The following is a 55,987-nucleotide window of genomic DNA, read 5'->3' on the forward strand; positions in this document are numbered from 1 at the left end:
CGCTGCTGCGCGAGGGGCAGCGGATCCTGCGTGAAGCGCTGGCCCTGGCTCACGAGCGTCAGCCCGACGTCGAGGTCACGACGCGGGACATCGAGGGCGCGCCCGCCGAGGTGCTGCGCGAGCAGGCGGAGGGTGCGACCGAGATCGTGCTCGGCAGCCGCGGGCTCGGCGAGTTCGCCGGCGCGCTGCTGGGTTCGGTCAGCACGCACGTGGCGGGCCGCGTGGACTGCCCCGTTGTGGTCGTACGTGGCGATCATCAGCCGGTGCACGGGGAGATCGTGGTCGGCGTGGACGACTCGCCCGCGTGCGAGCCCGCGCTGGCCTACGCCTTCCGGCAGGCCCAGCTGCGGGGAGCCGCGCTGAGAGTGGTGCACGCCTGGCAGCCGGTGCACGTGTTCGCGGCCGGGGTGCCGTACGACATGGACGAGGTTCGCAGCGCGCAGCACCAGGTCGTCAGCGACCGGCTGGGAACGTTCAAGAAGGACTATCCGCAGGTGACGGTCGTCGAGGACGTCCAGCCGGCGCAGCCGGTGGAAGTCCTGACCGACGCCTCCGCCCGAGCCGACCTGCTGGTGGTGGGCTCGCACGGCCACGGCGCGACGGGCGCGCTGCTCCTCGGCTCGGTCAGCCGCGGCGTCCTGCACCACGCCCGCTGCCCGGTGGCGGTGGTGCGCGCATAGAGGCCCTTTGCCGACGGGGGAAGACGACCCACGGCCCGTGGTCCACGCCTAGCAGGGACCAAAGGCTCTGCGACGAGGGACGTTCGCCCATGCCGCCCTTGCCGCCCAAAGCGCATCGTTGCGGGAGAGAGATGAGGAGGCCACCATGTCCATCAAGGTCAGGGACGTCATGAGGAACGTCGCCATCGCGGTTCGGGAGGACGCGTCGTTCGCCGAGATCGTGCGCACGATGCGCCGATTCACCCTCGGGGCGGTCAGTGTGATCGATGCTGACGGCCGGCCTGTGGGGGTCGTCTCCGAAGACGATCTGTTGCTCAAAGAGATGGACCCGGTACGACACAGCGCCCCGATCTTCGAGAGCCGCAAACGGCGCGAGGAGCATGAGAAGGCGGGCGCGGTCACCGCGTCGGCGCTCATGACCACGCCCGCGATCACCGTGACACCGGGAACCCCGGTCCGCGAGGCGGCGCGGCTGATGCACGACAAGCGGATCAAGCAACTGCCGGTGATCGACGTGGTCACCGGTCGCATCCTCGGCACTCTGCACCGGTCAGACGTGCTGCGTGTCTTCAGCCGGTCCGCGGGCGAGCTGGAGCGCGACGTCAGGGCCATGATCGGAGACCTGACGTCGGTGTCGGTCAGCGTCGCCGGTGGTGTGGTGCGGCTCAGCGGCCGGGTGGCTCGCGGCTCCGAAGCCATCCAGTTGGTGGAAGAGATCCGCCGGGTGGAGGGCGTGATCGACGTCGTCTCCGAACTGACCTACGACAAGGTCGACCGGATCGCCGTCCCGCCGCTGCTGTAGGGGTGACATCAGGTAGGTGGGACAACGCGCCCCCATCCTGCGCCGCTACCTGGCATGCGCGCCCGGCGCCCGCCCGCACATCCCGGTGGACCGGCAGGGAGCCTGACAGGCTCCTGGTGAAGGTATGCAAAGAGAAGGGACAGGGCCGATGCGCTGGAACGAGCTCTCCGAGCGGCAGCAGGGCCTGCTGTTAGTGGCTGTGTCAGCAGAGTTCGCGTTGACCGCGACGGCGGCGGTGGACCTGTGGTTCCGGCCGCGGGAGGAGGTGCGGGGACGTAAGGAGCTGTGGTGGCTGGGCATCTTCGTCCAGCCGATCGGACCCATCGCTTACCTGATGTGCGGGCGGCGGTCCCGGTGCGGGCGCGCCACGAGGCCTTCGGGCCGGCTCGGCGTGCTCAGTCGCTCGGAGCCAGTCCGGCTGACGCACGATGCAGGTTCTCCACGGTCCGGACGAGCGTGAGGTTCGCGCCCGCGCCCTACCGCCGAGAGGAGATCGACGATGAAAATGAAGAGGTCGATCGCGGCCGGCGTTGGGTCGGGCGTCACGGGCAGTGCCGGACGGCCCGTGGGTTGGTGCCCAAAGTCCCTGCCCAGCGCAGGGGGCCGCGAGGAGAGTGGTGGTCATGACCACCCTGTCGCAATCCCGTTGCGGGCTCAGCGCCGTCGAAGCGGCTGAGCGGCTGGCCGCCGATGGCTCGAACGCGCTGCCTGTGGCTCGCCGCGTCTCTCCTGTGGTGTTGCTACTGCGCGAGATGGTGCATTTCTTCGCTCTGCTCTTGTGGGGGGCGGCCGCGCTGGCCGTGTTGGCCGGGATGCCGCAGCTGGCCGTGGCGATCGCGGTGGTCGTGGTGCTCAATGGAGGCTTCGCCTTCGTCCAGGAGTATCGCGCCGATCGGGCCACGCAGCGGTTGCGGGAGCTGATCCCGGCCAACGTGGTGGTCAGGCGAGATGGCAGGCGCGTGCTGATCAGAGCGGCTGAGCTGGTGATCGGGGACGTCGTGCTGCTGGAGGCCGGTGATCGGATCTCGGCCGACCTGGAGCTGGCCGAGGTGCACGGATTGGCCGTCAACGAGTCCATGCTGACCGGGGAGAGCCGTCCCGCCCGGCCACGGGAGGGTGACCAGGCCTACGCGGGCACGTTCGTGGTCGAGGGGCAGGCCGAGGCCGTCGTGGTGGCCACAGGGGCGCGCACCAGGCTGGCCGCGATCGCCAAGCTCACCCGGGAGGCGATCAGGCCGCTCAGCCCGCTGGCCGTCCAGCTCGGCAAGGTCGTCAAGGTCGTCGCCGCCATCGCGGTGGGCGTCGGCACGGTGTTCTTCGGGCTGGCCGTGCTGCTCGGGATGGAGCCGGGGCAGGGCTTCCTGTTCGCCATCGGCGTCACGGTCGCGCTGGTGCCCGAAGGGCTGCTGCCCACCGTCACGCTGTCGCTGGCCCGCGCCGCCCAGCGGATGGCCGTCCGCAACGCCCTGGTGCGCCACCTGGAAGCGGTCGAGACGCTCGGCTCGGCCACGTTCATCTGCACTGACAAGACCGGCACGCTGACCCGTAACGAGATGACCGTGGCCGAGGTGTGGGCGCCGTCGAGCTCGGCCGCCGAGGTCATGCGCACGGCGGTGCTGAGTTCCACCGGCCGCCTCAGCGGCGGCAAGCCCGTGGGCGACCCGATGGAGGTGGCCCTGCACGTCGAAGCCCTGCGTCTCGGTGCTGACGTGGAAGGGCAGGTCAGCCGGCGCTTCCCGTTCGATCCGGCACGGCGCCGCGCCTCCGTCCTGGTGGACGGCCGGCTGCACCTGAAAGGCGCACCGGATGCCGTGCTGCCGCTGTGCCGGGCCGCACCCGGGGCCGATGACGAGCTGGCCCGGATGAGCGACCACGGCCTGCGGGTGCTCGCCGTCGCGCGCGGTGACACGGCTGAGGAGTCGGAGCTGGAATTTCTCGGCCTGGTCGGGTTGCACGATCCGCCGCGTGAGGATGTGGCCGAGGCGATCTGGAAATGCCGCCTCGCCGGGATCAAGCTGGCCATGCTCACCGGTGACCATCCGCGCACCGCCCGCGCCATCGCCGCCGAGGTCGGGCTGCTCGGCCCGGATGAGCTGGTGGTCACCGGCGCCGAGCTGCCCGCCGACGACGCCGCCCTGGGCGAGCTGCTCGACCAGGACGGCGTGGTGATCGCCCGCGTGACGCCGGAGGACAAGCTGCGCATCGCCCGAGCCTTGCGCGGGCGCGGCCACGTGGTGGCGATGACCGGTGACGGCGTCAACGACGCGCCGGCGCTGCGCGAGGCCGACATCGGCGTCGCGATGGGAAAGTCGGGCACCGACGTCGCCCGCGAGGCCGCCGACCTGGTGCTGCTGGATGACCACTTCGCCACCATCGTCGCCGCGGTCGAGCTGGGCCGGGCCACCTACGCCAACGTGCGCCGCTTCCTCACCTACCACCTGACCGACAACGTCGCCGAACTCACCCCGTTCGCCGTCTGGGCGCTGTCCGGCGGCACCATCCCCCTCGCCCTGACCGTGCTGCAGGTTCTCGCTCTCGACATCGGCACCGATCTGCTGCCCGCCCTCGCCCTGGGCGCCGAACCGGCCAACCCACGCACCATGCGCGGCCCCGCCCGCGCCGGAAACCTCATCGACCGCCGCCTGCTCCTCCGCGTCTTCGGCGTGCTCGGGCCTGCCCAGGCCATGGCTGAGATGGGCGCGTTCATCTGCGTCCTGCTGCTCGGCGGCTGGCACCTCGGCACTGCTCCGAGTCCCGGTCTGCTCGCCGCCGCCTCGGGCACGGCCTTCGCCGCCGTCGTACTCGGCCAGCTCGCCAACGCCTTCGCCTGCCGCAGCGAATCCCGCTGGGTCGGGCGCATTCGCTGGCGTACCAACCCCCTGCTGCTCGGCGCGGTCGCCGTCGAAGCCGTACTGCTGCTGGCCTTCCTCGGCCTGCCGCCCATCTCGAACCTGCTCGGCGGCGCCTTCCCACCTGCCGCGGGATGGGCACTGGCCGCGTTGGCGATTCCCGCCATGATCCTGGCCGACACCGCGCACAAGGCGTGGAAGGCAAAGCACGCGCGTGAAGACGCGGACTCTCCGTCGGCTTCGACCAGATCAGCATCTGTTGTGGCGCCGTCGCCTGCTAGGAGGCAACTGTCATGAACCACATCGTGCTCGGCTACGACGGCTCGGATTTCTCCGTGCAGGCCCTCGACTGGGCGCTGGACGAGGCCGAACTCAGAAAGCTCCCGCTGACCGTCGCCCACGCCTGGCAGTGGCCATACGGCGAAGCCGACGAGGAGGCCAAGGACCACCTGCGCAAGGCCGCCGACCACGTGCTGTGGCACGGCGCCGACTGCGCCCGCTCGACGAGCTCGGTCGTCGGCATCGAGACCGACCTGTACGAGGGCCCGGCGGCACAGCGGCTCGTCGAACTGTCCAGCGACGCCGCCCTCGTCGTGGTCGGCTCGCGAGGGCTGCACGGGTTGCCCGGGGCCCTGGTGGGCTCGGTGGCCCGGTACGTCGCCGCGCACGCCGAATGCCCGGTGATCGTCGTACGGGGACCCGGCCCGCTGCCCGCCCTCGCGCATCCGGGGCCGATCGTGGTCGCCGACAAGGAACCGACCGCCTCAGTTCTGGAGTTCGCCGCCGGCGAGGCGGACCTGCGCCGACTCGCCTTGGCCACCACCGCCGAACCCCGGACCTGGCAGGAGAGCCATCCGAACGTCACCTCCAGAGTTCAGGAAGCGCACGAGGCGCCGACACTGATCGTGGCCGGTCGCAAGAGGGCCGACCATCTCGGAATGATCAGCTCGCTCCTCCAGCACGCTCCGTGCCCGGTCGCCGTGGTGGGTACCTCTATGGGCACAGGCCATAAAGCTGTGGGACGCTCGTCGGAAGACGGATAGTGGTGACTCCCCGGAATGGCCGCTGACAAGAATTACGCGGGGGCCGTCTCGCTCACCGGAACAGGCCCGTTGAACGAACCAGACATTGGCCTGATTATCACCCAATGTCCCTTACCTACTCGTCGTCGTCTCGCCTCCCCGCCCCCGATGCCGACGGTGAACCCCAGCCGGTGGCGATCGCCTACACGGCCGAGCCCGACGGCTCGGCGAACAGCGTGCTGGGCAAGGTACAGCTGATCCTGGAGGCGTTCGGGCCGGATGACGAGAGCCTCGGGCTGTCCGAGATCGTCCGCCGCACCGGCGTCGCCAAGGCGTCGGTCCACCGGCTGGCCCAGGAACTGCTGCAATGGGGCCTGCTGGAGCGGCGCGGCTCCGAGTACTGGCTGGGCATGCGCCTGTTCGAGATCGGGCAGCGCGTGCCGCGCCAGCGGATTCTGCGCGACGCGGCGCGGCCCTTCATGGAGGACCTCTACCAGGCGACGGGCGAGACCATCCATCTGGCGGTGCTGGACGGGCTGGAAGTGATCTACCTGGAGAAGGTGTCCGCGTGGCCGGCTCGGGATAGTACGGCTGCCGCAGCCGCCACAGCGTGAGCAGGTGGTCGCCGCCGGGGGAGCGCACGGCCTCGTCCACCTCCGGACCGTCGGCGTGGGACCGGCGGAATCGGGAGTCGGTCCACGGAGTCGACGACAGGACGAGCAGCCCGACCCGCTCCGGTGCGGACGCCGCCAGCTCGACGGCCACCACGCCGCCGCGGTCGACTTCCAGCGCGGCTGCGCGGTACGCCCGCCGATCATGCCCGGATGGGACGGCTACCCCGTCGGGGACTACCTGCGCGGGCAGTTCGGCGCCGCGGTCACGGTCGACAACGACGTGAACCTGATGGCCCTGGGTGAGGCGACCCAGGAAATGGCCGACACGCCCTTGCTGTTCATCAAGGTCGCCTCGGGTATCGGCGCCGGCATCGTGACGGCCGACGGCACGGTGCATCGCGGCGCCGACGGCGCGGCCGGCGACATCGGGCACATCCGGGCGCCCACACGCCGCGACGTCGTCTGCTGATGCGGCAAGACCGGCTGCCTGGAGGCCGTGGCGAGCCATCGCGCGGTCCTCGCCGACCTCGGCATCGCGCCGTCCGCGTTCGACGACCGGCTGCACGCCTCACGCGAACTGGCCCGCCTGGTGGCCGACAGCGACACCAGCGCGCTGCACCGGATCCGCCAGGCGGCCACCGACATCGGCGAGGTGGTGGCGATGCTGATCCACACGCTGAATCCGCGCACGCTGGTGATCGGCGGCCCCTTAAGCGAGCTGCAGGACGAGATCCTGTCCGGCGTCCGCGCCGCGGTGTACGAACAGGCGTTGCCGCTGGCGACGCGCAAGCTCATCATCATGCCGAGCCAGCTCGGCGCCGACGCGGGATCTTCGGCGCGATCGCGCTGGCCGGCCGGGAGGCCTTCAGCCAGGCGGGAGTGGGACGCCTGCTAGCCGAGGCATGAGGTTTGCGGGGCACCTGTAGCTACGGATGCCTGGTCATGGCTTTCGCGGTCATCGCGGACCACCCTCGTGACGGCGTATCCCGTCGAGGACGATGTGGAGCAGGTGCCGGGCTCGGGCGTCCCACTCGGTCTCCTCGAGGCGGGTCAGATAGCCGGTGAGGAGAATGACGTCGCGGACGTCGATGTCGGAACGGATGGTTCCGTCGGCCTTGCCGGCGTCGAGGAAGGTGGTCAGCGCGCCACCGATCGGGCCCAAGCTGTGCGCCGCGAGGTCCTGCCACACCGACGCTTCGACGGCGGCGAACACCCCGCGTTTGACCTGCGCGTAGTCGACGACCCGGTCGAACCAGCGAGCCAGCGCCGTGAGCGGCTCGTGCTCGTTGAGCAGTGCCGGAGCTACGGCCACCAACTCGTCGACCTCCTCCCGGTAGACCTCGACGAGCAGCGCCTCCCGGGTCGGAAAGTGGCGATAGAGGGTGCCCTGCCCGACCCCTGCTTGCTTGGCGATCGCATTGAGCTTGATCTCGTCCGCGTTCGCGATGACCGCTCGTGCGACCTGAATGATCCGGTCGCGGTTGTCGGCGGCGTCGGCTCGGCGCCCGGGTGGGCTCATCGTTCCCCTACTTTGCTGAGCACTTTGCTAAGCGGACACGTGTCCGGTACCTTGAGGCCAAGCGGACACGTGTCCACTTTACCTGGAGGGGATTCCTGTGACAGCCATCGATGGCCAGGTCGTCGCCATCACCGGAGCGAGCAGTGGCATCGGTGAGGCCACGGCACGCCTGCTCGCCGAGCGCGGCGCGGCGGTCGTCCTCGGCGCGCGCCGGACACAACGCCTCGACCACCTCGCACGCGACATCCGCGATCGTGGCGGACGTGCCATCACCTGTGCCACGGACGTCACCCGGCGCGGAGACCTCGAACGACTCGTCGGCCAGGCCGTGACGGAGTTCGGCCGGCTTGACGTGCTGGTGGGCAATGCCGGTATCGCCAGGATCGGACCGGTGAGCGACCTCGACGTCGACGGCTGGGACGCGATGATCGACGTCAACCTGCGGGGGGTGCTGTACGGCATCGCCGCCGCCCTGCCCGTATTCCGGCGGCAGGGCCACGGCCATCTGGTGACCACGGTGTCGACGTCGGGCCTGAAGATCGTGCCTACGCAGGCGGTCTACGCGGCGACGAAGAACGCCGTACGCACCCTGCTGGAAGGACTCCGGCAGGAGTCGACCGATGGCGTGCTGCGGACGACGGCGATCTCGCCGGGCTTCGTCCGTACCGAACTCACCGACTCGATCGACGACCCGCAAGTCAGCGAGCAGATCCGCCGCAATATGGACGGGTTCGGCATCGCGCCGGAGGCCGTCGCCCGCGTTGTCGCCTTCGCCATCGAACAGCCCCGGGACGTCGAGATCGGCGAGGTCACCATCCGCCCGACCGTACAAGGCTAGGAAGGTTCGACCGGAACTTTCAGAATCCCGGCGCGACGGGAGGAATGTCCTGCACAGTGTGATCATGAGAGATCGCCTGTAACCCCGGGGCCTCCCGGACCACTACCTGATGCCGAAGCACCGCCTCTGCCGCCGGATGGCACGAGTCGGTAACCGACTGTATCGGAGCACGAGATCAAGACATCACATGGCCATGGCATGGACGACCGGCGCCGCTCCCCGTTAGCCCGCGCGCTCGCGCGGAGTTGGCTCTCCGCCGCTCTCGCCCTCGCCTTCCTCGCGGCCTCCCTTTCCACGAGCGTCGTCCCCGGCGACCTGCGTACGCGCGGGGCGGAAGAGGTCGTCGGCGCCATCGACGCCCGGCCCAACGACGGCTCCGGCTACTGGCCGGACTTCTCCAACACCGGCTATGCCAACACGCCGGCCAACGCCGGCGGGCTGGGCCTGGGCGCGTACCCGGGCAAGCTCACCGACTACGCGCCGGGCATGAGCGCCGACAAGGCGCTGAGGCTCGAGTTCCCGGACAACAGCGTCATCTCCTACAAGCGCTTCCTGGGCTTGAAGGTGCTGATCTACGGCGACAACCTCACGTTCGTCGGCTGTCTGTTCGAGGGGACCAACCCCAACGACAATCTCGTCCAGATCTACTCGGACAACAACATCAAGTTCCTCTACTCGACGTTCAAGCCGAACTCCTACGCGATGCCTCCCGGCAACGACGGCACCGTCTCGTCGTCCCACTCCAAGCCCGGTACGCCCTTCGACAAGTCCTGGCAGCTGGCCACGACGATGAAGGAGGCCGTGGCCGTCATGGACCACAACGACATCTGGGGCAACGCGGGCATGATCATGGTGACGGGATTCCCGGGCCGCCCGTCGACCTGGACGAACAACTACATCCACGACATGGCCGACACATCGCATGACGTCTACCACCACGACGGCATAGGCCCGCAGAGCGAGGGCGACGGCGGTCCCATGATCGTCGACCACAACACCCTGGCCTCCGTGGGCAACACCAACGCCCTGGCCCTGCAGGGCAGCGGCGTGTACGACCACATCTCGGTCACGAACAACTACGTCTCCGGCTGGGGTTACGCGCTCTCCATAGGCGTGACCAACAACGCCACGAACATCACCGTCACCGACAACGTCTTCTCGGCGGAGCTCGAGCAGCTGTACGGCTTCCTGTACGGCAACATCTGGGGCGGCTCGGCGCGCGGCTCCACCTGGCGCCGCAACCTCATCCAGGCCCGCACGGGAGACGACAACAGCACCTATACGACGGCCGACCACGGCAAGTATCTGTGGCCGACCGGCCAGACACAGGCCACCGACTACACGGGCTGAGCCTCTTCCCGTGTGACGCCCGCCGGACCACTCGCTGCTCTTCGTGATCCACACCGGCTCCGAAGAGCAGCGAGGCCGCGATCGGCCACCGGTCTCTGGAGAGCCCTTCCGGGCGGGAGCGCCACAGCCGCCGCACTTTGGATGAGCAGTGCGTAAAGCGGTACTTGCTCCATCGCCTTGGTTCCTCCTGTTGGCGAGTCGTTGCGGGGCCTCTCAGTGAGCTTGAACGCCGTGCGCTTGAAGCCGAGAGATGATCAGATATCGGAGCTCGCGTTCTTGAGCGGCTGTGTTGTGATGTCCCACCTGGTCACCTGATGCGGCCCAGCGCTCGAGGACGTCGACCGTGAGCAGCCATTGGGCGATGGTGAGTTTGGGGTTCACGATCTTGTCCGGCGGCGGCCACGAGCCGGAGCCGGGAACGCCGGGTGTCCAGTGGGCGATCTGATCCCATCCAGCCCTTCGGATGCTGCGCGCGAGGTCGGCCCGGCGGCGATCGCCGTTCACTGTTTCGACGCTGGCGTCGTTGTCCATGCACGCGTCGATGAGTCCCCACTGACGGAGGGGCATCGCGATGATGAGGCCGACACTCATGCGGGGCATGGTGCCAAGATCGTGAGGAGCGGTCAAGGCGAGAACGGGACCGTCCTGCACGCGGACGAGGTGCTCGGGATGGTCATCGGGAAAGGCTGTCCTGTGACAGCAGATCATCCTCAAGCCTGGGCTCTGACCTGGTGCGGAGAATCTTGAGTGACGAACTGACAGGCCCGGCGGCGTCGTGCTCGTCCAAGAAAGCCAAGGGTTTCGCAAGTGCTCTTGCTCGATCGTGTGGTCGCCGGCTTTCGGCGCGTTTCCGGACACCACAGCTAGCGGGCGGGTTTTTCCCAGGTCAGTGAGTACCGGCGCAGCACATGCCGGCGATAGCGCGCGCCGGGCAGCAGCCGCCGCGCCGCAGCCCGGACCTGCCCGTAGCTCATCTGTGGGTCGGCGACCGGCATCCCCGCCGGAGCTTGCGCCCGGCGCAGCACCTTGGTGATCCGCACGATGGGGGCAGCCGCGATCATCGTTGCCCAGTCTGCCGGGGTCGTCTCGCGGGCCAGGCCGACCACCACCAGTGTGCCGCCGGGGCGCAGCATCTGGCGCATGCGGGTGAGGGCGGCCTCGAAGTTCATGTGGTGGATCGTGGACACCGAGCAGATGAAGTCGTAGCCCGCGGCGGGGAGGTCAGCGGTAAGGAAGTCACCCTCGACGAAGGTGAGATCCTGGTAGCCGGTGGCGAGTTCGCGGGCGCGGGCGATCATCTGTCGCGAGTTGTCGATGCCGGTGACGCGCTTCGCCCGTACGGTCAGCTTGCGCGCGAGCAGGCCGTCCCCGCAACCGACGTCCAGCGCGTCGCCGCACCCCTCGGGTACGGCGCGGAGAATGCCCGGGTGCCGGGCGACATTGGTGTTCCAGTAGGGCTTTGGGTCGGCCTGGCGCATTCGGGTCATTGTAGGGGCAGGGCAACGTCTCGGCCGGTCGTGTCGTCCGGCGCCCCAATGGGGGCCTTCGCCCGGACCGGCACCCCGATCAGGAGCAAGCCGTAGTGGTTGCCCGGGCCCGGGCTACGTCTGGTTCCCGTTCTCGATGACGTGGCCCAGGCCGGGGTGGGGTCGTCGTCGTGGTGGTACGCCGCCGCGGTCCGGGCGGTACTCGAAGTGCCACCACTCGTTGTCGTAGATGCGGTAGAGGTCGTAGCGGGCGCCGTGTTCCTCGAGCCAGCGGGCGCCTTCGTGGGGGCGTACGTCCAGGGCGATGCCCTTGACGTGGCAGGATTCCGCGGGTGGTAGCACGAGCATGCGTGCTACCACCGGGGAGCCGGAGCGGCGCACCTCCTCGTCGAACATCCGTTGTTGGACAAGGGGATCGCGGTAACCCGAGGTGAGGCCGATGAGCTGGCCGTGACGCCAGAGCGCCTTGGTGCGCGCCGCGGTGAACGCCGCCATGGCGCCGTCGGTGAGCCCGGTGAGGTCCTCGGCGGGGAATCGCATCCGTAACGCCCAGCGGCAGGCCCATTCGCGGGCGCGGCCGGGATGACGGACGAACGCCACCGGCAGCAGGAGCACGGCCAGCACCAGCGTGACCGCGGCGAACAGCCGATCTCGGGGCCGAGGTGGGATGGTGCGTGGTTCGTTCATGGCGACTACGATTGGCGCCGAATGTGCGTACGCTGTCCGCCGCATGTCACCGTTTGTCGACGGCGCAACCGTCGGCGCAACCGTGACACAACCATGACACGGCGCTGACGAGGCGGGGACACGGCTGGCCGACAGTGGATGGTGTTGACCGGCGGGCGAGTTACGGAGCGTGCGGTGAAACTCGGCGGCGTGTCGCGAGTGTTGTTGATCGAGGATGACCCGGCCGTGCGGGAGGGCCTTGAGCTGGCCCTGTCCCGGCATGGGCACCGGGTGCGCGGGGTGGAGTCCGGCGAACAGGGGCTGGACTGGCTGCGTATGGACCTTCCCGATGTCGTCGTACTCGATCTGATGTTGCCTGGCATGGACGGGTTCGAGGTCTGCCGCCGCATCCGGGCCGTAGGTGAGGTACCGATCATCATGCTGACCGCGCGCGGCGACGACATTGACGTGGTGGCCGGGTTGGAGGCGGGCGCCGACGACTACGTGGTCAAGCCGGTGCAGCCCAGGGTGCTCGAGGCACGCATTCGCGCGGTGCTCCGGCGAATCGGCCGGGACCAGGCGGAGCTGGAACGGCACGGGGACCTGACCATCGATCGGGCCGGGCTGGTGGTCGTCAACCGCGGCGTGCCGGTCAGCCTGGCCCCGACCGAGCTGCGCCTGCTGCTCGAGCTCTCCGGGACGCCGGGCCGGGTGCACAGCCGCCAGCAGCTGCTGGAGTCGGTGTGGGAGCAGGGGTATTTCGGCGACTCGCGTCTCGTGGACGCGTGCGTGCAGCGGTTGCGCGCGAAGATCGAGGACGACTCGGCGGCACCCGTCTACGTGCAGACGGTGCGTGGGTTCGGGTACCGGTTCGGGCCGGTGTGAGCCGCCGGTGACACCTCGGCCGAGCCCGGGGCTGCGTACCCGGCTGTTGTTCGCGTTCGCCCTGCTGTGTGTGGTCACCGCGGCGGCGGTGGCCGGCGGGATCTACGTCCAGGCCCGCAACGAAATCCTGCAGCGCGCCCAGGATGCCACAGTGCAGACGATGAGAAGCCGCCTGGAGGCGCTCTACCCGTTGCGGAGTCCTGCGCCGGGCCCGGACGAGCTCGACGACATCGCCGCCGCCGTGCCCGACCAGAACAGCGTGGAGTTCGCGGTCGCCATCTACCGCGAGAAGCACTCGCCGGTCGCCCCGCCGGGAGGCTGGAGGCCGGGCGGGACGGTGCTGGCCTTGGATCTCGGGGTGATTTCCCCAGAGTTGCGGCGGGTGGTGGCCGGCGGCGAGATCGCCTGGCAACGCGTGGTGCGGCAGGACGTGCCCTGGCTGATCATCGGCGCGCCGTTGCTGATCACCGAGCCGGACCGGACGACGCGGGTGTCCGGCATCGAGGTCTACGCCGCGCGCAGCCTGCTTGCCGAACAGCGCAGCATCGACGGGCTCGCCGTACGCGCCTGGCTCACCGGCGGGGCGGCCCTGGCGTTCGCGGTCGTCCTGGCGTTACTGGCCACCCGTGGCGTGCTGCGCCCGGTGCGCGAGCTCGGTCGGGCGGCACGCCTGCTGGGCGAGGGCGAGCTGCGGACCAGGATCGCGGTCAGCGGCTCCGATGAACTGGCCGACGTGGCACGCACGTTCAACAACACCGCTGCGGAGCTGGAACGGCACGTCAAGCAGCTGCGCGAGATGGAGGCCGACGCCCGCCGGTTCGTGGCCGATGTGTCCCACGAGCTGCGCACCCCGCTGGCCGCGCTCACCGCGGTCGCCGACGTCCTCGACGAGGAGGCGGCGGGGCTGCCCGAGCCGGCCGGCCGGGCCGCCAGGCTGGTCAGCCAGGAGACGCTCAACCTCACCGGGCTGGTGAACGACCTCATCGAGATCAGCAGGTTCGACTCCGGCGTCGCGGCCCTCGCGCTGAACGAGATCGACGTGGCCGAGCTGGTGTGCGCGACCCTGCGTACGAGGGGCTGGTCGGAAAAGGTGCACACTGAGCTTCCACCAGCGGTGACGGCACGGCTGGACCCGCGCCGAGTGGACGTCATCCTCGCGAACCTGGTCGGCAACGCCCTGCGGCACGGCGAGCCACCGGTGTCGGTACGGCTTTCCGCCGACCCGCACTGGATCGCTCTCGAGGTCCGCGACCGCGGACCGGGGCTGGACGAAGCGGTGCTGCCGCACGTGTTCGACCGGTTCTACAAGGCCAACGCGGCCCGGGCCAGGTCTGAGGGCAGCGGCCTCGGCCTCGCCATCGCGCGGGAGAACGCGCGCCTGCACCGAGGCGACCTCACCGTCACCAACGCTCCGGACGGCGGCGCCATCTTCACGCTGCGCCTGCCACGCCGGGCGCACGATCAGGACGGGCAGATCAACACGGGAGGCCCCGAATGAGGACCGGACTCGCCTGCCGCGTGCTCGCCGCGGGCCTCGTATCGCTCGTCGCCGTGGCCGGCTGCGGCGTGCGACCCAGCGACGCCATCTCCGTCGGTGCCCCGCCCAGCGGGCGCGTTGAACGAACCCCGACGATCACCCTCTACCTGGTCAAGAACGGCCGACTCAGCGCGGTAACGCGGCCCGGTGGCCGACTGTTGATAACGGACAGGCTCGCGCTGCTGGCAGATGGACCCACCGCGAGGGAACAGGCGGACGGATTCACCACCGACGTCCCGTTCGAAGCCGGCCCGTTCTCGGTAACCGCCGAGCCGGGCCGCCCCTTGGTGGTGACCCTGTCCACTCCGATCGGCGAACTGTCCACATTGGCCGTCGCGCAGATCGTGTGCACGGCCGCCACCGTCACGGGGCCGGAAAGCCCTGGCCAGGTCACAGTCGCCGGTGCTGGGCAGGGCGTCGGACCCCGGAGCTGCCCGGGATCACAGCAGCCAGGTCCACCACAGGTGGACGTCGGCGGCGGTGGGTAGCATTTCCGGGTGCCCAGATAGGCCGACGTTGATCCGGCTGTGGCAGCCGTCCTGTTCGGGGTGAACTCCTCCCCGACCCGGGGGTCCACCGCGCTCAAGTCCCTGCGACCAACCTCAAAACTGTCATGACTGCGTCTTTGTCGGGCTTGGCCGATCTCTTGGGATCGGCCGCCGGGCCTCCATATGCGAGGGATGGCTGGGCGGTAATCCCCGGATGCCGCTACTGGATGGGGACCTGGAGGTCGCGGAACGGGCCGATCTTGACGTTGAGGGTGTCGGTGGTGTCGGGCAGGGCGAAGAGGTTCCAGAACTCGCGGGTCTGGCCGGGGGCGAATTTCTCGGTGCCGATGCGGACGCCGGAGACGTCGGTGCAGGCGCAGTAGTAGTCCATGCCGTTGTCGGTGGGGACTTGCAGGCGGGCGGGCCGGTATTGGCGGCGGGCGGTGACGTCGGTCAGGTGGAGGTTGCTTGCGGCCTGGTATTTGTAGGCCTCCCAGTCCTGGGCGTGGTGGAGGTCGTTGAACCAGGTCTCGGCCGAGCCTTTGTTGGTGATGGTGTAGGTGAGCAGGCCGAGGCCGCCGGGTAGTCGGCGCAGGCCGGCGATCTGCATGGTGATGGGCTGGCCGTCGGCCTTGGTGGTGGCGGTCAGGCCGGTGGCGCCGGGGGAGGTGGTGGTCGTCGGTTGCTGGGCGGGGGGTTGGGGTTTGGGGAAGGTGATGGTGACGCGGCGGTTGCGGCGTTTGCCTTCGTCGCTGTCGTTGTCGTAGAGGGGGCGGCGGGAGCCGTATCCGTTGGCTTGGAAGCGGATCCCGTCTCTGGTCAGGAGTGCCGTCAGGGCGCGTTGTACGGCTTGGGCGCGGCGTAGTGACAGGGGGTCGTTGATGGCGTTGTTGCCGGTGGAGTCGGCGTGGCCGGCCACGGTCACGACGGTGGCGGGGGAGGCGTCGATGAGTTCGGCGGTGCGGGTCATGATCGATTTGGCTTGGGTGGTGAGGGTGGCTTTGTCGATGGCGAAGAGCACGTCGGAGGAGAGGTTGACCTGGAGGTCTTTGCCGTCGTCGGCGGTTTCCTCGGATTTGTCGAGGGATTCGGAGGGGAGGATGAGGCGGCGGGTGATCGGGGTGACGGGTTCGGTGTCGGGGTCGGGGAAGTCGCCGGTGGGGGGTTGGTCGCTGATGGGGACGTTGAGCATCGGCGGGGCCACGGGGGTGAGGACGGTGGTCGTGGCGGGGTTGCCGGAGGGTGCGGGCAGTACCGCGTAGAGGGTGATCGATTGGCCGGGGTCGATGAAGTGGTCGAGGCCGTCGCGTTTCTGGTCGGTGCACAGGCAGGGGGAGTCGGCGGGTTTGTAGGGCAGGATCCAGGTGCGGGCTTGCGCGTCGAGGATGCCGATGCCGGAGGCCCACTCCATCGCGCCGAGGGGGCGGGTGCGGTCGCCCATGTCGGCGGACCAGGGCAGCTTCTCGTCGGTGCCGGTGTTGGACAGGCGGATCTGGGCGATGAGGTGTTTGGCCTTGACGCGGTTGAGGCCGACGACCTCGACCTTGAGGTTCGGGGTCTCGGTGCCGCGGGTTTCGGCCAGGGCTGGTCGGGTGTCTTGACCCGTGGCCGTGGCCGTGGCCGTGGCGGGGGGCGCGTTGGTGGTCGGGGCGTTCGATGGAGGCGTGGTGGTGGCGGCCGGGGGCGCGGCTTCCTTCGTCGGCAGCACTCCGCACCCGGCCGCTGCCAACGTGAGTACGGCGCTCAAGGCCAGGATCCGATTGGCTTCGGCGCGCATCAGCGTTGCCGCCGGCATCAGCGTTGCGGCTGACTGCGCCACTCTGCGCCGCGCACTCTTCCTCTCCCGAACGCGCACAGTCGATCGTGTCACGCAGACCTCTTTCTCCTCATAGGCGTCAGAACGGGCGCCTTGCCCATCCGTTGCCTGGTCAGCCACGAGAAGGCCGCTGAGAACAAGATCACCTACGCCGGTGCCGACGCGGCTGGCCCATCCCCACTGGCCATACCATACGGTATAGTACGCTGCTAATGAGCAGTTCGTTGCCAAAGGAGAGACATGTCAGCATTGCCCGATCCGGTTTGGCCGGTTATCGTCCTAGCGATCATCCAGGCCGGTGACGCCGTCATGTGCATCAAGCCCGTTCCGTTCATCGCCCAGTGCTTCGAAAACGTGAACTGGCCGCGACGTTACTGGTGGATCATGCCGCCACTGAAGTTCGCCGCCGCGGCCGGTCTGATCCTGGGCATCTGGCTGCCGTATCTCGGCGCCGTGACCTGTGCTGCGCTCGTCCTCTACTTCATGGTCGCCATCGTGATGCACATCGCGGCCCGAGACTTCGGCCGCAACCTCTTCCTCAACGCCACCGCCATGCTGCTGATCTGCATCGCGGTCGGCTTCTACAGCTTCATCGCATGAAACTCGCATGCGCATCGGCGAGCGCGGACCGCTCCATACCCGATGGTATGTTTGGCGGATGAGCACGGCACGAGAGCGGTGGCTGAACGAAGGCCTGAAGGTCCTCGCAGAAGAAGGTGCGGCAAGGATTCGAATCGACCTGCTTGCCGCTCGACTTAACCTGTCGAAAGGGTCGTTCCACCATCACTTCGATGGCGCCGAGGGATTCAAGAAAGCGCTTCTCGCCCATTTCGAGAAGCTATCGATAGAAACGCTCGAGAATGCAATTGCCGAGGTCGGGGAATCGGCTGGTGCCCGTGCAATCCTCGCACGGATGACAGAACTCGTTCGCCCCGGAGGCACCGGACTCTATCGTCCAGAACTCGACGTCGCATTGCGGGCGTGGGCGACATGGGACGTGGATGTGCGTGCCGTGCAGACTCGCCTTGACGAGGCCAGACTGTCCGCGCTCCAGCGGGTGTGGCGATCAGCCGTCGCCAGTGACGAGGAGGCCCGGACGGCGGCCCTGTTGCCCTACCTGCTTGCGGTTGGAGCAACTGTCGTCTTTCCCCCGGTCGACGCTGACCGGCTTCGCGACCTCTATGAGATCCTCCTACCACTCGTACCGGATAGCCCCGCTCAGACACGGGATGGCACGACGCCGCCACCGTAATGGCAGTACCCAGCCGAAGATCAACTGTCTGAACGTGTGCGCGCGTCTCCAGCCCCCGCCTTCGTCGCGACGACCTCGGCCACCTGCTTCGGAAGAACAGCGGAGGTGTCGACTACGTGGGCTTCGCGCCGCAGCCAGGGAAGGGCTTTCTGATATTGCGGAAGGTGCTCCAGCCGCCACTGCCGTGCGCCGGTCTCGATGGGGTCGGTCTCGATGCGGTGGGCAAGGGTGTCACGGTCGGTGTGCAGCAGGAAGTGCTGAAGGGGAATGCCAGCCCTATCCAGGCCAGTACGAATCTCCGTCCAGTACTTCTCGATCAGGACCGTCTGGGGGATGACGAGCACTCCACCGAGATAGTCCAACAGGTGGGTGGCCGTCTGGACGACCAGTCCTCGCCAAGGGGGCCAGTGCTGGAAGTCGCCGAGCCGCGGCAGGCCCTGCACGTGACGCAACATGAGACCGACTTGCTCGGCATCAAAAATCGTCGCCTTCGGCACGATATGGACGAGTTCCGCGGCGGTGGTTGTTTTGCCTGCGCCGAAGGTTCCATTCAGCCAGATGATCATGCGGACGTCTCCGATGCCGTGATTCCCAACTCCTCCTGAAGCTCGCGGACAAGGGTCTGATTCGGATCCTCCCCCTCCTCAACATGACCGCCCGGCAGGTCCCACACGTCGGGATACCAACGGCGTCCGGCGCTTCGATGACACAGCAACACCCGATCGCCGTCGCGAAGGACGGCCGTCACAATCCGGACCGGACCGGAGTCGTCAGCGGAGATCGTCATCGGCACATTCTGACCCATGCGGATCTGCCGCGGACAAGGCGCGTCCCGTCTCCGACACTCGTCACCGTGCGTGAGCGATTGCTGACCAGGTGGGTGGCGGCGGCGCCAGATAGTGCCATGGGCCGGGAAGGCGGCGCGGCGTCAGGTCTATCCGAGGCTCGCCAGCAGCAGGACGCAGATCGTGGCGTGGACGCCCGAGGACCGCCCCTCGGGAGTGACTGACCCGCCACTGGGCGTGGATGACGTCCCCATCAGCATGACCGTGAACGTCACCGGGATGGTTCCCGGGACTACCTCCGGACGTGACGGACCGCGACGGATCATGGGCTCTCTGCTCTTGACACCCCGATCAACACCAGTCTTTACTGACTCCCGTGCACATAAGTGAATTTCATCTACATATGTAGACAATTCGATTGATGTGCCCATCGGCCCGGGGGGTTTCGAAATGAGGAGCATCGTCCATGAATCATCCTCCGAACCGTAGGTCCTTCTTCCGGTTGGGTGGCGCGGCCGTCGCCGGCGCCGGAGCGGGGGCCCTGCTGGGCGGCCCCGCTCAGGCTGCGCACGCCGACGACGCGGCGAGGGTGCTCAAGAAGCCCCTCAAGCTGCGGGTCGGCACGCAACGCCGGGCCACGAGCGTCGCGGCGCTGCAGGAGTTCAAGCGGCATGGCGTTAACTACTGGGTGGGATACCCTCCGGCCCCGCCACTGGCGGAGGGCCGCGGCTACTGGCTGCCCGAGGAGGTCGAGCAGACCCGGGAATTCGCCGAGGAGAACGGCATCACCATGGACATGGTGGCGCTGCCGCTCCTCACCTCCTCGCTGGTCGACGACGATCCGCGGCCGGCGATCATGCTGGCCAAGAGCCCGGAGCGGGACCGCGACATCGAGGACATCCAGAAGATGATCGAGGCCTGCGCCACCGCTGGGGTGGGGGCCTTCAAGTACAACATGAGCATCCTCGGCATCCCGCGGACCGGGACCACACCGGGCCGTGGCGGCTCGGTGTACGACACCTTCCGCGCCGCCGACCTCGATCCGAATGAGCCGCCCACCAAGGCCGGGATCGTCACGGCGGACGACTTCTGGGAGCGCATCGACTACTTCGTGCAGCGCGTGATGCCCGTCGCACATCAGTACAAGGTCAAGGCGGCCTGTCACCCGCAGGACCCGGGTACGCCACCAGGCGGGTACCGCGGCGTCAAGGAGAACGTGCTGAGCGTCCCCGGCGGCAAGGGGCTGTTCAAGCTCCTCTCGCTGTACGACAGCCCTTACCACGGGCTCAACTTGTGTGCCGGGACGCTCGCGGAGATGCTGTGGGACCCCGAGCGCGAGATCTACGGTATCTTCCGCCGGCTGCTGCAGACCAAGCGGGTCTTCAACGTTCACCTGCGCAACATCATCGGCCGGCGGGACCACTTCATGGAGGTCTGGCCGGACGAGGGCATCATCGACCACGCTCGGATGATCCGGATCATGGCCGAGGAGGGGTACCCGTACAGCGTCGATCCCGACCACATACCGGACCACCCGGACGACCCCGGCAACAAGCAGGGATTCGCGCACGGCTACGGCTACCTCCGCGCCCTCATCCAGGCGGTCGAGGGCGGCCGTTAGGTCCACACCCAAGCGTACGCAGCGGGCGAAGGGTGACGGGCTGGTCCCTCGCCTGCTGCGGATCGACTCTGTCCGTTCTCATCCATCGTGTCAGGGAGCCATGTCGGCGAGCTGCGCACCGATCAACTGCCGTGAGACAAGACGGGCGAGCAATCCAGCTGGGGATCAATGGGCTTGGACGTCACAGGGTCGATGTCCCAATGGTCTTGTCAGTTCCGGTGAGCGCCGACCAGGCAAGTGACAGAACCGCTGAGACCCCGCGCGGTGGAATCTCATCGATCTTGTCAGTCTTCCGAGTCAACACCGCCTCATCGGAACGTGGCGTGGCCGCCGAACGGGCGCTCCAACGCGCACTACGCGGCATGAGCGGAGGTCGTCCGGCGGTGCCCCACCGAAGCGTGGCCCCTCTCGACACGTTATGTGACACCTACGGCTTGGCCGACGAGGTGATCGGCGCTCCGGCCTGGGCTGCGGAGTCCGGCACCCCCGCGTAGTCGGGCAGCTCGACGCCGTTGATCGCGCGCCCGACCAGCTCGGTGAACCATTCGCCGGCGAAATCGGGGAGCGGCTCGGCGTCTGGCCCGGGGACGTCGCGGCTGCGGGCGTTCAACCGGCCGATCTCCTGGTTGGCCTCGACGAACGAGCGCATCCGCGCCTCGTAGCGGGCGAACCCGGCGTCGGGGTCCCATCCGGCGGCGGCCAGCTCTCCGGCCAGCAGGTAGGCGCCGACCAGCGCCAGCCCGGTGCCCTGCCCCGACATCGGCGAGGAGCTGAACGCCGCGTCCCCCAGCAGCACCACCCGTCCACTCGACCAGCGGTCCATCACCACCTGGGCGACCTGGTCGAGGTAGAAGTCCGGGGTGTCGTCCAGGTGCGCGAGGATCTCCGGGGTCAACCAGCCCAGGCCCGCCATCCGCTCACGCAGCAGGACCTTCTGGGCTGCGACGTCACGGTAGTCGACGTCGAAGTCGGCCGAGGCGAGGTAGAACATGGCCATCGCCCGGGTGGCGTCCTGGATGGGCCGCAGGAGGGCAGAGCGCCCGGACTCCTGGTCCTGGTGCTCGAGCAGCCAGCGGTCCAGCCCGAACTCGTTGGGCACGCTGTAGAAGGCCAGCACGTGCCCGAGGTGGCGGAGGAACCGCTCATGCGGCCCGAAGACCATCGCTCGCAGCTCCGAGTGCAACCCGTCGGCCCCGACCACCAGGTCGAAGCGCCGCCGGTTGCCGCCCGCGAAGACCACGTCGACCCCGTCCGCGTCCTGGGCGAGCCCCGCGATTCGGTCGCCGAAGACGTACTCGACGCCGTCTCGGGTGTCGTCGTAGAGCACCTGGGACAGGTCCCCGCGCAGGATCTCGATGTCCGCGATGAACCCGTCGCCACCGTCGTCGTCGGCACGGAAGGTCTCCAGCACTTGCCCGTCCGCGTCCACGGTGTGCGCGCCGGCGGTGTCGGTGCACGCCGCGCGCACCGCCGCGTCCAGCCCCATGCGCCCGATGACCTCCTTGGCGACCCCGCGCGCGTCCACCGCCTGCCCGCCGGGACGCAGCTCGGGAGCCCGCTCCACCACGGTCACCTCGGCCCCCCGCCGGCGCAGCCAGTGGGCCAGCGCGGGTCCCGCGATGCTCGCCCCCGCCACCAACACCCTGGGACCGCTCACCCGCGTCCCCTGCTCGCCAGTCCGGATGGTGTGCTCCTGCTTGGAGTCGTCGACGCTCATCACTGCCTCCATGTGCTTCCTCCCGCGCTGGACGTTCCCAGCACAGGCCCACCGCTGTCGCTGCGTCCAGCCGTATCGACCCCGGATCCGTACAAAACTCATCGGCACGACCGAAATCGCGTCCACGCTCCCGCAAACACCCTGAACTCGGCATGTGCGTGCGACGGCATGGTCATGATCGCCTCGGCCTCGGCAGACATTGATGAGGAACGCCAACTCCGATGACGCTCACATCAGCCCAGACTGGTGCAAACCAAGCGAACAAGCGTCATCATCTCCCGGCCCGACCTCCTGGGATACACGTGCCTACTGACATCTCCGATGGCCTACTGCCAGTTCCACTGACATCCCTGGTGCCGTACTGACACCTGCAAGGCCGTCGGACAGCCAATGTCTGGACGCAGCGAAGATGACAGCGAGAGCTGCTGCCGGCCTGTGTGCTGTCACTTTGACGTTTGTCTAAGTACCGGTGTTTGTGTAATCGAAGATGACAGTTTTCAGCCGAAGATCAACTGTCGTGAACGTGCGCAGGAAGTGTCTGCCGCCCCCTCGGAGACGAGCGCCTGCTGCGTTGGGCCGGTGTGTCGCGGTGGTAGGGCTCAGGGGGCGAGACTTCGCGGCCGGGAGGAAGACCGCTCTGGGATGTCGGCCCAGAGCAGTCCGGCGCTGGTCGCAGTCAGGCGAATGCAGAGGGGTGGATGTGAGGTTTGGAGGCTGCCAGAGGCCGCTGAGTTGGGGTGGGGCTAGGTGGCGTCGATGTCGTCGACGAAGCTGAGGACGGCCTTCGCCAGTTCCTCGGGGGCCTCCATCGCGGCGTAGTGGCCGACGCCGTCGAGCTGGACGGAACTGATCCCCGATGACGCGGCCTGGGACATGGTGTCGGCCGTGAAGGGGCCGCCGCCGGCCCCGACCGCGAGCACGGGCACGGTCAGCCCGGGAGACTCGGCGAGGGCCTTGAGCTCGGGCCCCTCCCGCAGCATCGACCGGTAGAGGCCGATCGCGCCGCGCCAGCCGTCCGGGCGTGAGTAGGTGCGGGCGAAGTCGTCGAGGTCGGCATCGGTGACCGCGCCCGGGACGGCGGTCATGGACGGGAACGCGTACTGTCCGAGGAACTCGCGCTCGCGGCCGGCCAGGAGCATCTCGGGAATGCCGGGCGCGACCAGTACCCCGATGTGCCAGGCGCCGCCGCGGGTGACGTCGGCCCGTACCTCGAGGCCGAAGCCGGCCAATCCCGTCTCAATGGCGGTGAGACTGAGCACGTCTTCTGGGTGGGTGGCGGCCAGCCGGAAGACCGTCGCCCCGCTTACGTCCTGCCCGGTCAGGTGGACCGGGCCGAGGTCGAGGTGCGCGATCAGCTGGTGCAGGTCCTCGGCCGCGACCTTGCTGTCGTAGTCGCCTGGCGCGGTGTCGGAGTCACCGAAGCCACGCAGGTCCACGGCGATGACCCGATGGCCGGCGGCGAGCAGGGGGATGAGCTTGCGGAAGGCCCTCCAGGTCTCGGGGAACCCGTGGACCAGCAGGACCGGGGACCCGGTGGCCCCGGCGGCAGCGTAGTGCAGGGTCGTTCCGTTGACGTGGGCGCGGTGGTGGGTGATCTCGGGGGCGGTGAGGCTTATTGGTGCGGTAGTCATATCTCTCGCCTTATTTCGACAGCCTGGCTGTCTAATAATAGACAGCCAGGCTGTCTTTTGTCGAGGGTCATATCCTTCTCGCATGTCTCGCTCTGGCGCTGATCTCGCACTGCTGCTGCTCGGGGGCTTCCGCACGCTCGTGGATGCCGCGACCACCGAACTGGCCGATCGTGGCTACGAGGACGTGCGTCCTGTTCATGACTTCGCCATACGGGCCATCGCCGCCGGAGCCGACAGTGCCTCTGAGCTGGCCCGCCGTCTGTCGATCACCAAGCAGTCGGCCGCGAAGACCATCGCGGTCCTGCAGGAGCGCGGGTACGTCGCCCGCGACACGGACCCGCGCGACGCCCGCCGCAAGCGCCTTCGGGTGACCGAGCGCGGCTTCGATGTGCTGCGCCAGGGCGAGACGATCTTTGAGGAGCTCCGCGATCAGTGGGCGCGGCGAATCGGCGCCGCCGAGCTGGCGGGCCTCGAGGATCACCTCACAGCGCTGGTGGGCGCGCAGCCGGTGCGCTTCGACACGCCTGGGTGGATCGCCCGGGACGTCGGCGAGCCGGCCTGAGCCAGTTCGCGATCCTGGCGTAGTGGTAGTGGGTCTGGCCGTTCTCGTCCCCGGAATGGGCGCGGCCCAGCAGCGGACCGAACCTCCTGCGATACACGCGCCTACTGACATCTCCGATGGCCTTCTGCCAGACGCACTGACACCCCTGGTGCCGTACTGACATCGGCAAGGCCGTCAGACATGCATCTCACCCACTGTGAAGTGGCTCTTGACGAATCAAATGAACAGTCGTTTAATTTGATCATGGGGCGCATCGCGGGCGTCACCGCCGCCGAGACGCGTGAACGGTTGCTGCGAGCGGCCGCCGAGGTGTTCGCCGAGCGCGGGTACGAAGGTACGCGCGTGGCGGACATCGCCACGGCCGCCGGGGTGAGCAATGGCGCGTTGTACGCGCACTTCGGGTCGAAGGCCGAGCTGCTCGTGGCCGCGCTGCGCGCGCACGGGCCGCGGTTGCTGGCCGATCTTCTGGCCGCCGATCCGGACCGGTCGATCGCGGAGCTGCTCGTCGTGGTCGGTCGGCGGCTGCCGCGCCAGCGGGATGCCGGCGGATATCTCATTGTCGAGGCCCTGGTCGCGGCCCGTCGTGATGAGGAGGTCGCGCAGCCGATGCGCGACTACGTCGGCGAACGCGCTGACTGGCTGGCCGGGCTCGCCGGCGTCGCCGAGAGTGCTGGCGAGCTCGACCCCGCGCTGTCGGCGAACGCGCTCGCCCACTTCTGCCTCGCGCTCGCGATGGGCAGCGCGCTCATCACCCCGGATCTGCACGCGGTGGACGACGAGGAGTGGACGGTGTTGCTCACCCGCGTCGTCGCCGCCCTGGCCCCCGCCGACACCACCGCGCAAGCCGTCGACACCACGGCACAAGCCATCGACACCACGGCACAAACCATCGACAACGCGGCACAAGGCGTCGGCAGCATGGCAAAGACCATCGAGACCACGGCTCAGAGGGGAGCACCACAGTGAAAGTGCGGATCGACTCCGAGCGCTGTCAGGGGCATGGTCGCTGCTACGACCTCGCCCCCGACCTGTTCGGCGAGGACGACGAGGGCTACGGGCAGGTGATCGGCGAGGGGGTCGTGCCGCCGGACCACGAGCGCGCGGCGCGCCTGGCGGTGTCCAACTGTCCCGAACGAGCGATCGAGATCCTCTAGGAGCATGGACATGACCGTGGACGACCGCTTCAACCAGGATTACCAGGGGACGCTGGAAGAGCCGCCCCTGGGTGCCCGTAGCGAGGTCATCACCGGCCCCGTCTCGGACTGGGCGACCGACTTCTCCCATGCCGAGCCGGAGTGGGCAGCCGACCCGTACCCCATCCAGGACGAGCTGCGGCAGCGCTGCCCGATCGCGCACACCGAGCGGTTCGGCGGCGGGTGGCTGCCGACCCGCTACGAGGACGTCGCGGCCATCGCCTACGACACCGAGCACTTCTCGTCCCGGGCGATCATCATGAGCAACTTCCGGCCGCCCGTCGAGCTTGCCCCCGTGGGCACCGCGCCACCGATCTCCTCCGACCCGCCCTTCCACCACCACGCGCGCAAGCTGCTGCTGCCGGCGTTCACCAAGTCCGCGGTGGCCAAGCGGGAGGCGGGGACCAGAGCGTACTGCCACGCGCTCATCGACGCGATGGAGGGGCAGGATGTCGTCGACGCCGCCACCGACTACGCCCAGCACATTCCGATTCGGGTCATCGCCGAGATGCTCGGTTTTCCGCCCGAGGACGGGCCGCAGTTCCGGGTGTTCGTCGAGAACGCGCTCGAAGGCATCAACCTGCCGCCCGAGGAACGCTTCGCCCGTTCGCAGCAGCTGTTCGACTACCTGCTCGTGCAGATCCGCGAGCACGTCGAGCACCCGCGCGACGACCTCACCAGTTACCTGATCGACGCCGAGCTCGACGGCCACAAGCTCGACCCGTCCCACGTGGCGGGCACGATGGCGCTGCTGCTCATCGCCGGCATCGACACGACCTGGAGCGCGATCGGCGCGTCGCTGTGGCACCTGGCGAAGACCTCCGCCGACCGCGAGCGCCTGGTCGCCGAGCCGGCGCTGCTGCCGACCGCGATGGAGGAGTTCCTGCGGGCGTACGCGCCGGTCACCATGGCCCGGCTGGTCAAGCAGGACATGCACTGGCGCGGCGGCGACATGAAGGCCGACGACTGGATCCTGCTGTCGTTCCCGGCGGCCAACCGCGATCCGGCCCAGTTCGACCGGGCGGGCGAGGTGGTCATCGATCGTGAGGTCAATCGGCATGTCGCGTTCGGCCTGGGTATTCACCGCTGTGTGGGCTCGCACCTGGCGCGCATGGAGCTGCGGGTCGCGCTCGAGGTGTGGCTGGAGCGGTTCCCGGACTTCAGCCTTGCCGATCCGGCCGCGGTGACCTGGGCCGCGGGCCAGGTCCGCGGGCCGCGGACCCTCCCGATCCGCATCAGCTGACCGGTCAGCTGATGCGGACCGATCCGCATCAGCTGACCCGGACCCGGCCGTCGGGGGCGGTGTGCCTGCCCGCCGGGTCCGATTCGGCGAGGGTGACGGTCGCGCCGGGCAGCGTCATGGCGGTCAGGCTCTCGCACGTGCCGCCCTCAGCCGCCACAGCGGCTGCGGATGGCTGCGCGTTCAGGGGGATCGCCATCGACAGTACGGTGGCGATCGCGGCCAAGAGCCTCCCAGGGCGGATCATTGGACGTCCTTCCCCGTGAGCGTGCCGAGGCGGATTTCGGTGCCGCCGGATCCCACGCGCAGGTGGACCCGGCCCGCCGGGGCGTCGGAGTCGATCTCGGGATGGTCGTCGCTGGACACGGTCACGCGGAGGCTGTGGCCGGCGCTCAGCCGGTAGTGGGTCGGCCAGGTGCGGATCTCCAGGTCATAGGTCTTGCCCGGCCGGACGGGGACGGCGCGTTCGTGGCCGAACCGGTGGCTCGCCTTCAGCCAGCCCTGGGTGATGCGGCCGGCCGTACCGTCGGGGGCGACGTCCTCGACCACGACCGCGATGTTGCCGTCGGTGGCGCTGAAGGCGGCGCGCACTTTCGCGTTGACATCGCCGGCCAGGACGGTGTCCTGCTGGTAGGGCCGCGTCTGGAAGGTGAGCCGCTCGTCCGGGGTCGCGGGGGTCGTCTCGGTGTTGACGGTGAAGGCGAGGGTGGTCGGCTTGCTCCATCCGGTCGTCAGCGTGCCGTCGGCGCTCAGGCCGAGCCGGGTCTGCCGGGTGCCGGGAGGCGGCCAGGTGGCGAGCTGCTGCCAGCCGGTGCCCGGAACCTGATAGGAGGTCACCTTGGCGGCGGGCAGCGGGGCGTCGGTGCGGCCGGCGAGCCAGTGGTCCCACCAGGCGAGGTAGGCGCCGTTGCCGATGTCGGCGGGTTGGCCCGACGGCCAGCCGTGCTGCCAGGGGCCGGCGACCAGCCAGACGTTCTTCGGGCGGGCCTGGAAGTTCGCCACCATGGCGGCCCGGTATCTGTCGTACCATCCGGCGATCTCCAGGACCGGGACGTCCAGGTTCTTCCAGCGGGCCTGGACGCTGCGCTCTCGCCAGTAGTCGTCGTAGAGAGGGTGCTCGGCGTAGGTCACCAGGGTGTCGGGCGCGACGGCGCGCTGCCAGTCCCGGATCCTGGCCGAGTAGATGCCGCCTCGGTAGATGGTGTTCTCGTACCAGTCGCTGATTCCGTCGACGGGGATGATCGCGGCCAGGTGGGGCGGCTTGTTCACCGCGACCAGGAGGGACGTGTGGCCGCCGTAGCTGACGCCGGTCTGCCCGATCTTGCCGGTGGACCAGGGCTGGGCCGCCAGCCACTCGATGAGGTCGTAGTTGTCGTGTTGTTCCTGCGCGCTGAACGGGTCGAGACGCCCGGGTGAGGCGCCCGTGCCGCGGGCGTTGCACACGGCGGCGGCGTAGCCGCGGGTGACGAAGAAGGCCGCCGCCTGGCCCTGGGCCTGCAGCTGGTCGTAGGCGTTGTAGTCGTGGACGATGCCGGGGAAGCGGCCGTCGGCGGGCCTGCCGTCGGGGCCCGCGGGCCGGTGCAGGTCGCAGGCCAGATGGCTGCCGTCGCGCAGGGGCACCGAGACGCGCTCGGTGGCCACGCCGTACGCGGCGGCCCGGTCGTAGGAGAAGAAGCGGTCGGTGGGCACGTCGTTGGAGACGGAGCGGTCCATGGGAACGTCGTTGGAGAGGGCGGAGTTCGTGGGCGGAAGGCTGTCAGCGTGCGCGGGGGCGGGCACGGCCAAGAGGGCGGACAGGGTGGACAGGGCGGCGGCGATTCTGCCGTACTTCATGAGGGGGGTGCTCCTCGCGCGGTCAGAGGGAGATGGCGCCGGTCAGGAGCGCGGCCACGGTCATGACCAGGGTGGTGGCGAACGCCCAGCCGAAGATGAAGCGCTGGTGCTGGCCGAGTTGTACGCCGCTCATGCCGACGAGGATGAACGTCGCGGCGGTGAGCGGGCTGAGCGGGAAGCCGGTGGTCATCTGGCCGAGGATGGCGGCCCTGGCGATCTCGGCGGACTCGATGCCGAAGCCGCCGGCGGTCTGGGCGAGCACGGGCAGTACGCCGAAGTAGTAGGCGTCCGGGGTGAAGACCAGGCTGAGCGGCATGCCCGTGATCGCGACCAGCACCGGCAGGTGGCCGCCGAAGGAGTCGGGGATGATGTTGACGAACGCGGTGGCCATCTCGTTGATCATCTTGGTCCCGGTGAGGATTCCGGTGAAGACCCCCGCGGCGAAGATCATCGTGGTGACCAGGACGACGCTCTTGGCGTGCCTGTCGAGCAGCGCCTGCTGCTTCTCCCAGGAGGGGTGGTTGACCAGCGCGGCGATCGCGAACCCGACCACGAACAGCACCGGAAGCGGCATGACCTGCAGGATGAGCCCGACGAGCAGCGCGACGGTCAGCGCCAGGTTGAACGCGGTCAGGGCCGGGTGCCGGCGCGGCGGGGCGAGAGGCGTCCCCGGCCCGTCTCCGGCGACGAACTCGGCCGCGCGCTCCGACGAGGGCTCCGGCGTGGGCTCCGGCGTGGGCTCCAGCGAGGGCGAGGGCGAGGGCGAGGGCGAGGGCAGGGACACCGTTCCGAGGCGACGGCGTTCACGCAGGCCGATCAGGTACGACGCGACCAGCACCCAGACGATGCCGATGACCATCGCGGGCAGGACCGGGGTGAACACCTGCGAGCTGTCCAGCTTCAGCACCGCCATCGCCCGCGCGGTGGGGCCGCCCCAGGGGATCATGTTCATCACGCCGGCGCCCAGGCAGACGACACCGGTGAGCACCAGCGGGCTCATCCGCAGCCGTTTGTAGACGGGCAGCAGGGCGGAGACGGTGATGAGGAAGGTCGAGGCGCCGTCGCCGTCCAGGGCCACGCACATCGTGATGACGGCCGTGCCGACGGCGATCCGCAGCGGGTCGTCCTTGGCCAGGCGCAGGATGCCGCGGATCAGCGGGTCGAACAGCCCCGTGTCGATCATCAGGCTGAAGTACAGGACCGCGAAAGCGATCATGATGCCGGTGGGCGCCACCTTGCCCAGACCGGCGAGGATCATCGGGCCCATCTCGGCGCCGAAACCGCCGGCCAGCGCTGTCAACACCGGGACCAGCACCAACGCGGTGAGGACCGAGACGCGCCTGGTCATGGTGAGCACCAGGAACAGGCCGATGGTGAGAAAGCCGAGGAGCGCGATCATCGAGGTCCTTTCGGAGGGTTACGGAGAAGTTTCCGAGCGCTGACCTTTCACGTCCACCATCAAAAGTGGATTTATCCATGCGGTATGTGCATAGGTTGGCCTCATGGACGCTACTCTCCGGCAACTCGCCGCCTATGTCGCCGTGGCCAGAGCGGCGAGCTTCACCGCCGCGGCGGCGCACCTGCACGTCTCGCAGTCGACGTTGAGCCGCGCGGTCGCCGACCTGGAGCGGGTGCTCGACGCCCGCCTGCTGGAGCGCGACACCCGCAACGTCCAGCTCACCGCGGCGGGCGTGGAGACCCTGCGGGTGGCCGAGCAGATCGTCGGCGCCCACGAGTCGGGGATGAAGGAACTGCGGCGCTACCTGCTGGGCGAGTCGGGCGTGGTGGCCGTGGCCACGCTGCCCTCGGTCGCGGCGGTGCTGCTGCCGCGCATGATCTCCGCCTTCCGGCGGCAGCGGCCGCAGGTGGCGGTGCGCATCATGGACGGGCTCGAACGGGCCGTGCTCGGCAGGGTGCTGTCGGGTGACGCCGACTTCGCGATCACCACGGTGGGCGCGTCGCCGGATCGGCTCGAGCATCGTCCGCTGATCCGCGACCAGTTCCACGCCGTACTGCCCGAGGGGCACCCGCTCGCCGAGCGTGACGAGGTCACCTGGGAGAACCTGGCCGCCGAGCCGTTCCTGGCCGTCGGACCGCAGTCCAGTGTCCGCAGGCTCACCGACGCGGCGTTCGCCCAGGCGGGCGCCGCGGTGACGCCCGCGGCGGAGGCGAGCAACGTGGCGACGGTGGGCGGTCTGGTCGCCGCCGGTCTCGGGGTGTCGGCGATGCCCGCTCTAGTGCTGCCCCTCCTGGGGCCGGGGCGCGTCGTGCACCGCCGGTTGACCGGGCCCGTGGTGGAGCGGCGCCTGGACGTCGTGGTCCGGGCCCGGCGAACCTTGCCGCTCGCGGCGGCCGCGTTCCTGGACGTGCTCGAAGAGTTCCGTACGGAGCTGCCGCCGGGCGTCTCCTGGATGGGTTAATGCATAAATAGCATGAATTTATCGACTTCTTGTGCTGGACCCGCATTTCTCGCCTTGGGCAGGATGACAGCACCGGACAGTGCGAAGGAGCTCATGCGTGGCGACCGAAGAGGCGACCGAACAGGCGAGCGAACAGGCGAGCGAACAGCAGCACGGCCAGGGGCAGTTGCGTGGTCTGAAAGTGGTGGAGTTCGCCCATGTGGTCGCCGGGCCGCTGGCCGGGTCCATGCTTGCCGACCAGGGCGCCGACGTGATCCACGTCGAGCCCCCCGGCGTCGGTGACGCGGCCCGCGCCATGGGCCCCACGCGTGACGGCGTACCGCTGTGGTTCAAGGTCGCGGGCCGGAACAAGCGCTCCGTCACCCTGGACCTGCACGACCCCGACGGCCGGCAGGTGGCCCACCGGCTCGTGGCCTGGGCCGACGTCGTGATCGTCACGCTGCGCCCCGGCCGGCTGCGGGCCTGGGAGCTGGACTGGGAGGCCGTGCACCGGATCAACCCCAAGGCCGTCCTGCTGCAGATCTCCGGATTCGGCGCGACGTCCTCACGAGCCGACGCGCCCGGCTTCGGCAAGGTCGGCGAGGCCAGGAGCGGCGTGGTGCACCTGACCGGCTTCCCCGATGGGCCGCCCGTGCACACCGGGTTCTCCCACGGTGACGCCGTGACCGGGTTGATGGGCGCCTACGCCGTGCTCGCCGCCCTGCACCGGCGGGCCCACGACCCCGCCTTCGACGGCGAGTGGATCGACCTGGCTCTGTTCGAGCCGCTGTTCCGGCTGGTCGAATGGCAGGTCATCACGCATGACCAGCTCGGCGTCGTACCCGGCAGATCCGGCAACCAGCTGGCCGTCGCACCGGCCGCGGTCATCAACACCTACCTGTCCGGCGACGGCGACTGGATCACCGTGACCTCCGCGACCCTCCGCTCGGTCCTGAACGTCGTCCGTCTCCTGGGCCTGCCCGAGGAGGATTACGCCACGACACAGCGGCAACTCGCCGGCCGGGAACGGCTGGACCAGGGACTGCGCGCATGGGTGGCCGCGCGCGGGACTGCCGAGTGCCTGGAGGCGTTCGCGGACGCCGAGGTGGTCGCCTCCCGCGTCTTCACCGCCGAGGACATCGCCGGCGATCCCGTGTACGCCGAACGCGGCGACATCATCACCGTCGACGATCCCGACCTCGGGCCGGTCCGCATGCAGGCCGCCCTCCCGCACTTCCACCAGAAACCCGGACACGTCTGGCGAACCGGACCCGCGCTCGGGCAGGACAACGCCCTCGTCTACCGGCAGTGGCTCGGGCTCGGCGCCGACCAGCTCGCGGATCTGGAGAAGCGCGGTGTCATCTGACCGGCCGCCGCTGCGCTGCCTGCTCTTCGTCCCCGGCACCCGTACCGAATGGCTGGCCAAGGCGGCGGCCGCGGGAGCCGACGCGGCCATCCTCGACCTGGAGGACGCCGTCCCGCAGGCCGGCAAGGCCACCGCCCGCGCGCGCGTGGCCGAGGCCGTCGCCGGTGCGACGGGCGACATGGCGCTCTTCGTCCGGATCAACCCTCTCGACGGCTGGGCGGCCGCCGAGGACCTGCGCGCCATCACGCACGCCCGCCTGGCCGGGGTGGTCCTGCCCAAGGTCGCGGACGAAGGGGACGTACGCCTGGCCGACCGGCTGCTGAGCTGGTGCGAGCGCGAACACGGCCTGCCCGAGGGCCATATCGCCCTCGTGCCGCTGCTGGAGAGCGCCGCCGCGCTGCGTGCGGCCTACGACATCGGCCGGGCCGCGCCCCGCGTCGCCTACCTGGGCGCGGTCACCGGCAAGGGGGGCGACGTCGAGCGGGCGGTCGGCTACCGCTGGAGCCCTGAGGGCACCGAGACCCTGGCGCTGCGGTCGCGTGTCCTGCTGGATGTACGGGCGGCGGGCGTGCCCTGCCCGATCGCGGGCCTCTGGACGACCATCGCCGACCTCGAAGGGCTGCGGGCCTTCGCCGAGCAGAACCGCTCCCTGGGTTACGAGGGGATGATGGCGATCCACCCCTCCCACGTCCCCGTGATCAACGAGGTCTTCTCACCCACTCCGGAGGAGCTCGCCCGCTACGCGCGGATGATCGCCGCGTTGGCGCAGGCGCAGCGACACGGCGCCGGGGCGATCACCTTCGAGGGGGAGATGGTGGACGAGGCCATGGCCGCCAGGGCGCGAGCGCTCCTCGATACATACGGAAAGAATCCAGAAACTTTCGGAACTTCTCAGCGACCGTAAGGGGCGGTACTCCCTCGCACCACGAGTTCGGTGGCCAGCTCGATACGGTTCTGCGGCACCGGCTCGCCGTGCGTGAGCGCCACCAGCATCCTGGTGGCGGCGGCGGCCATCTCGGTGAGCGGCTGGCGGATCGTGGTCAGCGGCGGGATGGCCCACCGCATCGGCGGGAGGTCGTCGAAGCCGATCACGCTCAGGTCGTCGGGGATGCGCAGGCCCCGCTCGTAGGCCGCCCCGTAGACGCCCGTGGCCTGCCCGTCGTTGCAGGCGAAGATCGCGGTGGGCGGATCGGGCAGCCGCAGCAGCCGATGGGCCTGGGCCAGGCCGCCTTCGATCAGGAAATCGCCCGAGCAGATCAGGTCCGGGTCGATGGGCACGCCGGCCATGTCCAGCGCCGCGCGGTAGCCGTCGAGGCGGGCCCGGCTGGACAGCGCGTAGTCGGGGCCGGTGATGATGCCGATCCGCCGGTGGCCGAGCTGCAGCAGGTGGCGGGTCGCCGACAGGCCGCCGTTCCAGTTGCCGGCGCCCACCGAGGGCACCTGGTGGCCGGGCTCGCCGCTCGGGTCCAGCAGGACGAGCGGGATGTCGCGGCTGGCGAGCTGGTGGCACTGGGCGTCGGTCAGGCTGCTGAACACCGCGATGACACCGGTGGGCCGGCGTCTCATCACGCCCTCGATCCAGCTCCTGCCCGGAACATGGTGGTGCCGCAGCTGGGAGAGCACCAGCGCCAGCTCGTGCTCCTGCGCCACCCGCTCGACGCCCTTGATGATCTCTATCGGGTAGTCGCCCTCCAGTGCGTGGAAGACCAGCTCCACCAGGGCGGCGGGACTGTCGCGCCGCCTCTGCCGCCGGTAGCCGTGTTCGCGGATGAGCTCCTCGACCAGGGCCCGGGTCTCCGGCGCGACCTCGGAACGGCCGTTCACCACTTTGGAGACCGTGGCCGTGGACACTCCGGCCAGCTCGGCGAGCTGCGCGATGGTCAGCGGCTGGTTGGGCGTGGTGGCGGGTCCTGTGCCGGCTGCGGTACCGGGTCCTGTGCCGGCTGCGGTGCCGGGTGCGGGCGGCTCCTGGGTCGCGGTCATGGGCCGCAGTCTAGCGCCGTGCTTTCGGCTTGACGCCTGACTGTTTCGGCCATCTTACGACCAGATTGTTGACGGGTTTCGCGTGAAGTGCCTAAAGTCCCCGATTAACGATCGGCCCTAGTTACGAAATTTTAGGCGCTGCGACGAACTCCCACCTCCATGGGCGCGCCGCCGTCAGTCCGTACCAGCTCTTCAGCACCGACCCCCAGGGGAAGAGATCGCCGTGAAGCTCCGCAACGCAATCCCGGCCGCGCTCGCCGCGGCCCTCACTCTGACCACGGCCGCCTGCGGCGGCGGAACCTCCACTCAGGCGACCGAGAGCGGTGGCAAGTCGTTCGACTTCTGGTCGTTCAGCGGGATCAACCAGAAGGCCTCCGTCGAGGACTATCAGAAGAAGAACCCCGGCACGCAGGTGAAGCTGACCGAGGTCGGCAGCTCCGTGGAGACGGCGCAGGCGCTGACGACGGCGCTGGCCGGTGGCAAGGTGCCCGACCTCGTCCTCATCCAGGGCGACGACCTGCCCAAGTTCGTCCAGCAGCCGCAGAACTTCTATGACCTGCGCCAGCTCGGCGCCGACAAGATCAAGGGCGACTACCTCGACTGGGTGATGAGCCAGAGCACCGCCAAGGGCGGTGAGATCATCGGCGTCCCGACGGACGTGGGCGGCATGGCCGTCGCCTACCGGACGGACCTGTTCAAGAAGGCCGGGCTGCCGACCGACCGCGAGGAGGTGGGCAAGCTCTGGCCCACCTGGGACGCCTTCATCGAGACCGGCAAGAAGTACACCGCCAAGACCGGCAAGGCGTTCATGGACAACGCCGCCACCAGCGTGTTCTACCAGGCGGTCAACCAGGGGCCGCAGAAGTACTACGACCCATCGGGCAACGTCGTCTACAGCACCAGCCCGCAGGTCAAGACGGCCTTCGACCTGTCGATCAAGGCCGCGCAGGCCGGGATCACGGCCAAGCAGAGCTCGTTCACCGAGGGCTGGAGCGCCGGCATGGGCAATGGTCAGTTCGCGGTGATCTCCGCGCCTTCGTGGATGCTGGGCTCGATCCGGCGGAACGCTCCGGACACCAAGGGCAAGTGGGACGTCGCCGCTATCCCCGGCGGGGCGGGCAACTGGGGCGGCAGCTACCTGGCGATCCCCAAGGGCGCCAAGAACGTCAAGGCGGCCTGGGCGTACATCACGCAGACCCAGTCGCCGCAGGGCCAGCTGGGGCACTTCGTGGACGCCGGCTCGCTGCCCACCACTCCATCGGTCTACAAGGACCCCAAGCTCACCGGGCTGAAGGACGAGTTCTTCTCCGGCGCGCCGATCGGGACGATCTACACCGACTCGCTGCTCGGGCTCAAGCCGTTCTACATCGGCCCGGACAGCTCGGCCATCGGCCAGGAGCTGCAGAACGCGATCACGAACGTCGAGCAGGGCAAGGGCGACCCCGCCAAGGCGTGGGACACGGCCCTGGCCAACGTCAAGACGGCTATCGGCAAGTAGGACGAGCGTGACGACAAGCCTCAGCACGGCGCGGGCGGTCGAGACGCCGCCCGCGCCCACGACCCGGGTGCGGCAGAGCATCGGCGAGCGCATCGCCCCGTACGCCTACATCGCCCCGTTCTTCCTGATCTTCGCGATCTTCGGCCTAGTCCCACTGCTGTTCACGTTCTATGTGGCGCTGTTCGACTGGAACCCCATCGGCGAGCACGTCTTCATCGGCTTCGGCAACTTCAGCCGGCTGTTCGCCGACGCCCGGTTCTGGAACGCCGCCGAGAACACGATCAGCATCTGGCTGCTGTCCACCGTGCCGCAGCTGGTGCTGGCGCTGGGCCTGGCCCACCTGCTCAACCATGCCCGGCTCCGGCTGGCGGTGTTCTTCCGGATGTCGATGCTGGTGCCGTACATCACCTCGGTGGCGGCCACCACGATCGTCTTCGCCCAGATGTTCGACCGCGACTACGGCCTGCTGAACTGGCTGCTGGGGTTCGTCGGCGTCGAGCCGATCGACTTCAAGCAGTCGGTGTGGGGCAGCCACGTGCTGATCGCCGCCATGGTGGCCTGGCGCTGGTTCGGCTACACCACGCTGCTCTACTTGGCCTCCCTGCAGGCGATCCCGCGCGCGATCTACGAGGCGGCGGCCGTGGACGGCGCGGGCGGGTGGAAGCAGTTCCGCCACATCTCGATCCCGTCGCTGCGGCCGGTCATCGTGTTCACGATCGTGACCTCGACGATCGGGGGCCTGCAGATCTTCACCGAGCCGCTGCTCGTCTCCCGCAGCGTCACCTGCGGAGCGGTCCGGCAGTGCCAGACGCTGACGCTGTTCCTGTACGAGCAGGGCTTCGGCCAGTTCCAGTTCGGGTACGGCGCGGCGATCGGCGTGGCCCTGTTCGTGCTGGTGGTCGCGGCCGCGACGCTCAACTACGTCCTGTCCACCCGTATCCGGCCGGAGCGATGATGACCAAGACGATCCGGCGCTCGGGCGAGCGCGTCCGCTGGTGGGGCTACCTCCTGCTGGGACTGGCCGTGTTCGCCTGCCTGTTCCCGCTGTACTGGATGTTCGTGGTGGCCACGACCGACACGGCGACGGCCACGCAGCTGCCACCCGAGATCGCGCCCGGTGGCAACTTCTTCCACCTGGCCGGCCTGGTGTTCACGACGGTGCCCTTCGTCCAGTCGATCGTCAACAGCCTCATCGTGGCCGGGACGATCGGCGTCGGGCACGCCCTGCTCTGCTCGCTGGCCGGGTTCGCCTTCGCCAAGTTGCGCTTCCCTGGCCGCAACGTGCTGTTCCTGATCGTGGTGCTCACCATGACGGTGCCGACACAGCTCGCCGTCATCCCGCAGTACATGATCATCTCTACGCTGGGCTGGGTGGACACGCTCCAGGCGCTCATCGTGCCGGGCCTGGCCAGCGCGTTCGGGATCTTCTGGATGCGCCAGCACCTGTCCACCACGATCAGCGACGAGATCCTCCAGGCGGCCCGCATCGACGGCGCGACCAGCTGGCAGATCTTCTGGCGCATCGCGTTCCCGCTGGTGCGGCCGGCCGCGTTCGTGCTCGGGCTGCTCGGGTTCGTCACCGCCTGGAACGACTTCCTGTGGCCGTTCATCGTGTTGAAGTCGCCGGAGATGTACACCGCGCAGATCGCCATCAAGGCCCTGCAGAACAACCTCGACGTCGACCTCGGGCTCGCCATGTCGGGCTCGTTCCTGGCCACCCTCCCGCTGCTGGTGCTGTTCGTCTTCGTGGGCCGGCGCATGGTGGCCGGGATCATGGACGGCGCCTTCAAGGGCTGACCTTCTCACTGAAAGGAACCGCTCAACCTGAAAGGAACCGCTCAACGTGCTCCCGGAAAGGAACCGCTCAACGTGCGGATGTACGACAACCCGGTGATCGGCGGGTTCCACCCGGATCCCAGCGTGTGCCGGGTCGGCGAGGACTACTACCTCGTCTGCTCCAGCTTCGAGTACGTCCCCGGCGTCCCGATCTTCCACAGCCGCGACCTGGTGCACTGGCGGCAGGTGGGCAACGTGCTCGACCGGCCGTCACAGCTGGAGCTGCCCCCCGAGGTGCCCGCCTCGGGCGGCATCTACGCGCCGACGATCCGCCACCACGACGGCCGGTTCTACCTGATCACGACGAACGTGAGCGGCCGGGGAAACTTCATCGTCACCGCCGACCGCGCGGAAGGACCGTGGTCGGACCCCGTCTGGATCGACCTGCCGGGCATCGACCCCGACCTGGCCTGGGACGAGGACGGCTCCTGCTGGTGCGCCTTCTCCGGTACGCAGATCGCGCGCATCGACCCGGTGGCGGGCAAGATCCTTGAAGCTCCGTATCACGCCTGGTCAGGCGTCGGCATGAAATATCCGGAAGCCCCGCACCTCTACCGTGTGGGCGACTGGTGGTACCTGCTGATGTCCGAGGGCGGCACCGAGCGCGGCCACAGCGTCTCGATCGCCCGCGCCCGCTCGCCGCGCGGCCCGTTCGAGGCGGGCCCGGCCAACCCGATCCTGTCGCACCGCGGCACCGATCGGCCGATCCAGAGCACCGGCCACGCCGACCTGGTGGAGGCGGCCGACGGCACCTGGTGGATGATCCTGCTCGGCACCCGCCCGCGCGGCTACACGCCGGAGTTCCAGGTCCTCGGGCGGGAGACGTTCCTCACCCCGGTGGACTGGGTGGACGGCTGGCCCGTCGTCGGCCCGGTCCTCGAACGCCATCCGGCGCCCGCCGCCTGGCATCCCCTCCCGGAAACGCCGCCGCGCGACGATTTCGACGCCGACGCCCTGGCACCGTACTGGATCTCACCGCGCAGCCGCCCGGACGGCTCCTGGTCGCTGACCGAGCGCCCCGGCCGGCTCACCCTGCACGCCACCGGCGCCACGCTGGACCGCCCGGGATGCACCTTCGTCGGCCGCCGCCAGCAGCACCATGACTGCCGCGTCGCCGCCCGCCTGGAGCCGGGATCGGCCACGGCCGGGCTGTCCGTGCGCCTGGACGAGGCCCACCACTACGACCTGGAAGTACACGAGGGGCGGGCGCGCCTGATCGCGCGGATCGGCCCGCTACGCCAGTGCGTGGCGGACCAGGCCGTACCTCCGGGCCCGGTCACCCTCGCCATCTCCTTCCGTACGCGCGACCTCCTGCCGCCGTCCGTGACCGCGTCCGTGACCGCGTCCGTGACCGCGTCCGCGCCTGCGTCCGCTTCGGTGGACGCGTCCGCCGGCGAGCCGGTCGGCGTCGGCGCTCGTGGCCCGGACACCATCGCCTTCTCCGCCGGCGGAGTTCTCCTTGCCGAGCTGGACGGCCGCTACCTGTCCACGGAGGTGGCGACCGGCTTCACGGGGCGGGTCATCGGCATGTACGTCACCGACGGCAGCGCGAGCTTCGACTGGTTCGACTACCAGGCCGGCGAGCACGAGGGGTGGGTCAAGGCTTGAACAGCAGGCGGTTCGGCGTGTAGAGCGGGTTGCCATTGATCGCGAACTGGGTGGCCCACTTGATGATCAGGGCGTTGATGACGCTGGACGACATCTCGCCGTACCGGTCCTTGATGAGGGCGGCCACCCCGGCCACCGTGGGGGCCGCCATCGACGTGCCGCTCAGAACGCTCGGGTAGATCCCGGCCAGAGGGACGGACGGGATGCCCACCCCTGGTGCGTAGAGGTCCACGCAGGGTCCGAAGTTACTGAACCAGGCCTTGGCGTCGCTGATGTCCGAAGCGGCCACGGTCAGTGTGTTCGGGGCGCTCGCCGGTGATCTGGTGCACGCGTCGACGTTCTCGTTGCCGGCGGCGACCGAGACGAAGACGCCGGAGTCGGCGAGGGCCGTCACCGCGGTATTGAGCGCCATGGACTGGGGGCCGCCCAGCGACAGGTTGGCCACGGCCGGGTGGATGGCGTGGGCGGTCACCCAGTCGATGCCGGCGATGATCGCCGAGGTCGAGGTATCTCCACTGCACTGGGGGAACACCTTGACCCCGCGCAGTCGCACCAGCTTCGCCACCCCCCAGGAGTCGCTGCCCACCGTGCCGGACACGTGTGTGCCGTGGCCCTGGCAGTCGACCCCGTCGCCGCCGAACGCGTCGAACACGTTGATGGCGCGGTCGCCGAACTCGCTCTGGTCGGTCTGGATGCCGGTGTCGATCACATAGGCGCGAACCGACGCGCCGGTGTATTGGAATATGTACCGATTATTCAAGCCGAATCGCTGGTCGATCCGGTCGAGATTCCACGGCGGGCTGAACTGCTGGTACCAAGGAAGTTCGGCCTCGGTGCTCGGCGCGGGGTCCAGCTTGACGGGCTTGTCCGCCTCGATCGCTATGACGTCCGGGTTGGTGCGGAGCAGGGCGACCTCTTCCGGGGTCAACGTGGCGGAGAAGCCGTTGACGGCGTGGCGATAGACATGATTTGGCGAGATATATGCCGGTATTTCGGTGCCTTCTTTCAGCGTCACGATGTAGTTACCGGACGACGGCTGAGTGGCTCCGATGGCTTCGCCATCGGTGGCCTGCGCCGGATGAAAGGCGACCGCCGGTGCGAGGGCCAGCAGCATGCCTGATATGCCCGAAGCTAGATATTTTCTCACCAAGGTGCCCTTTCGAGTGCATGGGCCATGATCTCCTTAGTGCCATTTCTCCAGTCGCGCATATAGCGATTCGCTCGCTTGAGTACGCGGAGCGAAAAGTGGTTTATCGGTGGGGTGTTTTTGCGGGGGATTGGGGTGCGGCTGGCCGGTGCTGAGCGCGGTCTCCCGTCTCGGCGGGGGACCGCGCTCAGGGTTCGGGTGTCAGGTACGTTGCGGTGTGCCCATACGCTCTTCCTTCGCCTACCGGTAGGTGATGTCCGAGCTGGAGTAGACACAGTTGACGCCGTCGGCGCCGCTGCCGATCTTGGTGGGTTCGCCGCTGGTCACGCCCTTGTACTTCTCGCAGACCACGATCTTCTTGCTGGAGTCGCCGACGATCGTGATGCCGGAGAACTTGGCGGTGTCGCCGTAGTTGGTGTTGATGCCGGCGAGCGTCTTGCCCGGGTACGTGGCGGTGACGTTGGAGATGACGACGTGGCGCGCGTACTGCTTGGAGCAGTTTCCGCAGGAGCGGTAGAGCTTGCCGAAGTTCGTCACCTGGAAGTTCCTGATGTACATGGTGCCGGGGCCGTTGTGCTGGAAGACCTTGTCGCTGGCCGATTTGGCGCCGCCGCCGTCGATCGTCATCGTCTGGGACGACGAGGTTCCCTTGAAGGTGGCGGCATCCTCGCCGACGTCCTCCCACCAGACGTTCTGGAGGGTGCAGGTGCCCGTGCAGTGAATGCCGTCGGCCGCGGGGGCGCCGAGGATGACGTTCTTCAGCACCGCGCCGTTGGCGAGCTGGAAGATCGGGCTCTGGCCCTCGTCCTGTCCGCCGCTGCCCAGGTCCCCGGTGCCGTAGTAGCGGATCATCTTGCCGTCGACCGTGCCGGATACGTTGATCGTCGCACCGACGGCCTGCTGGCCGCTCGGCGTCGGCCAGGCCGCGCCGGATGCCGACGGCCCGCTGGCGATGCCGCCGGCCAAGGCCAGCGCGGCGGCCACTATCGCCGCTATCCGAGCCGGGATCGTCTTTCTCACGATTGCCTCCCTGCGGATGCCTTCACCTGCCGTCCACGTATGTGAACGAAAGACAGGTGAGTGAATGACCGTCAATGTAGGAAAGCGCTTTCCGTTCGTCAACGCGGACGTGGTCCCCGGCGCCAGGGGAAAAGGAGTCGTGGCTGGCCAGGGCATGACAAAGCCATTTGCTGGGTGTGAAACTTTCAGTTCTGCGGGAGCTCCGACCGCTGCGGTTCCAATAGATCCGCCATCGAGGTGCTCATCGCCGCGACCAGGTCGCGGTGCGGGTTGATGAGCCACTGGAGTTGAAGTCCGTCCCACAGGGCCACCAGGGACTCGGCGATGCCCTCGGGGGCCCTGCTGTTCGAGACGCGGCCCATGTCCTGGTCGCGGCGGATGGCGATCGCCAGTGTCTCGATCAATCTGTCGTACCTGTCACGAAACCACTCATGCGCCGGATGGTCCGAAGCCGACGACTCCGCGGCCATGAGGGCGAGCAGCCTCAGCATCTCGGGGCGTTCGAGGTTTCGCAGGACGTACTGCAGCACGGCGTACGCCACCCCCTGCTCCCGGCAGTCCGCGGTGAAGGAGTCGGCGTGCGCGGAGTCGGCGTTCTCGAGTACGGCCACGAGAAGCGCGCTCTTGCTGGGGAAGTGATGGACGACGCTGGTCAGACTGAGGTCCAGCTGCTTCGCGATCTCCCGCAGCGACCCGCCTCGGTAGCCGCGGGCCGAGAAGACGGACGTCGCGGAAGCGACGATCTCGGCTTGGCGGCGCGCGCTCTTCGCGTAGGGGCCCCGCCGCGTGCCGGGTCGGTTCGCCGTCTCTTCGGTCATGGGATCAACCCTATGGGCCCTGTGCTCGATGCGGGGGAATCCGCCCAACGAAATTATGGCAACTGTTCGGTTTTTGGGATAGCGTCTCGCTCACCCACACCACGACTTGCGGAGGAAGCGGTGGAGCTTCCCTCGGGTGGAGAGGACCGGGACCAGAATGTTCAGCTCAACCTTTGCGAAGCCATTGGTCGGCGGCCTGGCCGTCGCACTGCTCCTGACCGGCTGTGGCCGGTCCGGCGCCCGCCCGGCGCAGTCCGCGGCGGGCGCCCCGATTGACGCCCAACCTGCCGGCGGCGCCATCACCGTATGGGCCATGGGAACCGAGGGCGAACTCTTGCCCAAGCTCGCCGCCGAGTTCAGCAAGGCTAACCCCGGCGCGAAAGTACAGGTGACAGCGGTTCCCTGGCAGGACTACGCCAAGAAGGTGCAGACCGCCATCGCCTCGGGAGACACTCCCGACGCCACCATGGTGGGGGCCGTGGACCTCGCGGCGTTCGCGTCCACGGGCGGGCTGGAAAAGGTCCCGTCCAAGCTCGTTGACTACGGCTCCTTCTACCGCGGCGCCGTCCAGAGCACCCTCTTCGAGGGAGCCGAGTACGGAGTCCCCTGGTACGTGGAAACGCGCTCCCTGTTCTACCGCAAGGACATGGCGAAGGCCGCCGGGGTCTCCGCACCCAAGACCTGGGAGGAGTACGGCCCCTTCCTCCAGGCCCTTCAGAAGCAAGGCGCCAAGTGGGGGCTGTCCCTGCCCACCGGTGCCACGGCGACCTGGCAGAGCGTCGTGCCGTTCATGTGGCAGGCCGGAGCCCAGATCATGAACGAGGACGGCACCAAATTCTCCTTCGACACGCCAGAGGCGCTCAAGGGGCTCGAGTTCTACCGGTCGTTCATCACCTCGAAGATCGCCAGCCCGAACGGCCCGGTGAGCCTGGGAGAGATCGAACCGCAGTTCGTCGCCGGGTCCACTGCCGCGCTCATCGCCGGCCCCTGGGAAGAGAACCTGCTGAAATCCGCCGGAGGCACGTCCTTCGTCGACGACAAGGTCGGTATCGCACCGCTGCCCTCCGGGGCGAAGTCCAACGCCAGCTACATCGGCGGCGGACACTGGGCGGTGTTCAAGGACGCCAAGAACCGGGAGGGTGCCTGGAAGTTCATCCGGTGGATGGGCGCTCCTGACGCCCAGAAGACCTGGTACGACCTGTCCGGAGACCTGCCCGCCGTCGAGTCGGCCTGGAACGAGGGCAAGCTCGCGACCGATGCGAGGTTGGCCGTGTTCCGCACCCAGCTGAAGACGGCACAGCCCGGACCGAACACCACGACCTGGCGACAGGTCACCGCGGTACTGGACGCCGAGTTCGAAAAGGTGGCCAAGGGCGTCTCCTCGCCGGAGGCGGCCTTGCGGGAGATCCAGAAAAAGACGTCGGCGATCGGAACCGGGGCGTAGAGATGGCATCGCTTGCCACCGTGCGGACTGCCGGCCCACGGCGGACCAGGCCACCGCACGCCATGTCAGGACATTCCCGGCGCACGCTGGTCGCGTGGGCCTTCTGCGCGCCCTTCATCGCACTCTTCGCCACCTTCGGCGTATGGCCGGTGCTCTCCTCGTTGGCGATGAGCGTCACGGACATCACGAACCGGGACGTACGGGCACCCTTCAGCGTCAACTTCGTTGGCCTTGACAACTTCACCACCCTGCTCAGGGATCCGACCTTTCTCCGGGCGGCCCTCAACACGCTCTACTTCGTCGTTGCGGGAATCCCCCTGACGATGATCCTTGCCTTGGTTCTCGCCGTCGCACTCAATTCCGGGATTCAGCGGGCGAAGGGACTCTTCAGGGTCGCGTACTTCGCGCCCGTCGTGACCAGCATCGTGGCGATAGCGGTGGTGTGGCGGTATCTCTACGAGGAGGACGGGATGATCAACTCCGCCCTCGCCGTCGTGGGAATCCACGGCCCGGACTGGTTGAACGACCCGAACTGGTCCATGCCCGCGCTCATCCTCATGGCGGTCTGGCGCCACTTCGGCATCCCCATGGTGATCTTCCTGGCCGGACTGCAGTCCATTCCCGAAGAACTGCGGGAGGCGGCCCGCATTGACGGCGCCACCCAATGGCGCACTTTCCGCAGTGTCACTCTGCCGCTGCTCCGACCGGTCACGCTGGTGGTCGCCGTGCTGCTGAGCATCGGTTATCTGCAGTTCTTCGAGGAGCCGTTCGTGATGACGGGTGGTGGGCCGCTGGACAGCACCACCTCGATCAGCTACTACGCCTACGAGCAATTCGGCTTCGGCGACTACGGCACGGCCTCCGCCGCCTCGTACGTGCTGGTGGCCGCGATCGCGCTGCTCAGCGTCCTGCAGTTCCGTATCTTCCGAGCGAAGGCGTGATATGACCACTGCGAGCGCGAGCATCGGTGCGGCCACGCCCGGTGTCGGCCTATTCCAACGCATCCGCCCTGCCCGCATCGTGCTCTACGGCGCCCTTGTCATCGGCCTGATCGCGACGCTGGCACCATTCGCGTGGATGTTCCTGGGATCGGTCAAGCCGACCGGGGAAATCGTCGCCTATCCGAGCTCCTGGCTGCCCCGTTCTCCGACGCTGGGCAACTTCGAACTGTTGTTGGCGAAGCAGAGTTTCGGCCTGTACTTCTTCAACAGCACCGTGGTCGCCGTGGCATGTGTCCTGGGCAATCTGCTCTTCTGCTCCATGGCGGGGTACGCCTTCGCGAAGATGGAGTTCGCCGGAAAGCGCCTGCTGTTCGGTCTCGTCCTCACGATGCTGATCATTCCTGGCACCACCACTTTCGTGCCGCTCTTCGTCCTCGTCAGCGGCATGGGACTGAGCAATTCCTATCTCGGGTTGATTCTGCCCTTCCTCGTGACACCGCTCGGCGTGTTTCTCATGCGCCAGTTCATCCACGACATTCCAGATTCTCTCGTCGAAGCGGCCCGCCTCGACGGTGCCGGGGAAACGCGCATCTTTCTCAGGGTGATCGTCCCGCTCTGTCGTCCCGCTCTGGCGACACTGGCGATCCTGACCTTCCTCGCCCAGTGGAACAACTTCCTGTGGCCCCTGGTGATCGCACAGACCGAAGATCATTACACGCTGCCGGTAGCGCTCGCCCTGTTCTCGGTGGGCGCCAATGGCACCAATTACGGTCTGCTGCTCGCCGGTGCGGTCACCGTCGTCACCCCGATCCTGCTGCTCTTTCTGTTCCTCCAAAGACAGTTCGTCCAGGGCATCGCCAACACCGGCATCAAATAGGCACCGGTCCCCTCGATCGACGCCATCTACGACTCGACCACCGCGTGTATCACCGCGCGGAGAAAAGGAGCACCGACCATGCTTCGCCCGCAGGACGGCCCCACCCGCGAACGCCGCTCCCTGGCCGGCTTGTGGAGGTTCCGGCTGGACGCAGAGGGAGCAGGCCGCGCCGAAGGCTGGTGGCGCTCGCCGCTCGCGGGAGCCGTGGACATCCCGGTACCGGCCAGCTACAACGACATCTATCCTGACGTAACAGTCCGGGACCATGTCGGCGACGCCTGGTACCAGACGAACGCGTGGGTACCGGCCCAGTGGACGGGACATCGCATAGTCCTGCGGTTCGACGCCGCGACCCACCGCGCGATCGCCTGGGTCAATGACATCGAGGTCGTCACCCACGAAGGCGGCTACACCCCGTTCGAAGCGGACGTGACCGCGCACGTGCGACCGGGAGCCGACAACCGCATCACCGTCGTGATCAACAACGAACTGAGCTGGGCGACGATCCCGCCGGGCATCATCGAGGAACGTCCCGACGGTCATCGGGTGCAGCGATACTTCCATGACTTCTTCAATTACGCGGGCCTGCACCGGCCGGTCTGGCTCTACACCACACCCCTGGAGCACATCAGCGACATCACCGTCACCACGGCCTTCGACGACACCACCGGCGTCATCGGCTACCGGGCCGACAGTACCGGCGAGACGGAGTCGATCCGCGTGTCGCTGCGCGATGCCTCGGGTGCCGAGGTGGCCGCCACCACAGGTGCCGTCGGCACCCTGCGGGTGCCCGACGTACATCCCTGGGCGCCCGGCGACGGCTATCTCTACGAACTCGAGGCCACGCTGCTCAGCGCATCGGGGGAGGTCGCCGACAGCTACCGCCAACCGATAGGCGTGCGCACGGTGGAGGTACGCGGGAAGCAGTTCCTGATCAACGGAACCCCCTTCTACTTCAAGGGGTTCGGCAAGCACGAGGACGCGGCGGTGCGTGGCAAGGGCCACGACGACGTGCTGATGGTGCATGACTTCGCCCTCATGGACTGGATCGGCGCGAACTCCTTCCGTACCTCGCACTACCCCTACGCGGAGGAGGTTCTCGACTACGCCGACCGGCACGGCGTCGTCGTCATCAGCGAGACGGCGGCCGTCGGGCTCAACCGCAACATCGGCGGAGGTGTCTTCAGCTCCGGCGAACGGGTGCTCACCTTCTCCCCGGACGCGGTCAGCGATGAAACCCAGAGCGTTCACCTGCGGGCGCTCCAGGAGTTGGTGGCGCGCGACAAGAACCGTCCCAGCGTTGTGTTGTGGTCCGTGGCCAACGAACCCGACCACGTCCAACCCGAAGCGCGCGACTACTTCGCCCCCCTGGCCGCGGCAACCCGTCGCCTCGACCCGACCCGGCCCGTGGCCTACGTCAACGCGCTGCTCGCGCCGCCGGACCAGTGCGTGGTCACGGACCTGTTCGACGTCGTCCTGCTCAACCGTTACTACGGCTGGTACTTCGGTCCCGGCGATCTGGAAGCGGCCGAGACCGCGCTGGAGGCAGAACTGCGGCAGTGGGCAGCGCTGCATGACAAGCCCATCGTCATCACCGAGTACGGCGCTGACACCTACCCCGGCCTGCGCAGCATCGTGCCCAACCCGTGGACGGAGGAGTATCAGGCGCAGCTGCTCGAGGTGTATCACCGTGTCTTCGACCGGGTCGAGGCGGTGGTGGGCGAACAGGTGTGGAACTTCGCCGACTTCGCCACCACACCGGGGGTCTTTCGCGTCGACGGCAACAAGAAGGGTGTTTTCACGCGCGACCGCCGCCCCAAGACGGCCGCCTTCCACCTGCGCGCCCGCTGGCGCAAAGACGAGTGAGTCCGGCCGGCCTGCGGCCGGTCGACTTCGTCATAGCGCACGTCTATGCCGTGTTGTTTCATCACCGAGACGAGTTCTTCGGTCGGTCAGGGTGGCCGCGGGTGTCCCAGGCGTTGGCCACGGGCGGCGGCCAGGCCCTCGGCGTGGGGCTTCACCGAGCGGAGTGGATGGCCGTGAGAAGGTCGTCCGTCGTCACGATGGCGTGGGCGTAGGTGGGCCCGTTCAGCTCGTGAGCCGCGTGCAGCATCTCCGCTGAGAAGGCCGCGGTCGCGTCCCGGACCAAGGTCACGTGGTATCCGAGCTCCATGGCGTACCTGCCGGTCGATTCGAGGCAGGTGTTGGCGATCAGGCCGACGAGGATGACGTGGGTGATGCCGTGCTGGCGGAGCAGCAGGTTGAGGTCGGTGTTGGCGAAGCCGCTCTGCGCCCAGTGCTCTTTGACGACGATGTCGTTGTCCCGCGGGACGAAACCGGGGTGGAACTCGCCGCCCCAGGTGTCCTTCGCGAATGTATGGCGTTCCTGGATTCCGCGCTGGGTGTGGTTCGGGTGCTCCCAGTCGTCGTAGTCGCCGGGCTCCCATCGCCTATGCGGGACGATGAACACCCGGATCCCCGCGTTCCGGGCCGCCGTGACCACCGCGCGGAGATGGTCGAGGAGCCCCACGCTCTCGGCGACCTCCTTCAGCCGGGGCCAGGTCTTGCCGCCCTCGGACAAGAAGTCGTTGTAGGGATCTATCAGGAGGACACCAGTGCGGCTGATCTCATAGGTCGTGCCAGTCATCATTACGCGGACCCCCTGTCGTGCTGCTCACGCCCGTTGGTCGTACCCAGGTCACGGCCTGAGCTGGGCAGCGCGGTCAAAGCCTTGGCAAGGTCTTCTCCTTGGAGGCTGTCGCGTTCTTCACCGACCTCGGCATGGAGTCGGAAGGCAAGGGCAGGTCCTCTGCCGCGTCGGCGCCCACCGCCTGGCCCCCGCCGACTCGACGCTGAAGGCGACGGAGTCCAACGACCGCCACACGGCCGACGCCTGGGAAGGCACGGTGGACGGATCAGCCGAACGTGGCCGACAGTTCGTCGGCGAGTCGTTCGATCGTCTCCCGGCCCTCCAGCGGTCGTGACCACGCGGTCGGGAACGCGGCGGTGCCGTGTACGGCGCCCAGGAGGTTGCCGCAGACCGAGCCCGTGGAGTCGCTGTCTCCCGAGTGGTTGACCGACAGCAGCATCGCCCGCTCCACCGACGGCTCCACCAGCGCGCAGTAGACCCCGATGGCCAGCGCCTCCTCGGCCACCCACGCCCCGCCGAGCGACTCGACGGCCTCCGGCGTGTGCTCGCCGCCGCGGGCCAGTGTGACCGCGGCGCGGAGCGCGCCGGTCGTCTCCTCGTGCCGCGGGTAAGCGGACGTCAGATCTAGGCCATCCTGTACGGCCTGCGCCAGCGGCCGCCCCGCCGCCAGGAGCGCGACGATCGCCGCGAACGCCCCAGCGGCCAGGTAGCCGGTCGGATGCCCGTGGGTGATCTGCGCGCAGGCGGCGGACAGTTCGAAGGCGCCCCGAGGGTCTTTGACGGCCAGGCCGAACGGGGCCGAGCGCATGACCGTTCCGCACCCCTTGGAATCGGGGTTCACCGGGCCTTGCTCGCCGAGCGGCGCCGGGCCGGGGAAGTGCCGGTGCAGGCCCGACAGGCAGGCGTTGCCGGGTGCCCGCCGCGAGTACAGCCAGCCCTCCTCGCGCAATCGGCCCGTACGATGCGGACCGTCCGGCGGCGGAGGCGCGGGATGGTCCTGGGTGTCCAGCCAGCGTTGGTACGCCTGGCGTACCGACTCCACGGCGTCGCCCGGGGCCGCGGCGCGGGTGAGGCCCTCCACCGTGAAGAGCGTCATCTGCGTGTCATCGGTGATCAGTCCACTTTTGCCACGCCAATCGGTGACATATGCGGAAATACCGTCTTTGCCGTGAAGCTTGCGGATCTCCCTGAGCGACTGGAACTCGATCGGCGCCCCCAGCGCGTCACCGATCGCCCCACCGAGCAGGCAGCCTCGAACTCGATCCCGGAAGTCCATGGGGAGATCCTGCCACTTCCTCCCAGACGACCAGCAGTCCGGCGAGTTCCCCCACGGCCGCGCAAGCCTCCTCAGGTCGTGACGAAGTCCGCGATGACCACGGTCGCGTCGTCCTTCGGCTCCACGGCGGCCATCTCGTCGAACACCCTGTCCAGGCAGGCGGCAGGAGACGGACCGCCGGCCAAGAGCTCCGTCATCCGGGAGGCGCCGAGCGCCCGGATCGCGCCGTTCGTGATGATGACGACGCGGTCACCTGGACGAAGGGCCACGGTGCCGACCTGCGGCGACAGGGCGGGCGCCAGGCCGAGCCCGCGCTGCGGCGAGCCGTCCTCCAAGGAGAACGGCGAGCTCTCCTCGAAAGGGTACGACGTGGTGAGCGGCTGCGGCCGCTCGCTCTTCGGGCAGTGCCAGATCGCGCCGTCGCCGACATGGGCGAAGCGCAGGCACGGGCTGTCCGCCGCGTCCAGGATGATCAGATCCAGGGTGCTGACCAGGCCGGACGAGGCGGGGTCATGCTGGGCGGCGGAGCGCACGGAGCGGTGCACCGCCTGGGCCCAGCCGTCCATGTCCACCCTCCGCGTCCCGCCGTACCGGGGCCGGGCCGCGACCACGGCGCCCAGGGCCACGGCGGCGGCGGAGGCGTCGCCGAGCCGCCCACCGCCCTGCCCGCCGAGTTGCCCGCCGACCGCGCCACTGGCCGTCGCGATCAGCCGCTCCTGGATGACGTACGCGTCGGACGGCCGGCCGTGCGAGCCCTCGTACGTACCGCCGACCGCCGACAGTCGCGGCCGTGTCACCGGCATCCCGGGCGGCCAGGTCCCTCGCTGACCACGGATCGCCATCACGGACAGGCAGGAGATCAGGATGGCGATCACGATGAAGGTCATGAGGTCCCCTCTCGTCGCGGTCATCGCGACACACGCCCCAGCAGTCGCGGTCATCGCGACACGCGCCCCAGTACACGCTCGCGCGCGGTGATAGGACTGACGGCCGATCGGCCGTCATGCGGCGCGGCGGCCGGGGGTTCAGGGTGCGTAGGACGCGGTGCATCCCGCGACAGAGCCAGCCCGAGGGAACAGCAATGCGGACCCATGACCCCATCCGCCGCCACGACCTGAGAAAGCCGTTCCGTTCACTTTCGGTGCGTTATCGTGAGACCCGTTTTGTGCTCCCATCGCGAGCGGACGGCGCATGGCTCACCCCGGTTCCACGAGGTACGACTCGGCGGCCAGGCAGTTGGAGCAGGCCATCGCTCGTACAGGTGCGGCAGCCCGGGTCGCCGTGGGCCTGGTGGCGGTCGTCGCCGCCGCGCTCGGCGCGGTGCCGCCGGTCTCCATCGCTTGGCTGGTGCCGATGCTGGCGGTGGACGTCGTGTGGACGGCGCTGTTCGCCCGCCTGGTGTGGCGCAAGGAGCTGCTGCCCACCTGGCTGGCCGCCGGTGACGTGGCCATCACCATCGCGTTGTGCCTCTCGCAGCGCCACCTCGTGGCCAGGCAGGCGCTCGAGGACGGAGCGAGCTGGATCGCGGGGCTGGTCACGATGACCATCATCGTCGCCGGGGTCGCCTGGCCGCCCAAGGTGGCCGTCCCCACCGGCCTGGCCGTGTCGGGGGCCTACCTCGTCGGGGCCCGGCTCACCTCCCCGCCCCAGGACGTGAGCATCACTCTGGCGACGCATGTCGTACAGATCCTCTCGATCGTGGTGCTGATGCTGCTGCTGCGCCGCTCGGCCGCCTCGGCGGACGCCTTCCTGCGGGAGAGCGCGCGCCGGGAGATCACGCTCATGGTGGAGCGGCTGCGGCGCGAGGATGAGCTGCGGCAGGTCGGCAGCATCCACGAGACGTCACTGCACACGCTGACGATGGTCGGCCTGGGCACCTACGACGGGCCCTCGCCCACCCTGCGCGGTCAGGCGGCGAGCGACCTGTCGGCGCTGGAGAAACTGCGGGACACCCCGCGGGCCGCCCCCGGTTCCATCGCGCTGGACGCCCTGCTGGACGAGGTGGCCGAGCGGGTGACGGGCCTGGAGGTCCACCGGAGCCTGACGCCGGAGACGGTGCCGGGGGAGGTCGCGGAGAGCTTCGCCCGCGCCGTCACCGAGGCCCTGGCGAACGTCGCCCGGCATTCCGGCGTACGCCAAGCCGAGTTGCTCTCCAGCAGGCGCGACGGCGAGATCCGCGTGGAGGTCGCCGACGAGGGCCGCGGGTTCGACCAGGACCGGCTGCCGCCCGACCGGTTCGGCGTGCGTGGCTCGATCCTCGACACGATGCGGTCCCTGCCGAACGGCGGCGCCCAGATCTCCTCCGGCGGCCAGGGCACCCGGGTGAGCCTGTGGTGGCGGCCGTGACCGAAGAGATCGAGCAGGTGGCGCGGCGCTACTCCCGCTACACCGCGATCGGCGCCGTCATGATCGCCATGCTCTGGCACACCGGCTACGACCTCACGGTCACGATCACCGGCTGGTACGACTTCCGCTACCCGGCGATCGCGGCGGTGGCCTGGCTCCTCTACACCGCGATCGCCGTACTGGCGGCGGTGGCCCTGCTGCGTACCTCCAGCGGGCCGGTCCGGGGGCGCGAGCTCGTCGTGCCGGTGCTGGCCCTGGACATCGCGGTGATCGTGGCCTGCTACCCGAAGGACCTGATCGGCCCCATCGACTGGGGCTGGGGCTCGGTGGGCTGGCTCGGCGTCATGCTTCTGTGGAACCGGCCGCGCGCGCGGGGCGAGCTGTTCGTCTTCCTCGCCGCCAACGCCGGCATCATGCTGGCGGCGATGGCCGCGACCGGGACGCTCGACCGCGTCTCCATCGCCAAGTACCTGATGGTCGAGGTCGGCAGCATCACCCTCCAGCTCGGGTACCTGGCCGGCTGTCACACGCTGCGCGTGCGCGCCGAGGACGCGGTACTGCTGGCCCGCCGGCTCGCCGCCGACGACGCCTGGCGGATGTCCGCCCGGCGCATCCACGCCGACCGGCTGCGCAGGTACGACGCCATCCGCGACGTGGCGGAGTCGCTGCTGAAGCAGCTGGCCGACGGCGCCGATCCCGGCGATCCCGGCGTCCGCGCGGACTGCACGGCCGGGGCCATGCGGCTGCGCCGCCTCATCACCGAGCGGGAGGACGTGCCCGACGCGTTGGTGTCGGCGCTGCGCGAGCGCATCGACGCGGCCGAGCGGCGCCAGGTCCTGGTGACGGCGCCGCCGTTCGGCGAGAACCTGCCCGACCTGCCGGAGGGCGTACGCGAGGACCTGCTCAGAGCGCCGATCCGGGCACTGGACGGCGCCAGGTCGCGGGCCAGGGTCACCGTGTCCGCGATGTCGACCATGATGAGCGTGGCCGTCGTGGCCGACAACGACGATCTGCCCATCAGCACCACCCCGGTACACGAGCCGAGCGGCGTCGTCGTCACCTATCAGCGGCAGGGAGGGGAGTTATGGGTCAACAGCATCTGGCAGGGTCCGTGACCGTCGCCCTGGTGGAGGATCACCAGGTCGTGGTGGACGGCGTCCGGTCGTGGTTCAGCCCGCCGGGCCCGGTGCGCCTGGTCGCCCAGGGGTCCACGATCGAGTCCGTCCGCGGCGTGGCCGCCGACGTGCTGATGCTCGATCTCAACCTCAACGGCACCTTGGTCGTCGACCGGGTCGCCGAGTTATGCGGGGGCGGGCAGCGGGTCATCGTCTTCTCCGAGCACGAGGAGCCGGAGATCGTGCGCGCCGTGCTGGACGCCGGGGCCTCGGCCTTCATCGGCAAGGGACGGGCCACGCGGGAGTCCTGCCTGGAGACCATCCTGGAGGTGGCCGCCGACAAACCGAGCATGACGCCGCCGATGGCGCAGGCGATCGCGACCGACGAGGGCCCGCACCGGCCGCAGCTGTCGGACAAGGAGCGGGCCGCGCTGCTGTTCTGGTTCCAGTCGATGTCCAAGGCATCGGTGGCGGCCCGGATGGGGATCAAGGAGCGGACCGTACGCCAGTACATCGACCGGGCCCGCGTCAAGTACGCGGCGGCGGGACGGCCCGCACCCACCAAGGAGAAGCTGCTCATCTGCGCCATCCAGGACGGCCTCGTCCGTCCTGACGAGGTGACCGTCTACACCTCCCTGGCCGCGCGCTCAGAAGAGGCGACCTAGGACAGCCGCGCGGGACCCCTTCTCGATGGCGTGATGCCGTTGCACCATCGAGAACATGTCCGCCCTTGTTCCCGGCGACCCGCGCCAGCTCGGTGAGTACTGGCTGGCGGGCCGGCTGGGGGAGGGCGGCCAGGGTGTGGTCTATGAGGCCTACGACCCCGCCGGGCAGCGGGTGGCGATCAAGGTGCTGCATCCCGGCGCCGGGGCCGAGTTGCGGGAGCGGTTCGCCAAGGAGGCGGCGGCGACCCGGCAGGTGTCGGCGTTCTGTACGGCCCGGGTGCTGTCGGTCGAGCTCGGCGACCCCCGCCCGTACATCGTCAGCGAGTACGTCGGCGGCCCCAGCCTGCGCCGGGCGGTCGCGACCGCCGGGCCGTACCGGCCGGACGACCTGCACCGGCTGGCCACCGGCATCGCCACCGCGCTGACCGCGATCCACCAGGCCGGGGTGATCCACCGCGACCTGAAACCCGACAACGTCCTGATCGGCCCCGACGGCCCGCGGGTGATCGACTTCGGGATCGCCAGGACGTCGGAGATGTCGCTCACCCCTACCGGCCAGGTCGCCGGGACGCCGGCGTTCATGGCGCCGGAGAGCGTCATCGGACAGCGCGCGAGCCCGGCCGTCGACGTCTGGGCGTGGGGTGCGGTCGTCGTGTACGCGGCGACCGGCCGCGACCCGTTCACCGGCGAGAACCTGGCGGGGCTGCTGCACCAGATCCTCGCCGCCGCCCCCGACGTGTCCGGGCTGGCCGAGCCGCTGCGCGCCCTGGTCACGGCGGCCCTCGCCAAGGACCCGGGCGAGCGCCCCAGCTCCCGGAGCCTGCTGCTGGCCCTGGTCGGCGGCCGGGACGTCGTCCCACGCGACGGTGGCCGGGATGCCGTCCCGAGTGACGGTGGCCAGGATGTCGTTTCGCGTGACGACGGCGAAACGCGGGCGCTGCTGGCCGAGGGCAGCCGGGCGGCCGAGGTGATCCGGCCGCCCGCCCTGCTCGCGCAGCCGCCCTTGGAGCTGGTGGCCGAGCAGATCTACCGGCGGCTGCGCGGCACCGACCAGGCCAGCGCGCTGGCGCAGCGCGAGCTGACCGTCCTGCCACCGCCTCCCGCCGCCGGGGCGGACGCGCGGTTCGACCTCAGCGCCGACGGCCGCGTGCTGGCGGTCGCCGACGCGGGCCGGGTGACCCTGCGCGAGGCCGGCCGGACGGTCCGCACGGTCGACGGCGTGGGTACGGGCGTACGCGTGATCGCCCTGAGCGGCGACCAGACGAAGATCGCGGTGTGCGGTCCCGATGGCGTACGCGTCTGGGACGTCGCGACGGGCCAGGCGGGCCCGCGCATCGCCGGGACCGCGCTCGGCGCGGTGCTCAGCCGCGATGGGCGGCTGCTGGGCCTGGCGACGGCCGAGGGCAGGGGCGAGGTCCGGGACGCCCGCACCGGCAAGCTGGTCATGGGCACGCGGGACGAGCGGATCGACCGGATCACCCTGTCCGACGACGGCCGCTACGCCGCCGCCACCTTCACCGACGCCCGCTACGAGCTGTGGGAGCTGGGCTCGCGACGCCGGATCGGGGGAACGGGCGGCGCGGTCGCCTTCGGGCCCGGCACGGCCGCGATCGCCACGGGTGGCGAGATCCGGCTGTGGGACCTGGTTACCAGGCGGTTCCGTCCGGACTCGCTCGTCGACGGCATCACGGCCGCCTGGCTGTCCTTCAGCGCGGACGGGCGGCTGCTCATCTCCTACGACCGCGCGGCCATCGCCGTCTGGGACGTCGCGACCGGCGATCCGACGCTGCACTACCCGCTGACCGACACCTCCGGCATGCCCTCGGCCCGGCTCGACGCCGGGCACACGCGGCTCAGCTACCTGCTGGGCAGGGGCGCGGTGGCGGTGCTCGACCTCACGGCGGGCGTCCATGTGGCCGGTGCGGCCGCCGCGGCGGCGTTCGACCCCGCCGGACGGGTCGCCGCGCTGCAGACCCCCGGCGGCCTGGTGCTGTGGGACGTCACCGCCGGCCGATCACTGGGCACACTCGGCCATCGCCACCCCACCGCCGACGCCCCCGACCATGCCGAGAACACCGACGCCCCGGCGGATCACACCGACCACGCCGAGGACACCGACGCCGCCGCCGACCACGGCCAGGACGCTGACGACGCCGACGGCGCGTACGCCCTGGCGTTCAGTCCCGACGGCCGGACGCTGGCGACCGGATCGGCCGGGACGACCACGGTGACGTTGTGGAACGTGGCGAACCGGACCGAGCTCGCGCGGCTGCCGGTGGGCGGCCGCCAGTACATAGACGGCCTGGCCTTCAGCCCCGACGGACGCACCCTGGCCGTGTCCCCCGCCGAGGGCCGGGCCGAGCTGTGGGACGTCAGCGGTCACCGGCGGCTCGCGGACCTGCCGAGGGCCGGGTTCGACGCGATGGCCTTCCGGCCCGACGGGAAGACCCTGGCGATCGGCGGAAGCGACGCCGCCCTCATCGACCTCACCACCGGGAACGTCCTGCGCGACCGGCCGTTCGGCGGCAGCGTCGATGGGGCGAGGTCGCTGGCCTACGCCCCGGACGGCGCGACGATCGCGGTCGGCTTCCGCCAGCTCGGCGTCGACCTG

52 protein-coding genes and 1 pseudogene (1 of these 53 cut by a window edge) are annotated in these 55,987 nt (G+C 69.1%); 34 read left to right on the forward strand and 19 right to left on the reverse strand.

The window, feature by feature from the left end; all coding sequences use genetic code 11:
- The 7 genes and pseudogenes from AB0H88_RS29455 to AB0H88_RS29485 form a co-directional block, all read left to right on the forward strand.
- On the forward strand, window positions 1-680 hold a 680-nt coding region (locus AB0H88_RS29455; protein ID WP_357649999.1), incomplete at its 5' end, for a universal stress protein.
- 145 nt (window positions 681-825) lie between these two features.
- Window positions 826-1,482 (forward strand): CBS domain-containing protein, encoded by a 657-nt coding sequence (locus AB0H88_RS29460; protein ID WP_357650001.1) that lies wholly within the window; start codon window positions 826-828, stop codon window positions 1,480-1,482.
- A 148-nt stretch (window positions 1,483-1,630) separates the two neighbouring features.
- Window positions 1,631-1,942, forward strand: a complete 312-nt coding sequence (locus AB0H88_RS29465; protein ID WP_357650003.1) for a PLD nuclease N-terminal domain-containing protein — start codon at window positions 1,631-1,633, stop codon at window positions 1,940-1,942.
- Between the two features lie 163 nt (window positions 1,943-2,105).
- Window positions 2,106-4,628 (forward strand): cation-transporting P-type ATPase, encoded by a 2,523-nt coding sequence (locus AB0H88_RS29470; RefSeq protein ID WP_357650005.1) that lies wholly within the window; start codon window positions 2,106-2,108, stop codon window positions 4,626-4,628.
- A complete protein-coding gene (locus AB0H88_RS29475; RefSeq protein WP_357650009.1) occupies window positions 4,625-5,374 on the forward strand; it encodes a universal stress protein in 750 nt (249 codons plus the stop codon). Before AB0H88_RS29470 ends, AB0H88_RS29475 begins: the two co-directional genes overlap by 4 nt.
- A 104-nt stretch (window positions 5,375-5,478) precedes the next feature.
- A complete protein-coding gene (locus tag AB0H88_RS29480; protein ID WP_357650012.1) occupies window positions 5,479-5,967 on the forward strand; it encodes a helix-turn-helix domain-containing protein in 489 nt (162 codons plus the stop codon).
- 55 nt (window positions 5,968-6,022) lie between these two features.
- Window positions 6,023-6,862 (forward strand): annotated as a pseudogene (locus AB0H88_RS29485) (ROK family protein).
- Between the two features lie 60 nt (window positions 6,863-6,922).
- Here AB0H88_RS29485 and AB0H88_RS29490 read toward each other — a convergent pair.
- Window positions 6,923-7,486, reverse strand: coding sequence for a TetR/AcrR family transcriptional regulator (locus AB0H88_RS29490; protein ID WP_357650015.1), 564 nt, complete (start codon window positions 7,484-7,486; stop codon window positions 6,923-6,925).
- A 97-nt stretch (window positions 7,487-7,583) separates the two neighbouring features.
- Between AB0H88_RS29490 and AB0H88_RS29495 the strand changes: the two genes are divergently transcribed.
- Window positions 7,584-8,324 (forward strand): SDR family oxidoreductase, encoded by a 741-nt coding sequence (locus AB0H88_RS29495; RefSeq protein WP_357650017.1) that lies wholly within the window; start codon window positions 7,584-7,586, stop codon window positions 8,322-8,324.
- A 198-nt stretch (window positions 8,325-8,522) separates the two neighbouring features.
- The gene (locus tag AB0H88_RS29500) at window positions 8,523-9,674 is read left to right on the forward strand and encodes a hypothetical protein (protein WP_357650019.1); all 1,152 of its coding nucleotides are present in this window, start codon (window positions 8,523-8,525) and stop codon (window positions 9,672-9,674) included.
- A 213-nt stretch (window positions 9,675-9,887) separates the two neighbouring features.
- Here the strand turns inward: AB0H88_RS29500 and AB0H88_RS29505 are convergent, their stop codons facing one another.
- The 3 genes from AB0H88_RS29505 to vanY-N form a co-directional block, all read right to left on the reverse strand.
- Window positions 9,888-10,205, reverse strand: a complete 318-nt coding sequence (locus AB0H88_RS29505) for a hypothetical protein (protein ID WP_357650021.1) — start codon at window positions 10,203-10,205, stop codon at window positions 9,888-9,890.
- Between the two features lie 332 nt (window positions 10,206-10,537).
- On the reverse strand, window positions 10,538-11,152 hold the full coding sequence (locus AB0H88_RS29510; RefSeq protein WP_357650023.1) for a class I SAM-dependent methyltransferase: 615 nt from the start codon (window positions 11,150-11,152) through the stop codon (window positions 10,538-10,540).
- A gap of 123 nt (window positions 11,153-11,275) precedes the next feature.
- On the reverse strand, window positions 11,276-11,848 hold the full coding sequence (vanY-N, locus tag AB0H88_RS29515; RefSeq protein WP_357650025.1) for a D,D-peptidase/D,D-carboxypeptidase VanY-N: 573 nt from the start codon (window positions 11,846-11,848) through the stop codon (window positions 11,276-11,278).
- 189 nt (window positions 11,849-12,037) lie between these two features.
- Here vanY-N and AB0H88_RS29520 point away from each other — a divergent pair, with 189 nt between their 5' ends.
- Genes AB0H88_RS29520 through AB0H88_RS29530 form a run of 3 tightly spaced genes read left to right on the forward strand, consistent with a single transcriptional unit; the run spans window position 12,038 to window position 14,737 of the window.
- Entirely contained in the window at window positions 12,038-12,712 is a 675-nt protein-coding gene (locus AB0H88_RS29520) for a response regulator transcription factor (RefSeq protein WP_357650027.1), read from the forward strand.
- Window positions 12,713-12,719: 7 nt separating this feature from the next.
- Window positions 12,720-14,210: a HAMP domain-containing sensor histidine kinase gene (locus tag AB0H88_RS29525; RefSeq protein ID WP_357650029.1), complete on the forward strand. Its 1,491-nt coding sequence runs from the start codon at window positions 12,720-12,722 to the stop codon at window positions 14,208-14,210.
- On the forward strand, window positions 14,207-14,737 hold the full coding sequence (locus AB0H88_RS29530) for a hypothetical protein (RefSeq protein WP_357650036.1): 531 nt from the start codon (window positions 14,207-14,209) through the stop codon (window positions 14,735-14,737). Before AB0H88_RS29525 ends, AB0H88_RS29530 begins: the two co-directional genes overlap by 4 nt.
- Window positions 14,738-14,957: 220 nt before the next feature.
- Here the strand turns inward: AB0H88_RS29530 and AB0H88_RS29535 are convergent, their stop codons facing one another.
- Window positions 14,958-16,484, reverse strand: coding sequence for an OmpA family protein (locus tag AB0H88_RS29535; RefSeq protein ID WP_357650039.1), 1,527 nt, complete (start codon window positions 16,482-16,484; stop codon window positions 14,958-14,960).
- Between the two features lie 309 nt (window positions 16,485-16,793).
- On the opposite strand from AB0H88_RS29535, the gene AB0H88_RS29540 reads away from it, so the two are divergent.
- Together AB0H88_RS29540 and AB0H88_RS29545 are read left to right on the forward strand one after the other, a co-directional pair.
- A complete protein-coding gene (locus AB0H88_RS29540; RefSeq protein WP_357650041.1) occupies window positions 16,794-17,153 on the forward strand; it encodes a DoxX family protein in 360 nt (119 codons plus the stop codon).
- A 58-nt stretch (window positions 17,154-17,211) separates the two neighbouring features.
- On the forward strand, window positions 17,212-17,805 hold the full coding sequence (locus tag AB0H88_RS29545) for a TetR/AcrR family transcriptional regulator (protein ID WP_357650043.1): 594 nt from the start codon (window positions 17,212-17,214) through the stop codon (window positions 17,803-17,805).
- Window positions 17,806-17,825: 20 nt separating this feature from the next.
- Here AB0H88_RS29545 and AB0H88_RS29550 read toward each other — a convergent pair whose 3' ends face one another.
- Together AB0H88_RS29550 and AB0H88_RS29555 are read right to left on the reverse strand one after the other, a co-directional pair.
- Window positions 17,826-18,371 carry an ATP-binding protein gene (locus AB0H88_RS29550; protein WP_357650045.1) on the reverse strand — a complete coding sequence of 182 codons (546 nt, stop codon included), beginning with the start codon at window positions 18,369-18,371 and terminating at the stop codon, window positions 17,826-17,828.
- Window positions 18,368-18,592: an NUDIX domain-containing protein gene (locus AB0H88_RS29555; RefSeq protein ID WP_357650047.1), complete on the reverse strand. Its 225-nt coding sequence runs from the start codon at window positions 18,590-18,592 to the stop codon at window positions 18,368-18,370. Before AB0H88_RS29555 ends, AB0H88_RS29550 begins: the two co-directional genes overlap by 4 nt.
- Before the next feature lie 464 nt (window positions 18,593-19,056).
- Between AB0H88_RS29555 and AB0H88_RS29560 the strand changes: the two genes are divergently transcribed.
- Window positions 19,057-20,211, forward strand: a complete 1,155-nt coding sequence (locus tag AB0H88_RS29560; protein ID WP_357650049.1) for a mannonate dehydratase — start codon at window positions 19,057-19,059, stop codon at window positions 20,209-20,211.
- Between the two features lie 427 nt (window positions 20,212-20,638).
- Here the strand turns inward: AB0H88_RS29560 and AB0H88_RS29565 are convergent, their stop codons facing one another.
- Both AB0H88_RS29565 and AB0H88_RS29570 read right to left on the reverse strand, forming a co-directional pair.
- Complete coding sequence (locus tag AB0H88_RS29565; protein WP_357650053.1) at window positions 20,639-21,928, reverse strand: FAD-dependent monooxygenase; 1,290 nt, start codon at window positions 21,926-21,928, stop codon at window positions 20,639-20,641.
- A gap of 743 nt (window positions 21,929-22,671) precedes the next feature.
- Entirely contained in the window at window positions 22,672-23,559 is an 888-nt protein-coding gene (locus tag AB0H88_RS29570) for an alpha/beta hydrolase (protein ID WP_357650056.1), read from the reverse strand.
- A gap of 82 nt (window positions 23,560-23,641) precedes the next feature.
- Here AB0H88_RS29570 and AB0H88_RS29575 point away from each other — a divergent pair, with 82 nt between their 5' ends.
- The 4 genes from AB0H88_RS29575 to AB0H88_RS29590 all read left to right on the forward strand — a co-directional run bounded on the left by AB0H88_RS29575 (window position 23,642) and on the right by AB0H88_RS29590 (window position 26,557).
- Window positions 23,642-24,121 (forward strand): MarR family transcriptional regulator, encoded by a 480-nt coding sequence (locus tag AB0H88_RS29575; RefSeq protein WP_357650058.1) that lies wholly within the window; start codon window positions 23,642-23,644, stop codon window positions 24,119-24,121.
- Between the two features lie 180 nt (window positions 24,122-24,301).
- On the forward strand, window positions 24,302-25,087 hold the full coding sequence (locus AB0H88_RS29580; RefSeq protein WP_357650060.1) for a helix-turn-helix domain-containing protein: 786 nt from the start codon (window positions 24,302-24,304) through the stop codon (window positions 25,085-25,087).
- Entirely contained in the window at window positions 25,084-25,275 is a 192-nt protein-coding gene (locus tag AB0H88_RS29585; RefSeq protein WP_357650062.1) for a ferredoxin, read from the forward strand. The genes AB0H88_RS29580 and AB0H88_RS29585 overlap by 4 nt, the downstream gene beginning before the upstream one ends.
- A gap of 10 nt (window positions 25,276-25,285) precedes the next feature.
- The gene (locus AB0H88_RS29590) at window positions 25,286-26,557 is read left to right on the forward strand and encodes a cytochrome P450 (protein ID WP_357650064.1); all 1,272 of its coding nucleotides are present in this window, start codon (window positions 25,286-25,288) and stop codon (window positions 26,555-26,557) included.
- A gap of 28 nt (window positions 26,558-26,585) precedes the next feature.
- On the opposite strand, the gene AB0H88_RS29595 is transcribed toward AB0H88_RS29590, so the two are convergent.
- The 3 genes from AB0H88_RS29595 to AB0H88_RS29605 are packed head-to-tail and all read right to left on the reverse strand — an operon-like array spanning window position 26,586 to window position 29,786.
- Entirely contained in the window at window positions 26,586-26,801 is a 216-nt protein-coding gene (locus AB0H88_RS29595) for a hypothetical protein (RefSeq protein WP_357650066.1), read from the reverse strand.
- Entirely contained in the window at window positions 26,798-28,387 is a 1,590-nt protein-coding gene (locus AB0H88_RS29600; protein ID WP_357650068.1) for a CocE/NonD family hydrolase, read from the reverse strand. Before AB0H88_RS29600 ends, AB0H88_RS29595 begins: the two co-directional genes overlap by 4 nt.
- Before the next feature lie 22 nt (window positions 28,388-28,409).
- Window positions 28,410-29,786, reverse strand: a complete 1,377-nt coding sequence (locus AB0H88_RS29605; protein ID WP_357650070.1) for a citrate:proton symporter — start codon at window positions 29,784-29,786, stop codon at window positions 28,410-28,412.
- Window positions 29,787-29,889: 103 nt separating this feature from the next.
- Here AB0H88_RS29605 and AB0H88_RS29610 point away from each other — a divergent pair, with 103 nt between their 5' ends.
- From AB0H88_RS29610 to AB0H88_RS29620, 3 genes are all read left to right on the forward strand, one after another.
- Window positions 29,890-30,807 carry a LysR substrate-binding domain-containing protein gene (locus AB0H88_RS29610; RefSeq protein WP_357650071.1) on the forward strand — a complete coding sequence of 306 codons (918 nt, stop codon included), beginning with the start codon at window positions 29,890-29,892 and terminating at the stop codon, window positions 30,805-30,807.
- Window positions 30,808-30,904: 97 nt separating this feature from the next.
- Window positions 30,905-32,152, forward strand: coding sequence for a CoA transferase (locus AB0H88_RS29615; RefSeq protein ID WP_357650074.1), 1,248 nt, complete (start codon window positions 30,905-30,907; stop codon window positions 32,150-32,152).
- Window positions 32,142-33,056 (forward strand): CoA ester lyase, encoded by a 915-nt coding sequence (locus AB0H88_RS29620; protein WP_357650076.1) that lies wholly within the window; start codon window positions 32,142-32,144, stop codon window positions 33,054-33,056. Before AB0H88_RS29615 ends, AB0H88_RS29620 begins: the two co-directional genes overlap by 11 nt.
- Here the strand turns inward: AB0H88_RS29620 and AB0H88_RS29625 are convergent.
- Window positions 33,044-34,135, reverse strand: a complete 1,092-nt coding sequence (locus AB0H88_RS29625; protein WP_357650078.1) for a LacI family DNA-binding transcriptional regulator — start codon at window positions 34,133-34,135, stop codon at window positions 33,044-33,046. The two genes, AB0H88_RS29620 and AB0H88_RS29625, sit on opposite strands and share 13 nt — an antisense overlap.
- Before the next feature lie 223 nt (window positions 34,136-34,358).
- On the opposite strand from AB0H88_RS29625, the gene AB0H88_RS29630 reads away from it, so the two are divergent.
- The 4 genes from AB0H88_RS29630 (at window position 34,359) to AB0H88_RS29645 (ending at window position 39,077) form a co-directional block, all read left to right on the forward strand.
- Window positions 34,359-35,633: an extracellular solute-binding protein gene (locus AB0H88_RS29630; protein ID WP_357650080.1), complete on the forward strand. Its 1,275-nt coding sequence runs from the start codon at window positions 34,359-34,361 to the stop codon at window positions 35,631-35,633.
- 7 nt (window positions 35,634-35,640) lie between these two features.
- The gene (locus tag AB0H88_RS29635; RefSeq protein ID WP_357650082.1) at window positions 35,641-36,588 is read left to right on the forward strand and encodes a sugar ABC transporter permease; all 948 of its coding nucleotides are present in this window, start codon (window positions 35,641-35,643) and stop codon (window positions 36,586-36,588) included.
- On the forward strand, window positions 36,585-37,430 hold the full coding sequence (locus AB0H88_RS29640; RefSeq protein ID WP_357650085.1) for a carbohydrate ABC transporter permease: 846 nt from the start codon (window positions 36,585-36,587) through the stop codon (window positions 37,428-37,430). The genes AB0H88_RS29635 and AB0H88_RS29640 overlap by 4 nt, the downstream gene beginning before the upstream one ends.
- A gap of 78 nt (window positions 37,431-37,508) precedes the next feature.
- Complete coding sequence (locus tag AB0H88_RS29645) at window positions 37,509-39,077, forward strand: glycoside hydrolase family 43 protein (protein ID WP_357650620.1); 1,569 nt, start codon at window positions 37,509-37,511, stop codon at window positions 39,075-39,077.
- Here the strand turns inward: AB0H88_RS29645 and AB0H88_RS29650 are convergent.
- From AB0H88_RS29650 to AB0H88_RS29660, 3 genes are all read right to left on the reverse strand, one after another.
- Window positions 39,067-40,191, reverse strand: a complete 1,125-nt coding sequence (locus AB0H88_RS29650; RefSeq protein WP_357650089.1) for a S8 family peptidase — start codon at window positions 40,189-40,191, stop codon at window positions 39,067-39,069. The two genes, AB0H88_RS29645 and AB0H88_RS29650, sit on opposite strands and share 11 nt — an antisense overlap.
- A 273-nt stretch (window positions 40,192-40,464) precedes the next feature.
- On the reverse strand, window positions 40,465-41,244 hold the full coding sequence (locus AB0H88_RS29655) for a pectate lyase (protein ID WP_357650092.1): 780 nt from the start codon (window positions 41,242-41,244) through the stop codon (window positions 40,465-40,467).
- A 185-nt stretch (window positions 41,245-41,429) separates the two neighbouring features.
- Window positions 41,430-42,062: a TetR/AcrR family transcriptional regulator gene (locus tag AB0H88_RS29660; RefSeq protein ID WP_357650094.1), complete on the reverse strand. Its 633-nt coding sequence runs from the start codon at window positions 42,060-42,062 to the stop codon at window positions 41,430-41,432.
- A 313-nt stretch (window positions 42,063-42,375) separates the two neighbouring features.
- Here AB0H88_RS29660 and AB0H88_RS29665 point away from each other — a divergent pair, with 313 nt between their 5' ends.
- The 4 genes from AB0H88_RS29665 to uidA all read left to right on the forward strand — a co-directional run bounded on the left by AB0H88_RS29665 (window position 42,376) and on the right by uidA (window position 47,190).
- The gene (locus AB0H88_RS29665) at window positions 42,376-43,506 is read left to right on the forward strand and encodes a sugar ABC transporter substrate-binding protein (RefSeq protein WP_357650096.1); all 1,131 of its coding nucleotides are present in this window, start codon (window positions 42,376-42,378) and stop codon (window positions 43,504-43,506) included.
- Between the two features lie 62 nt (window positions 43,507-43,568).
- Window positions 43,569-44,447, forward strand: a complete 879-nt coding sequence (locus AB0H88_RS29670) for a sugar ABC transporter permease (RefSeq protein WP_357650097.1) — start codon at window positions 43,569-43,571, stop codon at window positions 44,445-44,447.
- Between the two features lies 1 nt (window position 44,448).
- A complete protein-coding gene (locus AB0H88_RS29675; RefSeq protein WP_357650099.1) occupies window positions 44,449-45,324 on the forward strand; it encodes a carbohydrate ABC transporter permease in 876 nt (291 codons plus the stop codon).
- Between the two features lie 78 nt (window positions 45,325-45,402).
- The gene (gene uidA, locus AB0H88_RS29680) at window positions 45,403-47,190 is read left to right on the forward strand and encodes a beta-glucuronidase (protein ID WP_357650101.1); all 1,788 of its coding nucleotides are present in this window, start codon (window positions 45,403-45,405) and stop codon (window positions 47,188-47,190) included.
- Window positions 47,191-47,341: 151 nt separating this feature from the next.
- On the opposite strand, the gene AB0H88_RS29685 is transcribed toward uidA, so the two are convergent.
- The 3 genes from AB0H88_RS29685 to AB0H88_RS29695 all read right to left on the reverse strand — a co-directional run bounded on the left by AB0H88_RS29685 (window position 47,342) and on the right by AB0H88_RS29695 (window position 50,137).
- Window positions 47,342-47,974 carry an isochorismatase family cysteine hydrolase gene (locus tag AB0H88_RS29685; RefSeq protein WP_357650103.1) on the reverse strand — a complete coding sequence of 211 codons (633 nt, stop codon included), beginning with the start codon at window positions 47,972-47,974 and terminating at the stop codon, window positions 47,342-47,344.
- Window positions 47,975-48,239: 265 nt separating this feature from the next.
- Window positions 48,240-49,250 (reverse strand): ADP-ribosylglycohydrolase family protein, encoded by a 1,011-nt coding sequence (locus tag AB0H88_RS29690; protein WP_357650105.1) that lies wholly within the window; start codon window positions 49,248-49,250, stop codon window positions 48,240-48,242.
- A 71-nt stretch (window positions 49,251-49,321) separates the two neighbouring features.
- Entirely contained in the window at window positions 49,322-50,137 is an 816-nt protein-coding gene (locus AB0H88_RS29695) for a SpoIIE family protein phosphatase (RefSeq protein WP_357650107.1), read from the reverse strand.
- Window positions 50,138-50,441: 304 nt separating this feature from the next.
- On the opposite strand from AB0H88_RS29695, the gene AB0H88_RS29700 reads away from it, so the two are divergent.
- The 4 genes in view from AB0H88_RS29700 to AB0H88_RS29715 are tightly spaced (at most 55 nt apart) and all read left to right on the forward strand, a layout consistent with a single transcriptional unit that may run on beyond the window.
- Window positions 50,442-51,596, forward strand: coding sequence for an ATP-binding protein (locus AB0H88_RS29700; protein ID WP_357650108.1), 1,155 nt, complete (start codon window positions 50,442-50,444; stop codon window positions 51,594-51,596).
- The gene (locus AB0H88_RS29705; protein WP_357650109.1) at window positions 51,593-52,711 is read left to right on the forward strand and encodes a hypothetical protein; all 1,119 of its coding nucleotides are present in this window, start codon (window positions 51,593-51,595) and stop codon (window positions 52,709-52,711) included. Before AB0H88_RS29700 ends, AB0H88_RS29705 begins: the two co-directional genes overlap by 4 nt.
- The gene (locus AB0H88_RS29710; RefSeq protein WP_357650111.1) at window positions 52,681-53,376 is read left to right on the forward strand and encodes a sigma factor-like helix-turn-helix DNA-binding protein; all 696 of its coding nucleotides are present in this window, start codon (window positions 52,681-52,683) and stop codon (window positions 53,374-53,376) included. The genes AB0H88_RS29705 and AB0H88_RS29710 overlap by 31 nt, the downstream gene beginning before the upstream one ends.
- A 55-nt stretch (window positions 53,377-53,431) precedes the next feature.
- A protein-coding gene (locus tag AB0H88_RS29715) for a serine/threonine-protein kinase (protein ID WP_357650114.1) crosses the window boundary here: on the forward strand, window positions 53,432-55,987 show its 5' portion. The gene runs 381 nt beyond the window's last position; 2,556 of the gene's 2,937 nt are visible here — the first part of the coding sequence; it begins with the start codon at window positions 53,432-53,434; the stop codon falls past the right edge of the window.

The organism is Nonomuraea sp. NPDC050680, from assembly GCF_040654555.1.
In the GTDB taxonomy this organism is placed as follows: domain Bacteria; phylum Actinomycetota; class Actinomycetes; order Streptosporangiales; family Streptosporangiaceae; genus Nonomuraea.

What these genes read in the sequence shown, in the direction of transcription:
- AB0H88_RS29460 (WP_357650001.1), top strand. Translation starts at nt 826, where the DNA reads ATGTCCATCAAGGTCAGGGACGTCATGAGGAACGTCGCCATCGCGGTT.
- AB0H88_RS29475 (WP_357650009.1), top strand. Translation starts at nt 4,625, where the DNA reads ATGAACCACATCGTGCTCGGCTACGACGGCTCGGATTTCTCCGTGCAG.
- AB0H88_RS29670 (WP_357650097.1), top strand. Translation starts at nt 43,569, where the DNA reads ATGTCAGGACATTCCCGGCGCACGCTGGTCGCGTGGGCCTTCTGCGCG.
- AB0H88_RS29560 (WP_357650049.1), top strand. Translation starts at nt 19,057, where the DNA reads ATGAATCATCCTCCGAACCGTAGGTCCTTCTTCCGGTTGGGTGGCGCG.
- AB0H88_RS29540 (WP_357650041.1), top strand. Translation starts at nt 16,794, where the DNA reads ATGTCAGCATTGCCCGATCCGGTTTGGCCGGTTATCGTCCTAGCGATC.
- AB0H88_RS29565 (WP_357650053.1), bottom strand. Translation starts at nt 21,928, where the DNA reads ATGAGCGTCGACGACTCCAAGCAGGAGCACACCATCCGGACTGGCGAG.
- AB0H88_RS29510 (WP_357650023.1), bottom strand. Translation starts at nt 11,152, where the DNA reads ATGCGCCAGGCCGACCCAAAGCCCTACTGGAACACCAATGTCGCCCGG.
- AB0H88_RS29480 (WP_357650012.1), top strand. Translation starts at nt 5,479, where the DNA reads ATGTCCCTTACCTACTCGTCGTCGTCTCGCCTCCCCGCCCCCGATGCC.
- AB0H88_RS29625 (WP_357650078.1), bottom strand. Translation starts at nt 34,135, where the DNA reads ATGACCGCGACCCAGGAGCCGCCCGCACCCGGCACCGCAGCCGGCACA.
- AB0H88_RS29575 (WP_357650058.1), top strand. Translation starts at nt 23,642, where the DNA reads ATGTCTCGCTCTGGCGCTGATCTCGCACTGCTGCTGCTCGGGGGCTTC.
- AB0H88_RS29685 (WP_357650103.1), bottom strand. Translation starts at nt 47,974, where the DNA reads ATGATGACTGGCACGACCTATGAGATCAGCCGCACTGGTGTCCTCCTG.
- AB0H88_RS29645 (WP_357650620.1), top strand. Translation starts at nt 37,509, where the DNA reads ATGTACGACAACCCGGTGATCGGCGGGTTCCACCCGGATCCCAGCGTG.
- AB0H88_RS29470 (WP_357650005.1), top strand. Translation starts at nt 2,106, where the DNA reads ATGACCACCCTGTCGCAATCCCGTTGCGGGCTCAGCGCCGTCGAAGCG.
- AB0H88_RS29610 (WP_357650071.1), top strand. Translation starts at nt 29,890, where the DNA reads ATGGACGCTACTCTCCGGCAACTCGCCGCCTATGTCGCCGTGGCCAGA.
- AB0H88_RS29530 (WP_357650036.1), top strand. Translation starts at nt 14,207, where the DNA reads ATGAGGACCGGACTCGCCTGCCGCGTGCTCGCCGCGGGCCTCGTATCG.
- AB0H88_RS29695 (WP_357650107.1), bottom strand. Translation starts at nt 50,137, where the DNA reads ATGACCTTCATCGTGATCGCCATCCTGATCTCCTGCCTGTCCGTGATG.
- AB0H88_RS29690 (WP_357650105.1), bottom strand. Translation starts at nt 49,250, where the DNA reads ATGGACTTCCGGGATCGAGTTCGAGGCTGCCTGCTCGGTGGGGCGATC.
- AB0H88_RS29545 (WP_357650043.1), top strand. Translation starts at nt 17,212, where the DNA reads ATGAGCACGGCACGAGAGCGGTGGCTGAACGAAGGCCTGAAGGTCCTC.
- AB0H88_RS29550 (WP_357650045.1), bottom strand. Translation starts at nt 18,371, where the DNA reads ATGATCATCTGGCTGAATGGAACCTTCGGCGCAGGCAAAACAACCACC.
- AB0H88_RS29555 (WP_357650047.1), bottom strand. Translation starts at nt 18,592, where the DNA reads ATGACGATCTCCGCTGACGACTCCGGTCCGGTCCGGATTGTGACGGCC.
- AB0H88_RS29465 (WP_357650003.1), top strand. Translation starts at nt 1,631, where the DNA reads ATGCGCTGGAACGAGCTCTCCGAGCGGCAGCAGGGCCTGCTGTTAGTG.
- AB0H88_RS29640 (WP_357650085.1), top strand. Translation starts at nt 36,585, where the DNA reads ATGATGACCAAGACGATCCGGCGCTCGGGCGAGCGCGTCCGCTGGTGG.
- AB0H88_RS29650 (WP_357650089.1), bottom strand. Translation starts at nt 40,191, where the DNA reads ATGCTGCTGGCCCTCGCACCGGCGGTCGCCTTTCATCCGGCGCAGGCC.
- AB0H88_RS29580 (WP_357650060.1), top strand. Translation starts at nt 24,302, where the DNA reads ATGCATCTCACCCACTGTGAAGTGGCTCTTGACGAATCAAATGAACAG.
- AB0H88_RS29570 (WP_357650056.1), bottom strand. Translation starts at nt 23,559, where the DNA reads ATGACTACCGCACCAATAAGCCTCACCGCCCCCGAGATCACCCACCAC.
- vanY-N (WP_357650025.1), bottom strand. Translation starts at nt 11,848, where the DNA reads ATGAACGAACCACGCACCATCCCACCTCGGCCCCGAGATCGGCTGTTC.
- AB0H88_RS29605 (WP_357650070.1), bottom strand. Translation starts at nt 29,786, where the DNA reads ATGATCGCGCTCCTCGGCTTTCTCACCATCGGCCTGTTCCTGGTGCTC.
- AB0H88_RS29665 (WP_357650096.1), top strand. Translation starts at nt 42,376, where the DNA reads ATGGGAACCGAGGGCGAACTCTTGCCCAAGCTCGCCGCCGAGTTCAGC.
- AB0H88_RS29600 (WP_357650068.1), bottom strand. Translation starts at nt 28,387, where the DNA reads ATGAAGTACGGCAGAATCGCCGCCGCCCTGTCCACCCTGTCCGCCCTC.
- AB0H88_RS29675 (WP_357650099.1), top strand. Translation starts at nt 44,449, where the DNA reads ATGACCACTGCGAGCGCGAGCATCGGTGCGGCCACGCCCGGTGTCGGC.
- AB0H88_RS29660 (WP_357650094.1), bottom strand. Translation starts at nt 42,062, where the DNA reads ATGACCGAAGAGACGGCGAACCGACCCGGCACGCGGCGGGGCCCCTAC.
- AB0H88_RS29700 (WP_357650108.1), top strand. Translation starts at nt 50,442, where the DNA reads ATGGCTCACCCCGGTTCCACGAGGTACGACTCGGCGGCCAGGCAGTTG.
- AB0H88_RS29505 (WP_357650021.1), bottom strand. Translation starts at nt 10,205, where the DNA reads ATGGACAACGACGCCAGCGTCGAAACAGTGAACGGCGATCGCCGCCGG.
- AB0H88_RS29490 (WP_357650015.1), bottom strand. Translation starts at nt 7,486, where the DNA reads ATGAGCCCACCCGGGCGCCGAGCCGACGCCGCCGACAACCGCGACCGG.
- AB0H88_RS29595 (WP_357650066.1), bottom strand. Translation starts at nt 26,801, where the DNA reads ATGATCCGCCCTGGGAGGCTCTTGGCCGCGATCGCCACCGTACTGTCG.
- AB0H88_RS29710 (WP_357650111.1), top strand. Translation starts at nt 52,681, where the DNA reads ATGGGTCAACAGCATCTGGCAGGGTCCGTGACCGTCGCCCTGGTGGAG.
- AB0H88_RS29500 (WP_357650019.1), top strand. Translation starts at nt 8,523, where the DNA reads ATGGACGACCGGCGCCGCTCCCCGTTAGCCCGCGCGCTCGCGCGGAGT.
- AB0H88_RS29590 (WP_357650064.1), top strand. Translation starts at nt 25,286, where the DNA reads ATGACCGTGGACGACCGCTTCAACCAGGATTACCAGGGGACGCTGGAA.
- uidA (WP_357650101.1), top strand. Translation starts at nt 45,403, where the DNA reads ATGCTTCGCCCGCAGGACGGCCCCACCCGCGAACGCCGCTCCCTGGCC.